Origin of the sequence: Pseudomonas sp. PA-4-8C, from assembly GCF_021606625.1 — a bacterium.
Lineage (GTDB): Bacteria > Pseudomonadota > Gammaproteobacteria > Pseudomonadales > Pseudomonadaceae > Aquipseudomonas > Aquipseudomonas lactis.
Map to the genome: position 1 here is coordinate 1 of NZ_WKCD01000001.1, position 57671 is coordinate 57671.

Annotated in this window: 42 protein-coding genes and 1 pseudogene (1 of these 43 running past the window's edge); 26 read left to right on the top strand and 17 right to left on the bottom strand. The window is 59.7% G+C overall.

Annotation, left to right across the window (positions count from 1 at the left end; genetic code table 11):
* Positions 1-164: 164 nt before the first annotated feature.
* Positions 165-923: pseudogene (locus tag GIW04_RS00005) on the top strand (aldo/keto reductase); the annotation flags it as partial.
* Between the two features lie 127 nt (positions 924-1050).
* Here the strand turns inward: GIW04_RS00005 and GIW04_RS00010 are convergent.
* Positions 1051-2187 carry an acyl-CoA dehydrogenase family protein gene (locus GIW04_RS00010; protein WP_034134864.1) on the bottom strand — a complete coding sequence of 379 codons (1137 nt, stop codon included), beginning with the start codon at positions 2185-2187 and terminating at the stop codon, positions 1051-1053.
* 220 nt (positions 2188-2407) lie between these two features.
* Between GIW04_RS00010 and GIW04_RS00015 the strand changes: the two genes are divergently transcribed.
* A complete protein-coding gene (locus GIW04_RS00015) occupies positions 2408-3328 on the top strand; it encodes a GlxA family transcriptional regulator (RefSeq protein ID WP_169855855.1) in 921 nt (306 codons plus the stop codon).
* Positions 3329-3466: 138 nt separating this feature from the next.
* Here the strand turns inward: GIW04_RS00015 and zapE are convergent, their stop codons facing one another.
* From zapE to GIW04_RS00030, 3 genes are all read right to left on the bottom strand, one after another.
* Positions 3467-4561: a cell division protein ZapE gene (zapE, locus tag GIW04_RS00020; RefSeq protein ID WP_014716907.1), complete on the bottom strand. Its 1095-nt coding sequence runs from the start codon at positions 4559-4561 to the stop codon at positions 3467-3469.
* Between the two features lie 79 nt (positions 4562-4640).
* Positions 4641-5996, bottom strand: coding sequence for a tryptophan--tRNA ligase (locus tag GIW04_RS00025; protein WP_120248657.1), 1356 nt, complete (start codon positions 5994-5996; stop codon positions 4641-4643).
* Between the two features lie 16 nt (positions 5997-6012).
* Positions 6013-6642 carry an alpha/beta hydrolase gene (locus GIW04_RS00030; RefSeq protein ID WP_003188497.1) on the bottom strand — a complete coding sequence of 210 codons (630 nt, stop codon included), beginning with the start codon at positions 6640-6642 and terminating at the stop codon, positions 6013-6015.
* Between the two features lie 146 nt (positions 6643-6788).
* Here GIW04_RS00030 and GIW04_RS00035 point away from each other — a divergent pair, with 146 nt between their 5' ends.
* On the top strand, positions 6789-7226 hold the full coding sequence (locus tag GIW04_RS00035; protein ID WP_003171734.1) for a YhcB family protein: 438 nt from the start codon (positions 6789-6791) through the stop codon (positions 7224-7226).
* Positions 7227-7403: 177 nt separating this feature from the next.
* Here GIW04_RS00035 and GIW04_RS00040 read toward each other — a convergent pair whose 3' ends face one another.
* From GIW04_RS00040 to GIW04_RS00050, 3 genes are all read right to left on the bottom strand, one after another.
* Entirely contained in the window at positions 7404-9128 is a 1725-nt protein-coding gene (locus GIW04_RS00040) for an ABC transporter ATP-binding protein/permease (RefSeq protein WP_120248656.1), read from the bottom strand.
* 99 nt (positions 9129-9227) lie between these two features.
* On the bottom strand, positions 9228-9788 hold the full coding sequence (locus tag GIW04_RS00045) for a response regulator transcription factor (protein ID WP_003171731.1): 561 nt from the start codon (positions 9786-9788) through the stop codon (positions 9228-9230).
* A complete protein-coding gene (locus GIW04_RS00050; RefSeq protein WP_003188495.1) occupies positions 9781-11043 on the bottom strand; it encodes an ATP-binding protein in 1263 nt (420 codons plus the stop codon). The genes GIW04_RS00045 and GIW04_RS00050 overlap by 8 nt, the downstream gene beginning before the upstream one ends.
* Before the next feature lie 205 nt (positions 11044-11248).
* Between GIW04_RS00050 and GIW04_RS00055 the strand changes: the two genes are divergently transcribed.
* The 14 genes from GIW04_RS00055 to GIW04_RS00115 all read left to right on the top strand — a co-directional run bounded on the left by GIW04_RS00055 (position 11249) and on the right by GIW04_RS00115 (position 33856).
* On the top strand, positions 11249-11962 hold the full coding sequence (locus tag GIW04_RS00055) for an SIMPL domain-containing protein (protein ID WP_003188494.1): 714 nt from the start codon (positions 11249-11251) through the stop codon (positions 11960-11962).
* A gap of 551 nt (positions 11963-12513) precedes the next feature.
* The gene (locus GIW04_RS31305) at positions 12514-14097 is read left to right on the top strand and encodes a hypothetical protein (RefSeq protein WP_329607542.1); all 1584 of its coding nucleotides are present in this window, start codon (positions 12514-12516) and stop codon (positions 14095-14097) included.
* Positions 14098-14176: 79 nt separating this feature from the next.
* A complete protein-coding gene (locus GIW04_RS31310) occupies positions 14177-14959 on the top strand; it encodes a hypothetical protein (protein ID WP_329607543.1) in 783 nt (260 codons plus the stop codon).
* Positions 14960-15224: 265 nt separating this feature from the next.
* Entirely contained in the window at positions 15225-18587 is a 3363-nt protein-coding gene (locus GIW04_RS00065) for a dermonecrotic toxin domain-containing protein (RefSeq protein WP_120248655.1), read from the top strand.
* 77 nt (positions 18588-18664) lie between these two features.
* Positions 18665-20266, top strand: coding sequence for an ABC transporter substrate-binding protein (locus GIW04_RS00070; protein WP_034134858.1), 1602 nt, complete (start codon positions 18665-18667; stop codon positions 20264-20266).
* A 258-nt stretch (positions 20267-20524) separates the two neighbouring features.
* Complete coding sequence (locus GIW04_RS00075; RefSeq protein ID WP_120248654.1) at positions 20525-22153, top strand: ABC transporter substrate-binding protein; 1629 nt, start codon at positions 20525-20527, stop codon at positions 22151-22153.
* A gap of 366 nt (positions 22154-22519) precedes the next feature.
* Positions 22520-24064: an ABC transporter substrate-binding protein gene (locus GIW04_RS00080; protein WP_373874266.1), complete on the top strand. Its 1545-nt coding sequence runs from the start codon at positions 22520-22522 to the stop codon at positions 24062-24064.
* 171 nt (positions 24065-24235) lie between these two features.
* Entirely contained in the window at positions 24236-25630 is a 1395-nt protein-coding gene (locus GIW04_RS00085) for an OprD family outer membrane porin (protein ID WP_003188488.1), read from the top strand.
* Between the two features lie 80 nt (positions 25631-25710).
* The gene (locus GIW04_RS00090) at positions 25711-27309 is read left to right on the top strand and encodes an ABC transporter substrate-binding protein (RefSeq protein ID WP_047712581.1); all 1599 of its coding nucleotides are present in this window, start codon (positions 25711-25713) and stop codon (positions 27307-27309) included.
* 76 nt (positions 27310-27385) lie between these two features.
* On the top strand, positions 27386-28396 hold the full coding sequence (locus GIW04_RS00095) for an ABC transporter permease subunit (protein WP_003171721.1): 1011 nt from the start codon (positions 27386-27388) through the stop codon (positions 28394-28396).
* A 10-nt stretch (positions 28397-28406) separates the two neighbouring features.
* Complete coding sequence (locus tag GIW04_RS00100) at positions 28407-29318, top strand: ABC transporter permease subunit (protein ID WP_003188486.1); 912 nt, start codon at positions 28407-28409, stop codon at positions 29316-29318.
* Positions 29319-29328: 10 nt separating this feature from the next.
* Positions 29329-30297, top strand: a complete 969-nt coding sequence (locus GIW04_RS00105; protein ID WP_034134855.1) for an ABC transporter ATP-binding protein — start codon at positions 29329-29331, stop codon at positions 30295-30297.
* Positions 30297-31268 carry a peptide ABC transporter ATP-binding protein gene (locus GIW04_RS00110; RefSeq protein WP_003188483.1) on the top strand — a complete coding sequence of 324 codons (972 nt, stop codon included), beginning with the start codon at positions 30297-30299 and terminating at the stop codon, positions 31266-31268. The genes GIW04_RS00105 and GIW04_RS00110 overlap by 1 nt, the downstream gene beginning before the upstream one ends.
* Before the next feature lie 329 nt (positions 31269-31597).
* On the top strand, positions 31598-33856 hold the full coding sequence (locus GIW04_RS00115) for a TonB-dependent siderophore receptor (RefSeq protein WP_120248653.1): 2259 nt from the start codon (positions 31598-31600) through the stop codon (positions 33854-33856).
* A 79-nt stretch (positions 33857-33935) separates the two neighbouring features.
* Here the strand turns inward: GIW04_RS00115 and GIW04_RS00120 are convergent, their stop codons facing one another.
* Positions 33936-34190, bottom strand: a complete 255-nt coding sequence (locus GIW04_RS00120; RefSeq protein ID WP_120248652.1) for a hypothetical protein — start codon at positions 34188-34190, stop codon at positions 33936-33938.
* 226 nt (positions 34191-34416) lie between these two features.
* Positions 34417-36000 carry a peptide chain release factor 3 gene (locus tag GIW04_RS00125; RefSeq protein WP_003188476.1) on the bottom strand — a complete coding sequence of 528 codons (1584 nt, stop codon included), beginning with the start codon at positions 35998-36000 and terminating at the stop codon, positions 34417-34419.
* Between the two features lie 332 nt (positions 36001-36332).
* Between GIW04_RS00125 and GIW04_RS00130 the strand changes: the two genes are divergently transcribed.
* The 5 genes from GIW04_RS00130 (at position 36333) to GIW04_RS00150 (ending at position 41391) form a co-directional block, all read left to right on the top strand.
* A complete protein-coding gene (locus GIW04_RS00130) occupies positions 36333-37049 on the top strand; it encodes an ABC transporter permease (RefSeq protein WP_003188475.1) in 717 nt (238 codons plus the stop codon).
* A 19-nt stretch (positions 37050-37068) separates the two neighbouring features.
* Positions 37069-37962, top strand: a complete 894-nt coding sequence (locus tag GIW04_RS00135; RefSeq protein ID WP_034134852.1) for a glycine betaine ABC transporter substrate-binding protein — start codon at positions 37069-37071, stop codon at positions 37960-37962.
* Between the two features lie 12 nt (positions 37963-37974).
* On the top strand, positions 37975-38628 hold the full coding sequence (locus GIW04_RS00140) for an ABC transporter permease (RefSeq protein ID WP_003188473.1): 654 nt from the start codon (positions 37975-37977) through the stop codon (positions 38626-38628).
* A complete protein-coding gene (locus tag GIW04_RS00145; protein ID WP_003188471.1) occupies positions 38625-39782 on the top strand; it encodes an osmoprotectant ABC transporter ATP-binding protein OsmV in 1158 nt (385 codons plus the stop codon). The genes GIW04_RS00140 and GIW04_RS00145 overlap by 4 nt, the downstream gene beginning before the upstream one ends.
* A 445-nt stretch (positions 39783-40227) precedes the next feature.
* The gene (locus GIW04_RS00150; RefSeq protein ID WP_003188470.1) at positions 40228-41391 is read left to right on the top strand and encodes a type III PLP-dependent enzyme; all 1164 of its coding nucleotides are present in this window, start codon (positions 40228-40230) and stop codon (positions 41389-41391) included.
* A 66-nt stretch (positions 41392-41457) separates the two neighbouring features.
* On the opposite strand, the gene GIW04_RS00155 is transcribed toward GIW04_RS00150, so the two are convergent.
* From GIW04_RS00155 to GIW04_RS00170, 4 genes are all read right to left on the bottom strand, one after another.
* Entirely contained in the window at positions 41458-41733 is a 276-nt protein-coding gene (locus tag GIW04_RS00155; RefSeq protein ID WP_080765562.1) for a type II toxin-antitoxin system RelE/ParE family toxin, read from the bottom strand.
* The gene (locus GIW04_RS00160; protein WP_003188468.1) at positions 41733-41999 is read right to left on the bottom strand and encodes a CopG family ribbon-helix-helix protein; all 267 of its coding nucleotides are present in this window, start codon (positions 41997-41999) and stop codon (positions 41733-41735) included. The genes GIW04_RS00155 and GIW04_RS00160 overlap by 1 nt, the downstream gene beginning before the upstream one ends.
* 143 nt (positions 42000-42142) lie before the next feature.
* Positions 42143-42901, bottom strand: coding sequence for a tetratricopeptide repeat protein (locus GIW04_RS00165; protein ID WP_120248651.1), 759 nt, complete (start codon positions 42899-42901; stop codon positions 42143-42145).
* A gap of 2 nt (positions 42902-42903) precedes the next feature.
* On the bottom strand, positions 42904-43584 hold the full coding sequence (locus GIW04_RS00170) for a Fe2+-dependent dioxygenase (RefSeq protein WP_003188464.1): 681 nt from the start codon (positions 43582-43584) through the stop codon (positions 42904-42906).
* Positions 43585-43790: 206 nt separating this feature from the next.
* Between GIW04_RS00170 and GIW04_RS00175 the strand changes: the two genes are divergently transcribed.
* Both GIW04_RS00175 and GIW04_RS00180 read left to right on the top strand, forming a co-directional pair.
* On the top strand, positions 43791-46082 hold the full coding sequence (locus tag GIW04_RS00175) for a TonB-dependent receptor (RefSeq protein WP_120248650.1): 2292 nt from the start codon (positions 43791-43793) through the stop codon (positions 46080-46082).
* 134 nt (positions 46083-46216) lie between these two features.
* Complete coding sequence (locus GIW04_RS00180) at positions 46217-48742, top strand: PepSY domain-containing protein (RefSeq protein WP_120248649.1); 2526 nt, start codon at positions 46217-46219, stop codon at positions 48740-48742.
* 130 nt (positions 48743-48872) lie between these two features.
* Here GIW04_RS00180 and GIW04_RS00185 read toward each other — a convergent pair whose 3' ends face one another.
* The 4 genes from GIW04_RS00185 to ptsP form a co-directional block, all read right to left on the bottom strand.
* Entirely contained in the window at positions 48873-50414 is a 1542-nt protein-coding gene (locus GIW04_RS00185) for an alkaline phosphatase D family protein (RefSeq protein ID WP_120248648.1), read from the bottom strand.
* 191 nt (positions 50415-50605) lie between these two features.
* Positions 50606-52315 (bottom strand): PTS fructose-like transporter subunit IIB, encoded by a 1710-nt coding sequence (locus GIW04_RS00190; protein WP_120248647.1) that lies wholly within the window; start codon positions 52313-52315, stop codon positions 50606-50608.
* 11 nt (positions 52316-52326) lie between these two features.
* On the bottom strand, positions 52327-53247 hold the full coding sequence (pfkB, locus tag GIW04_RS00195; protein WP_120248646.1) for a 1-phosphofructokinase: 921 nt from the start codon (positions 53245-53247) through the stop codon (positions 52327-52329).
* Positions 53248-56106, bottom strand: a complete 2859-nt coding sequence (gene ptsP / locus GIW04_RS00200; protein WP_003188457.1) for a phosphoenolpyruvate--protein phosphotransferase — start codon at positions 56104-56106, stop codon at positions 53248-53250. It abuts the gene before it with no gap.
* 284 nt (positions 56107-56390) lie between these two features.
* Between ptsP and cra the strand changes: the two genes are divergently transcribed.
* Together cra and GIW04_RS00210 are read left to right on the top strand one after the other, a co-directional pair.
* Entirely contained in the window at positions 56391-57386 is a 996-nt protein-coding gene (gene cra / locus GIW04_RS00205; protein WP_003188455.1) for a catabolite repressor/activator, read from the top strand.
* A gap of 2 nt (positions 57387-57388) precedes the next feature.
* On the top strand, positions 57389-57671 hold the beginning of the coding sequence (locus tag GIW04_RS00210; protein ID WP_120248645.1) for a TatD family hydrolase. It continues 494 nt past the right edge of the window; 283 of the gene's 777 nt are visible here — the first part of the coding sequence; its start codon is at positions 57389-57391; the stop codon falls past the right edge of the window.

Genomic DNA, 57671 nt, shown 5'->3' on the forward strand with positions numbered 1-57671 from the left:
AAAGAGATATCTGGCGACCGCAGCTGCAGGCGAACATGGAGAAAGTAGACTACTATAGTGAGCGTGGATTTGTCGCTAAGGTTTTTTTTTTTTTCAAGCAGAAGCCGGCATACGATTTCCCAGCGACAGTCCCGTGGGCTCGGAGATGTCTATAGGAGCCAGCCATCGACTATATCCGCGATGGCCACCTGCGCCACAACCGCCAGCACATCGGCGCAGCCCTCGACGCCAGCCTCAAGCGCCTGCAGACCGACTGGATCGACCTCTACCAATTGCACTGGCCGGAGCGCAGCACCAACTTCTTCGGCCAGTTGAGCTACAAGCACAAGGACGAAGATGACCTCACCCCACTGGAGGAAACGCTCGAAGCCCTGGACGAACAGGTGAAGGCCGGCAAGATCCGCCACATTGGCCTGTCCAACGAAACGCCGTGGGGCACCATGAAGTTCCTGGCCCTGGCCGAAGCCCGCGGCTGGCCGCGCGCCGTGTCGATCCAGAACCCCTACAACCTGCTCAACCGCAGCTTTGAAGTGGGCCTGGCGGAGGTTGCCATTCGTGAACAGTGCGGCTTGCTGGCCTATTCGCCTTTGGCGTTCGGCATGCTCAGTGGCAAGTACGAAAATGGCGCACGCCCGGCCAAGGCGCGCCTGACTGAATACAGCCGCTTCAGCCGTTACTTCAACCCGCAGTCGGAAGCGGCGTGCAGCCGCTATGTGGCTCTTGCGCGGGAACATGGCCTGGACCCGGCGCAGATGGCGCTGGCGTTTGTGACGCAACAGCCGTTTGTGACCAGCAATATTATTGGCGCCACATCGCTGGAACAACTGGACAGCAACATCGCCAGTGCCGATCTGAAATTATCGAAAGAGGTGTTGGAAGGGATTGAGGCGATTCAGAAGGATCATCCGAATCCGGCACCCTGATTGACCCGCACTGATCATTCCCACGCTCTGCGTGGGAATGCCGCCTTGGACGCTCTGCGTCCGCTTTCAGAGTCGTGACGCAGAGCGTCACATGAGGCGTTCCCACGCGGAGCGTGGGAACGATCCATCAAAGCGCCCGCGCAATGATCTCCTTCATGATCTCATTGGTCCCCGCATAAATGCGCTGCACCCGCGCATCCGCCCAGGCCCGGGCAATCGGGTATTCCCACATGAACCCGTAACCGCCATGCAACTGCACGCACTCATCGAGCACCTTGCATTGCAGGTCTGTGGCCCAGTACTTGGCCATCGCTGCGGTAGGCACGTCCAGCTTGCCTTCCAGGTGCATAGCCATGCACTTGTCCACAAAAACACGGCCAATCTGAATCTCGGTGGCCATCTCCGCCAGCTTGAACCGAGTGTTCTGGAAATCGGCAATCGCCTTGCCGAACGCCTTGCGCTCACGGGTGTACTCAAGGGTCCACTGCAACGCCGCTTCGGCTGAGGACAGCGCGCCAATCGCCACGGTCAGGCGTTCTTGCGGCAACTCTTGCATCAGGTAGGCAAAGCCCATGCCCGCCTGGCCCAGCAGGTTTTCCTTGGGCACGCGCACGTCCTGGAAGAACAGCTCCGAGGTGTCCTGGGCCTTCATGCCGACTTTCTCCAGGCGCTTGCCCTTGTCGAAGCCCGGCGTATCGGCTTCCACCAGGAACAGGCTGGTGCCCTTGGCGCCGGCCTTGGGGTCGGTCTTGGCGACGACGATCACCAGATCGGCCAGGTAGCCGTTGGTGATAAAGGTCTTGGAGCCGTTGATCACGTACTCATCGCCGTCCAGCACGGCGCTGGTCTTGACCCCTTGCAGGTCGGAACCGGCGCCCGGCTCGGTCATGGCGATGGCAGTGACCATCTCCCCGGAGATCAACTGGGGCAGGTACTTGTGCTTCAGCGCTTCACTGCCGTAATGCAGGATGTACGGCGCGACGATATCCGAATGCAGGGAAAAGCCGATGCCGGTCAAACCCAGGCGGCTGACCTCTTCGATCACCACCGCGCTGTAGAGAAAATCCGCGCCCAGGCCGCCGTATTCCTCTGGCAGGTGGGAACACAACATGCCCGCCTCCCCCGCCTGGTTCCACAGGTTACGGTCGATATAGCCCTGCTTTTCCCATTGCCCATGGAAGGGCACGGCGTGTTTTTCGAGGAAGGTGCGCACGCTCTCACGGAAGAGTTCGTGCTCCGAGCTGAACAAGGTTCTGGGGATCATGGGTCACCTGTGTGGATTGTCGGACAAGGACGAGCCCACAGAGCCTATGCCCCGAAGGCGTCACGGGACACTGGACACATGCGACAAAAAATAAGACGATCCAGCCGTCTGGTGACCACTTTCCCCTATAAGAATAAATGAAATTATGTCTAACCAAATCTCCACGCCGTTGCGGCGCGTCAGCATTTTGGCCATTGATCGGGTATTCGCTTCCACCCTCATGCAAGCCAAGGATTTCTTCCATCTCGCCAGCCTGCGCCATGGCAAACAGCAAGGCCTGGGCCTGACCCCAGGGTTCGAAACGCGCCTGGTCAGCCCCGACGGCCAGTCCGTGCGCAGCTTCAGCGATGTGATCATGCCGGTGGACGGCGGCCTCGAAGACGCCGACATCATCGTGCTGCCGGCCTTCTGGGACGACTTCGATGTGTTGTGCACCCGCTACCCCCAGGTGCTGCCGTGGCTGCGCGAACAACATGCTCGCGGGGCTGTGCTGTGCGGCGAGGCCACCGGGGTGTTCTGGCTGGCCGAAGCCGGGCTGCTCGATGGCAAGGAGGCGACCACCTACTGGCGTTTTTTCAACGCTTTCAGCGAGCGCTTCCCCAAGGTGCAGCTCAATCAGGACAAGCACCTCACAGACGCCGACAACCTGTATTGCGCCGGCGGCACCACCTCGGCCTGCGACCTTTATATCTACCTGATCGAACGCTTCTGTGGCGCCAACATCGCCCAGGCCGTGGCCCGCGACATTCTCTATGAAGTGCAGCGCAACTATTCACCGGGGCGTATCGGGTTTGGCGGGCAGAAGCTGCATCAGGATGTGATCATCCTGCAGATCCAGCATTGGCTTGAAGAGCACTTTGCCGACAAATTCCGCTTTGAAGACGTCGCCCGGGAACACGGCATGAGCATCCGCAACTTCATGCGCCGCTTCCAGACCGCCACCGGTGACAAGCCGCTGCATTACCTGCAACGGCTGCGCATCGAGACAGCCAAGGGCCTGCTCTCGGGCAGCCGCAAGAGCATCAAGACCATCAGTTATGAGGTGGGTTACGACGATGCGAGTTTCTTTGCGCGGTTGTTCAGGCAGCACACGGAGTTGTCGCCCAACCAGTATCGCCAGCAATTTCAGCAGGCCGCCTGACTCCAGGCCAACACAAACCATTGTGGGCGCTGGCTTGCCTGCGATGACGGTGTATCAGCCAGCCTATAGTTGACTGATACACCCCCATCGCGGGCAAGCCCGGCTCCCACATTAGATCTCCATTGAGCCGGAGATTGATTAAGGCTTGTGCCCGCGCGACAGGAACTCGTGGGACTGCATTTCCAGCAGGCGACTCAAGGTGCGCTGGAATTCGAAGTTCAAGCGACCACCCGTATAGAGGTCCTTGAGTTCGACTTCCGCCGAGATGATCAGCTTGACGTTACGGTCATAGAACTCATCGACCATGTTGATGAACCGTCGGGCGATATCGTCGGTGGTCACGCCCATCTGTTCCACACCACTCAAGATCACGGCGTGGAAGATCTTGCCCAGCTCGATGTAATCGTTCTGGCTGCGTGGCCCATCGCACAGTTGGCGGAACTCGAACCAGGCTACGTCATCGCAGGTGCGCAGTGCGATGATTTCGCGGTTCTCGATCATCAGCTTGTCGTTTTCCACCGCCTGGGTGCATTCCGGCGTCAGCGCACGGAAGCTTTTCTTCAGGCTTTCGTGTGCGGCTTCGTTGAGCGGGAAGTGGAACAGCTCGGCTTGCTCCAGGTGACGCAAGCGGTAGTCGACGCCGCTGTCGACGTTGACGATATCGGTGTTCTGCTTGATCAGCGCAATGGCCGGCAGGAAGCGTGCACGTTGCAGGCCGTCCTTGTACAGGCCATCGGGCACGATGTTCGACGTGGCCACCAGGGTCACACCGTTCTTGAACAGTTCTTCCATCAGGGTGCCAAGGATCATGGCGTCGGTGATGTCGGAGACGAAGAATTCATCGAAGCAGATCACCCGGGCCTCTTGGGCGAAACGCTTGGCGATGATGGTCAGCGGGTTTTTCTCGCCCGGCAGGGTCTTCATCTCTTCGTGCACGCGCTTCATGAAGCGGTGGAAGTGCGTACGCACTTTTTCCTTGAACGGCAGCGCTTCAAAGAAGGTGTCTACCAGGTAAGTCTTGCCCCGACCCACGCCGCCCCAGAAATACAGGCCCTTGACCGGCGTGTGGTCTTTCTTGCCAAACAGCTTGCTGAACATCCCTGGCTTGCTTTGCGACGCGGCCACGAGGTCCTCGTACAGGCGCTGCAAATGACGCACGGCATTTTCCTGGGCCGCGTCGTGGAAGAACTCGGGGCGTTTCAGATCAGCTTGATATCGTTCTAGGGGCGTCATAATTTCGTTAGCAAGGCAACAAAAACGGGCCGACACTGTAACGACGGCCCTGGATAATGGCAATCAACCCTTGGTCGGGTTAATCCTCGATTGGGGTCAACGCAACGCGCAAGGCTTCGATGGCCGCGTCACGCGATGCTTGATCGGCATACTCGGCACTGTCAGCGACTGCGGCGCCGTCCAGCCATACGCTGAAGCCCAGGGCCTCGGCGCGTACGTCCAGCGCATCACCACTTTGCAGTTGCTTGGTCACCGCGCCGGCTGCTTTGCCATCGGCAAAGTTGCGCGACAGCAGCAGTTGCTCGCCATCAGCGGCCAGCAGGCGGAAGCGGAAGCTGCCGTCAGTTTCACGGAAGCTCACAAACCGCGCAGCCTTCGCTGCTTTTTTCTTGGTGGCGACCGGCGCCGCCGCCTGGTTGACGAACGAACGCAGGCCCACCGCTTCACGCAGCTCGGCCAGGAACGGTGCCGCCACGGCACGGGCTTTTTTCGCGCCGACCTGCAGCAGGTCTTCCATGTCCGATGGGCGCGACATCAGTTGGTGGTAACGCTCGCGCGCTTCGCCGAGCTGGCCGTCGAGCAGTTGGAACAGACGGTTCTTTGCCTCGCCCCAGCCCAGGCCTTCTAGCAGCTCGCCACGGAATTGGGCTTCCTGGGCCTTGGTCGCGAACGCCTGGTAAAGGGTGAACAGGTGCGAATTGTCCGGATCCTTGGGTTCGCCTGGCGCGCGGGAGTCGGTGACGATCCGCGAGATCGCGTCCTTCATGTCCTTGGCGCTGGTGAACAACGGGATGGTGTTGTCGTAGCTCTTAGACATCTTGCGGCCATCCAGGCCCGGCAAGGTGGCCACGCTTTCTTCGATCAGCGCCTCGGGCATGGTGAAGAATTCTTTACCGTTGCCGAACAGGTGGTTGAAACGCTGGCCGATGTCGCGGGCCATTTCCACGTGCTGGATCTGGTCGCGCCCCACCGGCACCTTGTGCGCGTTGAACATCAGGATGTCCGCTGCCATCAGCACCGGGTAGCTGTACAGGCCCATGCTGATACCCGCATCCGGGTCTTCACCGTTTTCCACGTTCTTGTCCACCGAGGCCTTGTAGGCATGGGCGCGGTTGAGCAGGCCCTTGGCGGCAACGCAGGTCAGCAGCCAGGTCAGCTCGGGGATTTCCGGGATGTCCGACTGGCGGTAGAAGGTCACTCGGTTCACATCCAGGCCACCGGCCAGCCAAGTCGCGGCGATTTCCATACGCGAGCGCTGGATGCGCTGCGGGTCATCGCATTTGATCAGGGCGTGGTAGTCGGCCAGGAAGTAGAAGGAGTCGGCATTCGCGTCTTCGCTGGCGAGGATCGCCGGGCGAATCGCACCGGCGTAGTTGCCCAGGTGCGGCGTGCCGGTGGTGGTGATGCCGGTGAGGATACGGGTACGGGTCGTCATGGGTGATCGCTTGTCATCAATTCGAAAGGCGTGGCAGCACCAGATCCTTGAGATCGGTCAGCTTGCCATGAAAAAAGTGTCCGCATTCTGCCACTTTCAGCAGCTCATGGGGGCGTTTCAGGGCGGCGGACCAGGCGTAGACGAGTTGCGGGTCCACAACTTCATCGGTTTCCGGCTGGATCAGGGTCAACGGGCAGCCTTGGGGCAGCACGTCCGACTCGCCCAGGCGCATCACCGCCGCAGCCACCATGAACAAGTGCGCGAGCTTCTCGCCCTTGGCTTCCAAACGCCCGCCGAGACTGGCAGCCACGTAACCGCCGAAGGAAAAACCCAGCAAGGTGATCGGCAGGTCCGGGTGCTTTTCCCGCAACCAGGTGGCGGCCGCTTCTGCATCATCGACTTCACCGCTGGCCATGTCGTGAGTACCGGCACTGGCACCGACGCCCCGGTAATTGAAACGCAAAGTAATCAAACCCGCGTCGCGGGCGGTGCGTTGCAAGGTCGATACGACTTTATTGAGCATGGTCCCACCCTGTACCGGGTTAGGGTGGCAAACCAGCGCCAGGCCACGTGGTTCGGGGTGATCCAGGTACAGGGCTTCCAATTGGCCCACCGGGCCATCGATCAAAACGGGGGTTTCACGCATGAGCAAGGATGAACTCCGTGACCTCTCAAGGGGTCGACTCGTCTAGCTAAAAGTCTGTGCATGGCATCATTGCGAGCTTAATCGCGGTATACAGCGCAGGTTTGAGCCGTTAACGTAAAGCAAAGCCGTTTATAGAGGAAGGACTCGTGGAACACTCGCTCTTAGTTTGGTTGTTGCCGACTCTTGCCCTGGTTGCCGGTGTCGCCATTGGTTTCCTGGTTGCCCGCCTGCTGCCCAATGCCGCGCCTAACCGCACGCAGCGTCAGCTGGATGACATTCAGGAACGTTTTGACAGTTATCAGAACGAGGTTGTTACCCACTTCAACAGCACCGCGACCCTGGTCAAGAAGCTCACCCAGAGCTACCAGGAAGTACAGGATCACCTCGCCGATGGCGCTAACCGCCTGGCCCTCGACGACATCACCCGCCAGCGTCTGCTGGCCGCGCTGCATTCCGATGCACCGCAAACCCCACGGGAACGCCTGACCCCACCACGGGAAAACCAGGAGCCACCACGGGACTACGCGCCAAAAACGCCGAACGCCCCAGGCATGTTGGATGAGCATTACGGCTTGAAGAAGTAAGTCATCTTCGAGCAATAAAAAAGCCCGGCTGATCGATGATCAGCCGGGCTTTTTATTAGGTGCCTGAACCATCAGACAACACCGCCCCCCTGTGGGAGCTGGCTTGCCTGCGATAGCGGTGTGCCCGTTGACACACCTGCCTCAGACACTCCGCTCCTACATTAAGCGCGCAAGAGCTTAAGTGAGTTGCTGTTCCTGCAACCGCCCACCGTCAATGCGCACATGCCGCCCATGGAAACGCTTGAGGCTGCTGCGGTGGCCGACGCTGACGATGCTCAGCCCCGGCAGTTCATCGATCAACGCCTGGTACAAGGTCGCCTCGTCTTCTTCATCCATGGCCGAGGTCGCCTCATCCATGTACAGCCATCGCGGTGCAAACAACAACGCACGGGCAAAGGCCAGGCGCTGTTGTTCGCCGGGCGAGAGCATGCGTTGCCAGTGGTTGGCTTCATCCAGGCGGCTGACCAGATGGGGCAGGCGGCAGGTTTCCAGCACCTGTGCATAACGTTCTGGCGCGTAGACGCTGTCGTCCTGTGGGTAACTCAACACGGCCTTGAGCGTACCAATCGGCAGGTAAGGCTTTTGCGGCAGGAACAGGTAGCGCGTCGCCGGCAGGCGAATGCTGCCATGCCCGGCGGGCCACAGGTGCCCCATCGCCCGCAGCAAGGTGCTCTTGCCGCTGCCGGAACGCCCGCTGAGCATGACGCGCTGGCCAGGCTCCACGGTCATGTCGGCGTCGGTGAGCAAATGGCGGCCGTCGGCCAGGTCCATGCCCAGGTCGTTGATCACCAGGCGCTCGCCTTCAGGGCGCACGTCGATCGCCGGCGTGCGTTGCTCGTTGTCGCTCATGGCTTGCTGGAAACTCAATAGACGGTCGCTGGTGGCGCGCCATGTCGCCAGCTCCGAATAGGCGTTGATAAACCAGCTGAAGTTCTCTTGTACGTTGCCGAACGCCGAGTTGATTTGCATCAGCTCGCCCAGCTCGATCTTGCCGGTGAAGTAGCGCGGCGCGGCGACGATAAACGGGAAGATGATCGCGATCTGGCTGTAGCCGGCGGTGAAAAAGGTCAGGCGCTTGGACACTTTCATGATGTCCCAGAAGTTCTGCCAGACCTTGCCGAAGCGCGTGCTCAGGCGCTGCCTTTCATTCGGCTCGCCGTTGTACAGGGCGATACTTTCGGCATTCTCACGCACCCGCACCATGGAAAAACGCAGGTCCGCTTCGAAGCGTTGTTGTTGGTTGCTCAGGCCAATCAAGCGCCGGCCGATCAGGTGCGTCAGCCAACTGCCCACGGCGGCGTACAGCAGCGCACACCAGAACATGTAGCCGGGGATGGTGATGCCGAACACTTCGATGCTGCCCGAGACGCCCCACAGGATGATCGAGAATGACACCAGGCTGACCACGTTACGCAGCAAGCCGAGGCCCAGGCTTAAAGTGCCGGACGTGAAGTTGTTAAGGTCTTCGGAAATCCGCTGGTCCGGGTTATCGGTGTAGCCGCCCTGCTCCAGCTGGTAGTAATTCTTGTGGGCCAGCCAGCGGCTGAAGTGTTTTTCGGTGAGCCAGGCGCGCCAGCGGATCGTCAGCATCTGGGTCAGGTAAAGGCGGTACACCGCACCGAGTATCGCCACCGCCGCGATCCCGCCGAAATAGCCGATCAGTTGCCAGAAGGCCGCTGTGTCCTTCTTCTCCAAGGCGTTGTAGAAGTCTTTGTACCAGTGGTTGATCCACACGGAGATCGCCACGCTGAACAGCGACAGGCCAATCACGGCGGCCAGCAGCAGCCAGGCCCTGCCCTTCTCTTCACTGCGCCAATAGGGGGTGATCATCGCCCAGGTTCGGCGGAAGAATTGCCCACGCACCGCATCGTTGACCGCGCGGTATTCAGCGTTCTGATTCATCGTTCAGGCTCGGTAGGAAAAAGTCACAGGCGTTTGAACCGATCATAGGGGATCGGTTCGTGCGTCCGTGCAGCCTGAAGCGGGTTGTTCAGTTGCCGTTCAGCGTCGTACCGGGCGCTTCTGCAACTTGCGTTGCAGCGTGCGGCGGTGCATGCCCAGGGCGCGGGCGGTGGCGGAGATGTTGCCTTCGTGTTCGGTCAACACGCGCTGGATGTGTTCCCACTGCAGGCGGTCCACCGACATCGGATTTTCCGGCACCAGGGTGTCGAGGTCGGCATGCTCGGACAGCAAGGCGGCCAGCACGTCGTCGGCATCCGCTGGTTTGCACAGGTAGTTGCAGGCGCCGCGCTTGATCGCCTCGACGGCGGTGGCGATGCTGGAGTAACCGGTGAGGATCACCACGCGCATTTCCGGGTCGAGTTCCAGCAGCTTGGGCAGCAGCACCAGGCCCGAGTCGCCGTCCATTTTCAGGTCCAGGGCAGCGTAGTCCGGCAGGTCGGCCTGGGCGATGGTCAGGCCCTCTTCAGCAGAACCTGCGGTGCTGACGCGAAAACCGCGCCGGCTCATGGCGCGCGCCATCACGCGGGTAAAGGTCGCGTCGTCATCTACCAGCAGCAGGTGCGGCAGTTCTTCGCCTTCGACTTGGATCTCGTCACTCATCGATATCTCCTCGTGCGACACGGGGCAGGCGCAGCTCGGTGAGCGTGCCACCTTCCTCATGACTATAGAGCTTCACTGAGCCGCCCGCGCGGGTCACGCTGGCCTTGCTCAAAAACAGGCCCAGGCCGAAGCCTTTGCCCTTGGTGGTAAAGAAGGGTTTGCCGATCTGCTCGGCAATGGCCAACGGCACGCCGGCGCCGTGGTCACGAATGCTGATGGTGACGTTTTCCGCGTCCCAGTCCAACTGCACGCCGAGGCCTTCAGGGCAGGCATCGGCGGCATTGTTCAGCAAGTTGAGCAGCGCCTGGGTCAGGTCTGGCGGTGGCGCCATGCGCGGTACGCTGCCTTGGCCCAGCAGGTTGAAGCGGTAACTGGCTTCGGGACGCATCAGGTGCCAGCGGTTCAGCGCCTCATCGAGCCATTGGGTGACGTCTTGCATTTCGACCGCCAGACGGCGATTGGCCTCGGCGGCGCGCACCAGTTGCTGGAGCGTCAGCTTGCACTGCTTGACCTGTTCCTGCAGCACGCTCAAATCATCCTGCAGGGCCGGGTCGTGATGGTCCTGGGTCATTTCCTTGAGCAGCACGCTCATGGTCGCCAGCGGCGTGCCCAACTCATGGGCGGCGCCAGCGGCCTGGGTGGCCACGGCCAGCAACTGCTGGTCACGCAGGCCCTCTTCACGGCGAATGGCACGCAGTTCTTCCTGACGACGCAGTTCTTCGGCCATGCGCGCGGCGAAGAAGGTAATGACTGCCGCCGACAGGGCGAAGCTCAACCACATCCCATAGATTTGCAGGTTTTCCCGGGCGATGGGGAATGTCTGCAAGGGGTAAAACTGTGCCAACAGCAAGGTGTACAGCGTCAGCGCGATGCCCGACAGGACCACCGAATAGCGCCACGGCAGGGTCACGGCGGCGATGGTCAAAGGCACCAGGTAGTAGGAGACAAAGGGGTTGGTGGAACCGCCGGAGAAGTACAGCAACACGCTGTGGATAAACAGGTCACAGGCCAGTTGCAGGGCGTATTCCAACTCGGTCACCGGCCAAGTGGTACGCAATCGAATGGCGGTGAACACACACAATACGGTGGAAAAACCCAGGGTCACGGCCAGTTGCAGCCAGGGCAGCGGCAACAGGTCGAACCAATAGGCAAGCCCGACGGAACCGGCCTGCGCGGCCAGTACCAGGGTGCGAATGAACGTCAGGCGCCAGAGGTTCTGGCGAGTGGCGGAAGTCAGTTTTACGGCGGCGAGCATGAGCTCTCCCGGTGAGCGCTGCAGGCGGATCGGCACGAGTATAAACGAAGCAGACCTGCTGGCACGGCGTGTGTGGCTCTTTGACGCAGGCCGGGTAAATGACCGTTCGTCGGCGCCCGCATAACTTGTGGGTAATGTGTAAACCCGAAGAACCCGATGCCAGCGTCTACAGTCTTACCGAACACGACTATCTCAAGGAGCTTCCATGTCTCGTTTCATTCGCAGTGCAGCCATCATTACCTTCAGCGCCAGCGCTCTGGCGAGCCTGCCGGCCATGGCCGCCGATGCATTGCATTACAACCAGATCTCCCTGCGCGCCGAAGCCAGCCAGGAAGTGGCCCGCGACAAGATGATCGTCACTCTTTACACCGAATCGCAAAACGCCGACCCGGCCAAGCTTGCTGCCGAAATCACCACCACCCTGAACCAGGCCCTGGGCCAGGCGCGCGAAGTCAAAGGCGTGACCTTGCGCCAGGGCAGCCGCAACAGCTACCCGATCTACGACAGCAAGAACCAGAAGATCACCGGCTGGCGTGAACGCGCCGAGCTGCGCCTGGAAAGCGCGGATTTCCCGGCGCTGTCCAAACTCACCGGCGAGTTGTTGAACACCTTGAAAATGGACAGCATGGACTTCGCCATCGCCGACACCACGCGCAAGGCCAGCGAAGATGCACTGCTCAAAGATGCGGTGGCGGCGTTCAAGGCGCGCGCGCAACTGGCTACCGATGCACTCGGCGGCAAGGGCTACAAGATCGTCAACCTGAACTTCAACACCAATGGCTACCCAATGCCTTACGCCCGCAGTGGCGGCATGATGATGAAAGCCGCCATGGCCGATTCAGCGCCGACGCCTGAAGTGGAAGCTGGCACCAGCCAGGTCACTATGAGTGCCGACGGCGTGATCGAAGTTTTACAGTAAGTTTTTAGACAGGACAAAGGCGCAGCCCTACGGGCTTGCGCCTTTTTTTGGATGGCTGTCGGTACCCGATTTGACGATGCCACCAACCTAGGCGCCCCCCCCCGAGCACCGCCACGACCGTCGTATCAAAAACCGGGCTCAAACTCATCCAACGGATCAAAAACACTGACAACATCAACGATGTTCCCGAGATCGAAGCGATCCCGGATATAAATATAAAAGCATCCAGAACTATAACTCTCCGCGCCTATCCGTGTAGAGGTCACACCTACGCTACATGTACCGTCTTAACCGAAGCGATACTTCTGGTTTTTTTGATCGCTACAGGTTGCATCTTAGAAAACATTTGACATACAGGGCGCGTGCGATCTGGAACTTTTCGCACACCTGCCGCCACCTAATACGTGTAAAACTATACAGGCACTGCCCTACAAACTGAGGGAAGCCTTACGGAATAGAAGAGCCAGTAACGTTAGCTGGCCACTAACTCCACGCCAATGCCATAACACTTCAAGAAAATAACTTTAAATCATTAATAAAGTGAGTCATTCATGAAGACACTTTCTTCTTTCGGGCATCCCCCGCTTATTCCCAGCGGACCACCGATTGCAGACTTTAACCCAACTCAAACAGCGCCCCCAGCAAACAAAGCGAACACCACACCGCAATGGCACCCCCCGCTGAGCCCCGGCGGACCACCCATTGCAGACTTTAATCCAACTCGGACAGTTGCTCCCTCGCCGCCAGTAAAAAATACGACCGCGCCACCGCAGGACCATGAGCTTGATTTCTCCAAAGGCGTCATTTATGGGGGAGACACCGTTTCTGCGCCTACGAGCTATCCGCTCAAGGAACAGGTGCAGCGCATAGAAGCCTATGCCGGACGTGTAGTGGCACACATCAATACCTTGGAACAGGGTAAGGAAGGCGAAAACAACGTCAAATTCCAGAACGTTCGCCATTTTCTAGAGCCTGCGGGTTACTTCAGTGGCGGGTTACTGGCTGCCGGGTACGACCCACATGAAAAATTCACCGTGACGTTCAACTCCTACGTAGGTAAATGGAAGAAAGAGGTGCAGACCAACACCGAAGAACGCACTTACTATGCATGGGAAATTGCAGCCGGTGCCCTTAAGCACGACAGAACACCGGAAGGCGGTTTACTCAATTTTCAAGAGACGAAAGTCAAGCCACAAGACGCGAACAAGATCAACGATCTGGAAGCGCTGGGTGCGCGTCTACAGGCTCACTGGAAGGTGGATGTAGCCGAGCCTATGCGCGACATGTACGGTGCCTTGGCGAAACGCTCCGGAAAAGCGGATGCCTATGCTGTGCGCGGAACTCTAGAAAGCCTGCGTAACGACAAGAACAGCTATGAACAACTCTCCCCCGAAGGGCAAGACGCAATCCATCGTACACTTTACAGAAACGGCAACGTGGTCATCCCAAACATATATGGCTACCCACTGGCAGGGCATGCATTTATCCCGTTCACCAACTATCACGGCGATTACGACCACCGGCCTAATAAAGGTTTGCTCATTGACTTGAAAAACGGCACGGTCAGTGAAATATACGGCGATGACGATTTTGCCCACTGGGCTGAAAAAAATCGTAATGAGCTGTACAGTAGTTTTAATGCCAGTGACAGGCAGGGCGGCAAAGACTCTCATTGGCCATCGGCCGCAAATGTGCTCGAAAACCTGATCGACTCCAACAGGGCTACATACCCCGGTTATCAAAGCTGGATAAAAGACAAGGCTGTGCCTGTGAGGGAGACTTTCAATTATACCCAATCACGAAATAGCGAATACTTCTTGAAATGGGGAAACCTTGAGTCCGGCATTGCTAACGAGTACCAAGCTGTGAACGCCAAGAACGCAGTATGGGCCGACCAAACGCAGGTGTTTGGTTCCGAGCAGCAAGCGTGGAAGAACGCGAAGGAATTATGGGGACGCACCTTCGGTTACGTGCCCGTCCTTGGTAACGCGGGCAATATTGTCTTCGGTGTGCATGACTCCATTCACGGCATGACCGCCGACGATCGCGTTGGCGGCACTGCCGCAGCGGTGATATCGAGCCTGCAACTGGTGCACGAACTTGCACCCAAATGGGGTAGAAGCGGGCCTGGGTGAACTTGAGTTGCCTTCCCCCCCGTCTAGCAGCAAGAACTACAGTTGGAGGTACAATTCCGAGACACAGGATTTTGAATTTGTGCGCGCACCAAAAGCTTCGAACGACAGTCATATTCCCACAAACGTCGAAACAGACGAATCAAATCGTTCGGTGCCGGCTAATAGTGGGGGCGCCCGCCCGCCCGTCGAAGGCACAAACGGAAAACTTCCACCACTGAGTTCCGTAGAAAACATACCCACGGGTGAGGCACTTTTTTCTACGGGTGAAAAAGCCGTCATCCTGAGTGGTGAAGTAAATGACCTGAATGTGATCAACGAGAAGCTGTATACCTTTGTCGACATTAATAAAAAAGGTACAGAACAACGATTGAATATCCTCGTCCATGGCAGTTTCAACCCTGAAACTGGCGTAGCAAGAGTTGTGTACGATGGCCAACTCAACACCCCGGCAGAGTTGCTTCAGACTCTTCATGCAAAGGGTATACGCCCGGAATTGTTTGACAACATACGCCTGTTGTCATGCAATTCTGCAACTGGGGGAGACGCTTCCTTTGCCGCTCAATTTCAAAGGCTGATAAGGCGCCCTGTAAAAGGGTACACCGGCACTCTCACCGCGAACCTTGCGCCGGAAAATATAACGGCTGCCGTTGGCAAAATAGAAAAAGCTTATCTCCAAAACCTGCAACAGAAGGGTTTCCCCCTTACTCCGACTGTAACAGACTTCGCTAAAGCCCAGGCTGAGCAGCGTATCGCCGATGAGATGAAGGTAATCTCACGTTTCGTACCGTCGAAGACCAACCCCTATTGGAACCCACTCAAGTGGTGGGCCTTCACCTATAAGCCCGTGACATTCACCCCTTAACCTTGAACTTTATTTATGAGTAAAGGTGACCGGCGACTGTACTTCTCTATGCATCGACGGCGTGATCGAAGTTTTACAGTAACTTTTTTAGACAGAACAAAGGCGCAGCCCCACGGGGCCTGCGCCTTTTTTTGCGCGCTGGCGCGCCGTCATATACGGCAGCATATTTAACAGGAATCAAGCGCCCGGCTTTCACGACTCATTACTGCCATAGCTACCAGGGAGGGCTGTGCTGGCATCTATTCATACAATGAGAGCCGAACTTATGTCCCTTTCACTCAATCCGACATCCTCGCCATCGCTGCCGTCCGCCGTCCCCCATCCGATATCGAACACTCAAGCGCAGGTGACACCGCCACCGCCCACTGCAAAAACCGTCCACCCTGACGAAACAGCCCTGCTCAAGGCCTACCTCGAGGCCGCACAACGCAAGGTGTTGCAGGGCAATGCCGGGCTTATAACCGTACCGCCCCAAAGCACCCTGGGCCAATGGCTTGGGCTGTATCGCACGCACTTGGAAAATGCCGTCGTACAGGGCTGGCTGCGCGAACAACACTTCGCCCCGGACACCTTGCTTTCAATCAACCCCTCTACAGGTACCTTGTCCGCCGAGGTCGAGGGCAAAACGAAAACCTTCCATCTGTCGGATACATCAGGCTGGGGACAAATTTCAGGCCCCCTGCTGGACGCCGCAAAAGTTATCGCCCCTGGCAATAACGGTGATTTGCGTGTGAGGTTGGGTAAGGACTCCATACAGGTCAGCGCAAAAGTGGTGGCCAACTTTGAAGGCGTGCCCCTTCCCCAGACGCTGTCCCAGGCTCGAGCACAAATAAGGCATCTGGAACATAAAGACACCTTCGACCCTATCCCCGCCGATGACCGCCTGCGCCCTGCCAGCAGCCGCTCGGCACAGGCGCTGCAAGAGCAACAACACAATGCCGCCAAGTACTACAGCACCGCACCACAGGCGTTGGCTTACAAGCGCCTGGCGGTTGACGTCGCCAACAACCTGCCCAATACGCGGGCAGAAGCCAAGAAATGGGCGGATGACCTGCTGCTCAAACTCACGGGCAAACCTATCGACTCCGATACTGTCTATTTGAACCGCTTCAAAGGCGGTGAAAGCGCGGACACGGCTACCGGCTGGGAACACACTTTTCAGGAGCCCTGGTCCTCACTGCGCTTACCCGACGCCTTGCTGAAGAACTTCTCCGAGCACGACTGGGTGCCTGGCAACCTCGACCTCGAGGCAGGTTTGTATACCCAGCCCGCAGGGCAAAGCGATAAAGGCGGTTACGGCAAGCACAATCAAATCGACCTCAAGCCGTCACAAGTGATGCACGAGAGCTGGAAAACCGACTTTCAAACCCAGATGACCCAGAAATTCGACAGGTTCTGGAACGCGCACACCGATAACTACCACACGGTAATCAAAGGTGAGTTCGTTTCCCAGGCACGGGAGCAACTGAAGAAAGCCCAAGCCTGTTCACCTGCTGAACGAGCCTTGCAAGCCTCAGAACACCAGTTCACTCGTGGCGACTACAACCTGGTAATGGCGACGGCGAACAATATTCCACTCGACGAAAACACACCCCTGAGCCTTGAACAGCTCAAGGCCAAAGCGCCAGTAAGCAGCGCTCCCCAAGTGCATGCCCTTGATATCCACGGTTTCACATCCAGTGACATTCTTCGATTCAGTAGCGACGACACTGGCCGGCAAGTGCTTTACATACCTGGAGCCAAACCGGCATTTCTGCGCTTCGACTCCTTGGACAAGCTCAATCAATGGGTAATTGACCAGACGAAGGACCCGAAAAAAAGCCAGTCGCTGCTCGCGCACTTTTCATTGGCTGATCGTCAGAACCGTAAGCCTGACCTTCTCATACAACTGGCAATCGGGTTTGTACCGGGCGCGAGCTTTACGGGTATTGGCGACAAGCAAGATGGCCTGGACGCCCTCTTCAAGAAAATGGCCGCCGGTGAGCTGAAAAACCCGGTGAACACCAGTAGTCACTCGAAAATCGAGGGGGATGTGTTTTCCACCCTGACAACCGCCGCCAAACAGCGCATGACGAGTGACACCGACGTCGTCGTCAAATCCAACAGCGAAGTAACCCGAGATACATGGTTGAACGACATTACCGTAGCCGCCGGGCTATTGGCCAAGCTTGCGCCTATCGCTGCACCGGTTGCCGGCGCAGCGGCACTTGCCGGGCTGACCGAGTTGGGGTTGGGCTTGGAACAAACAACGTCCGGGGACACCGAGGCGGAACGCGACAACGGAGCTTCCAAGGCACTCGATGGTTTGCTGAACACGTTGTTCTCAGCGGGGGCAAGCGAAGTTCCGGAAGATCCTTTTGCATTGCCGCCCGAGAAAGAGCTACCGGTTGTGGACCCGCTCGCCCAACCGCAAATCAATGAACTCGAAGAGCCAACACCAGGCCCATCCAGCGGCACCCCCACGGTTAACGAAGCTGGGGCTCCCCTGCCAAAATCCCAAACACTCTTGCCGATGGCTCCCTATGCCGTGTCTGAGGGTGAGCAGTTGATAAAGAGCGCGCCCCGCGATGCGTTGGGTGTCTATCGAATAACCGACAGCCAGGGGGCACTGCGCCAGTTCGTGCGCTTTACCGACGAGACGGGGGCGAGCAAAGTATTTGAAATATCAGGCCGCTATCGAACCGGCGACGTGTTCGCCAAAATCATTAATCCCGATAACGGCGCAGGGCTGATGGTCATCACACCTGGGCGTGATGGAGAATGGGCCAGGGCGCCGGGCAATGGCGGGGTGAAGTGGCCATGGCAACGCTCTGAGTTCCCAACACCAAGTAACGATCTAAAAACGCCTGCACAGGTATCGGATAATTTTATTGAGTTAGACGGTACCAAAATGAAAGGCGCTGACATACTCGACAAGTATTTCAATGTTGAAGAGCAAGCGAACTATAAATATGGCGTCAGTTTCAAGGAAGAGAACGGTGTTTTAGAAAACCGCCCTGTCTTTTCCTGGACAACGGACAGCGGGGACTTCACGGTATCCGAATCGGAAACAGCTTCGCCATCCGAGTATGGTACCAGCAATTATTCTCCACAATTTATCAAAGACATCAACCGAGACCCTTACACAATAAGAAGCGCTGACCTGGAGAACGTTGAAATCGACATACCCCAGCAGATAGCGGGAATGACTATCCCAGATGACTTAGAACAACAGATCCGTAATGGTCTTATAGGGGATGGGATCAATGCATTTGAGCGCACCGTGCCCGATCCTGACATGCGAGCGGCAATTTCAGAGGTTGCTCATCAAGGCTCTTCCGCTCCTGCGTGGTTTGAATTGCAGCCTCCCCGAGTGAAAGACGGTTATATCAGCAGTGTTGGCGACAGGCAGTACGTCATCGACTATAACCCTTTAAAAAATGAGACCGAGGTTACAATCACCACCCAATGGCGCCTGAAATCTGAGGTTAGAGGTGAGTCCACCCTCGCCAAAGACGTGAACATAACAGCCACTCGAACTTTCAACCTCCGTGCAAGTAATGAAATAGACGGCCCGCCCGTTATAATCGATAAATCGGCCCCCATCCGGATAGAAGTATCCCCTCGTATAGGCGTATCCCCTACCTAAGCCAGCTGAACGGCGGTAACCTCGGTTACCGCCTTTTCGTTTGGGCAGCTTTTACGCCTGCCACTTCAGGGGTCTCCATGGAAAGAATCGCCATTAAGCCAGTGCTCCTCGCCGCAAGCCTTCTTGCTTTTATACCGATGGCTCACGCCGCTACCACCCTGGTCTACTGCTCCGAAGCCAGCCCCGCCGGCTTCGACCCCAGCCAGTACACCAGTGGCACCGATTTTGACGCATCCGCCGAAACCGTGTTCAACCGCCTGACCCAGTTCAAGCGCGGTGGCACCGAGGTCGAACCAGGCCTGGCCACCAGTTGGGACGTGTCGAAGGATGGTCTGACGTATACCTTTCACCTGCGTGAAGGCGTCAAGTTCCACACCACCGACTTCTTCACCCCGACCCGCGACTTCAACGCCGATGACGTGCTGTTCACTTTTAATCGTCTGCTGGACGCCGAGAGCCCGTTTCGCAAGGCCTACCCCTCCGAATCGCCCTACTTCACCGACATGGGCTTGAACACTACGATCAAAGGCCTTGAAAAACTCGACGAACACACTGTGCGTTTCAACTTGAACAACGTCGATGCTTCGTTCGTACAGAACCTGGCCATGAGTTTCGCCTCGGTGCAATCGGCGCAATACGCCGCCCAACTGTTGAAAGAAGGCAAGGCCGAGCAGATCAACCAGCAACCGGTGGGCACCGGGCCGTTTGTGTTCAAGCGCTACCAGAAAGACGCGCAGATCCGTTATGCGGCCAATAAGCAGTATTGGAAACCCGAGGACGTGAAGCTCGACAACCTGGTGTTCGCCATCACCCCGGACGCCGCAGCGCGCCTGCAGAAACTCAAGGCCGGCGAATGCCAGGTCAGCGGTTACCCGCGCCCCGCTGACATCGAGGCAATGAAGCAAGACCCCAACCTGCGCGTGCAGCAACAAGCGGGCTTCAACCTGGGCTTCCTTGCCTACAACGTGACTCATCCGCCGCTGGATCAGCTCAAGGTGCGCCAAGCCCTGGACATGGCCATCGACAAGCCCGCCATCATCAAGGCCGTTTACCAGGGCGCCGGACAATTGGCGCAGAACGCACTGCCTCCCGCCCAGTGGTCTTATGACCCTAAAATCCAGGATGCACCCTACGACCCGACCAAGGCGCGGTTGCTACTAAAAGAAGCAGGGGTTGCACCAGGTACCACCATCAATCTGTGGGCCATGACCGTACAACGCGCCTCGAACCCGAATGCGCGAATGTCCGCACAAATGATTCAACAGGATTGGGCCAAGGTCGGCATCAAGGCCAACATCGTCAGCTATGAGTGGGGCGAATACATCAAGCGCGCGAAAAATGGCGAACACGACGCAATGATTTACGGCTGGACCGGCGACAACGGCGACCCGGATAACTGGCTGGGCGTGCTCTACAGTTGTGCTGCGGTCAAGGGCAGCAACTACGCCAAATGGTGTAACCCGGCCTACGACAAGCTGGTACAGCAAGCCAAGGTCAGCAGCGACCGCGAGCAGCGCATCAAGTGGTATCAACAGGCACAGAAAATCCTTAAGGAACAAGTACCTATAACGCCTATTGCGAACTCGACGGTTTTCCAGCCAATGCGCAAGCAAGTGCGTGACTTCAAGATCAGCCCGTTCGGGCTCACGCCGTTCTACGGTGTGGGTCTAGATAAGTAACAACAGCGCCCCAACCGAGTGCGCTAGACGCCTCGGCTGGGCTTTTTTGGTGCGCCATTTGCACCGAAAAAACCCTCCAAATAGGCACTTTTGTGTCAGAACTTTCATAATTGCGACATTCCTGTACGTTCGTACCACAGTTTTCCCTTTGCAACCGCTCTGCATCTTGCATTGGGTATGGCGCCTGCATAAGTATCCGCAGGCCGACTCACGAGGTCGCCCTCACCACCAAAAATGACAACAAATCATGAGGCCAACATGCTTAAACACGCAGTCCTTCCGTTATTAGTGAGCGCTGGCCTTATGGCCGCAGCCCCCGTAGCCCTTGCGGCAACTAACCTGGTGTTCTGCTCCGAAGGGAGCCCGGCCGGTTTCGACCCAGGCCAGTACACCACCGGAACAGACTTCGATGCCTCGGCCGAAACCATGTTCAACCGCCTGAGCCAGTTCGAACGTGGCGGCACCGCCGTCGTTCCTGGCCTGGCCACCAGCTGGGACGTGTCCCCGGATGGCCTGACGTATACCTTCCACCTTCGCGAAGGCGTCAAGTTCCACACTACCCCGTACTTCAAGCCGACTCGTGAATTCTCGGCCGACGACGTACTGTTCACCTTCAACCGGATGATCAATAAAGACGATCCATTCCGTAAGGCCTACCCCACCGAGTTCCCGTACTTCACGGACATGGGGATGGACACCAACATCAAGAACATCGAAAAAGTCGATGACCACACCGTCAAGTTCACCCTTGGCACCGTGGACGCCGCGTTCATCCAGAACCTGGCCATGAGCTTCGCCTCGATCCAGTCCGCCGAATACGCTGCGCAGCTGTTGAAGGAAGGCAAGCCTGCCGACATCAACCAGAAGCCGATCGGCACTGGCCCGTTCGTGTTCAAGAGCTACCAGAAAGATTCGAACATTCGCTACACCGGCAACAAGGACTACTGGAAACCTGAAGACGTGAAGATCGACAACCTGATCTTCGCTATCACCACTGACCCGTCGGTGCGTATCCAGAAGCTCAAGAAAAACGAATGCCAGATCACCCTGTTCCCACGTCCGGCTGACCTCAAGGCGCTGGGTGAGGACAAGGACCTGAAACTGCCGCACCAGGCCGGTTTCAACCTGGGCTACATCGCCTATAACGTCATGCCAGTACTCAAGGGCCAGACCGCCGCGAACCCGCTGGCCGACCTGCGCGTCCGTGAAGCCCTGGACATGTCGGTGAACAAGCAGCAGATCATCGACTCCGTGTACCAAGGTGCCGGCCAGTTGGCAGTCAACGCCATGCCGCCGACCCAGTGGTCCTATGACACCACCATCAAGGATGCCAAGTACGATCCTGCCAAAGCCAAAGAGCTGCTCAAGGCCGCTGGCGTCAAGGAAGGTACCGAGATCACCCTGTGGGCCATGCCGGTTCAGCGCCCCTACAACCCCAACGCCAAGTTGATGGCCGAGATGCTGCAGAACGACTGGAAACAGATCGGCCTGAAGGTCAACATCGTCAGCTACGAGTGGGGCGAGTACATCAAGCGCTCCAAGGGCGGCGAGAACCAGGCCATGATCATTGGCTGGAGCGGCGACAATGGTGACCCGGACAACTGGCTGAACGTGCTGTTCGGCTGCGACTCGCTGTCGGGCAACAACTTCTCCAAGTGGTGCGACAAGAAATTCGACGGCATCGTGAAAGAAGCCAAGGCCACATCGGATGTCGCCAAACGCACCGAGCTGTATAAGCAGGCGCAACATATCCTCAAAGATGCAGTCCCGATGACACCTATCGCGCACTCGACGGTGTATCAACCCATGCGTAATACCGTACAAGACTTCAAGATCAGCCCGTTTGGCTTGAATTCCTTCTACGGCGTTAGCGTCAGCGGCAAGTAAGGATCAATAACGGCGACGTTTCATAACGTCGCCGTTATTCCATCCGCCTGGACCTTAGGAAACAGACTACGTTTGCAAGCGTTGCCGTCTTACAGCAATGAACTGCGACCCGTGCCTCCGTTGCCTACAAGGTCAGTCAGAATTGACGCATTTACTGCAAGGTCAACGCCCCATAAGGTCGTAGGACAGCAGAGGCATCATTCTGGGGAAGGGCACTTGCTGTGTGTGGGATCAGTGAGGTCTGCCTGGCTGCACGCCAGCAGGAAGGCTCGCTGTTGATAACTACAAACAAGGACGGGGAACGTCATGCGCCATACCACCGTTGTATCCGCTCTGTTTGCCACCAGCCTGCTGGCCGTGGCCACGATGGGCCAAGCCGCCGAGAAGAAGAGCCTGGTGTTCTGCTCCGAAGGCAGCCCGGCAGGGTTTGACACTGCGCAATACACCACCGCCACCGACAACGATGCGGCGGAGCCTTTGTATAACCGTTTGGTGGAGTTCGAAAAAGGCGCCACCGACGTCGTCCCTGGGCTGGCAACCAAGTGGGATATTTCCCCAGATGGCCTGACCTACACCTTCCACCTGCGTGAAGGGGTGAAGTTCCACAGCAACAAGGAATTCAAGCCGACGCGGGACTTCAACGCCGACGACGTGCTGTTCACCTTCAACCGCATGCTTGACCCCGAGCACCCGTTCCGTAAGGCCTACCCCACCGAGTTTCCGTACTTCAACGGGATGAGCCTGAACAAGAACATCGCCAAGGTCGAGAAAACAGGCCCCTACACCGTGGTGATGACCCTGAACACGGTCGACGCCGCGTTCGTGCAGAACATCGCCATGAGCTTTGCCGCAATCCTTTCGGCCGAATACGCCGAGCAGCTGCTCAAGCAAGGCCGGCCCAGCGACATCAACCAGAAGCCGATCGGCACCGGCCCGTTCGTGTTCCAGCGTTACCAGAAAGACTCGCAGATTCGCTACGTGGGCAACAAACAGTACTGGGACCCGAGCCGCGTCAAGCTGGACCAGTTGATCTTCGCCATCAACACCGACGCGTCGGTGCGCGTGCAAAAACTTAAGGCCGGCGAATGCCAGGTCACCCTGCATCCACGCCCCGCCGATGTCGAAGCCCTCAAGGCCGACCCGAACCTGCAACTGCTGACCAAGCCGGGCTTTAACCTCGGCTACATCTCCTACAACGTGCGCCACAAGCCGTTCGATCAGTTGGAAGTACGCCAGGCGCTGGACATGGCGGTGAACAAGCAGAGCATCCTCAATGCTGTGTACCAGGGCGCCGGGCAACTGGCGGTCAACGCCATGCCGCCGACGCAGTGGTCTTACGACGACAGCATCAAGGATGCCGCCTACAACCCGGAAAAAGCCAAGGAGTTGCTCAAGGCCGCCGGCGTCAAGGAAGGCACCGAGATCACCTTGTGGGCCATGCCGGTACAGCGCCCGTACAACCCCAACGCCAAGCTGATGGCCGAGATGCTGCAGAACGACTGGGCCAAGATCGGCCTCAAGGTCAAGATCGTCAGCTATGAGTGGGGCGAGTACATCAAACGCACCAAGAACGGTGAGCACGATGTCAGCCTGATCGGCTGGACCGGCGACAATGGTGACCCGGACAACTGGCTCGGCACCCTCTACAGCTGCGACGCCATCGGCGGGAACAACTACTCCATGTGGTGCGACCCGGCGTACGACAAGCTGATCAAGCAAGCCAAGGTCGTGACCGACCGCGAACAAAGGACTGTTCTGTACAAACAGGCGCAGCAACTGCTCAAGCAGCAGGTGCCGATCACGCCTATCGCCCACTCGACGGTCAACCAGCCGTTAAGCGCCAAAGTCGAAGGCTTCAAGGTAAGCCCCTTCGGCCGCAACGTGTTCTCGGGCGTCAGCATCAACCCATAAGACAATAACCGGATGGCGGGGAGCGAAATCGGCTCCCCGGCAAACGTGCAGGCTTTTGTTGGGAAATTTCCTACGCCAAACGTTTGCAATAGCTTGAACGAGTTCCACACCCAATAGCCGGATCACCCAAAAAGACCGGCATTAAAAAAGAGAACCAAAGGAGCTTCACCCATGAAACTGAGCAGCAAAGCGCTTCTGGCCTTGGCCATCAGCAGCATCACGGCCACCGCCTACGCTGAAACGCAAAGCCAGGACTTCGTTCCTACCACCCTGGCCGGCACCAGCGCCCAAAGCGAGGCCAAAGGCTTTATCGAAGATTTCAGCCTGGGCGGCACCACGCGTAACTGGTACTCCCATGAAAGCAAATACCGTGGGGGCACCTTCTCGTACCAGAAACACGGCCAGACCCTGACCGATCGCAACCGTACCAACTGGGTGCAAGGCACCATCCTCAACGCCAGCTCGGGTTTCACCCAGGGCACCGTTGGGGTCAAGACTGAAGTGGCGGTGTACAACGCCCTGGTGCTGGACCGCAGCAAGCGTGATATCAAAGGCGGCTCCAACCGTACCCTGGCCGACTCCAACGGCGACGCCGTCGACCAGTGGAGCAAACTGGGCCTGGCCAACGTGCAATTCCGTGTGTCCAACACCACACTGACCGCCGGTCGCCAGAACTTCAGCAGCGGCATCGTCGACACCATCGGCAACCGTGCCCTGCCTTCCAGCTTCCAGGGTGTGAGCTTCAACAGCGAAGAGTTCAGCAACCTGTCGTTCCAGGGCGGCGTGTTCGACCGCGTTTCGCCACGTAGCGAGCAGAGCCTGTCGAAATTCCGTAGCGAATACGGTAATGGCGCAGAAACCGACAAAGTGTCGACCCTGGGTGTGAACTACCAGCCGCTGAAAAGCCTGAAGACCAGCTTCTTCGCCGCTAACGTGAAGGACTTCTGGAACCAGTACTACTTCGGCGCCACCCACGAGCTGGGCGACGCGCAGCAGTTGGGCCTGACCACCGGCTTCAACTACTACAAGACTGTCGATGAAGGCAAAAAAGAGATGGGGGAAATCGACAACGATACCTTCTCCCTCTCCCTGGGCCTGACTCACCAGGCACACAGCCTGACCTTCGGCTACCAACAAGTGAACGGTAACGAGTACTTCGACTACCTGCACGAAACCAACGGTATCTACCTGGCCAACTCCCTGACGTCTGACTTCAACGGCCCGAACGAGAAATCCTTCCAGATCGCCTATGCCATCAATATGGCTGAATACGGCGTACCTGGCCTGAAGTTCAACGCCTACTCGGCACGCGGCTGGGGCATCGACGGCACCCACTACACCGGCAACAACGGCCGGGCCAAGTTTGCCTACGACGGCATCCAGTCCCAGGACGGCGAGAAGCACCAGGAATACGGTGTAGGCGCCTCTTACGCGCTGCAGAGCGGCCCACTCAAAGCCACCACCGTGCGCGCAACCTATGTTGAGCACCGTGGCAGCGAGTTCCAGTCCGACGGCAGCATCAAAGAGTTCCGTCTGGTTACCACCATCCCGTTCAACATCCTTTAATTAGTGCCAGGCAGGCGGCGAGCTCAGGACGAGCCCGCCGCCTACGCTTTTCTGGCTCCATCGATTGCAGAGGGCTCTGAATGAAAATGCTCCCGCTACAAGCCGCCATGGCTGCCGCGCTGTTGAGCGTGGCGATCGGCGTTTCGGCCAAACCGCTGGTGGTCTGCACCGAAGCCAGCCCGGAAGGTTTCGACCCGGTCCTGTACACCACTGCCGTGACCGCCGATGCCGCCGCTGAAACCATGTTCAACCGCCTGGTGGACTTCAAGCCCGGCACCACAGAAGTGGTGCCCGCCCTGGCCAAAGACCTGCCGGAAATCAGCGCCGATGGCCTGACCTACACCTTCCACCTGCGTGACGACATCAAGTTCCACACCACCGACTATTTCAAACCCACGCGCAACTTGAACGCCGATGATGTGCTTTGGAGCTTCCAGCGCCAGCTGGACCCGAATCATCCTTGGCATAACAAGTCCCTCGTGGGCTACCCGTACTTCGAAAGCATGGGCTTCAAGGAACTGCTCAAGAGCGTAGAGAAGACCGATGATCACACCGTCGTCTTTACCCTGACCCGTCCTGAAGCTCCGTTCCTGGCCGATCTGGGCATGGCATTCTCTTCAATCCACTCGAAGGAATACGCCGACCAGTTGCTCAAGGCCGGCAAGACCGAAGATCTCAATGCCAAGCCCATCGGCACTGGCCCGTTCATCTTCACCCGTTATCAGAAAGACGCCCAGGCGCGCTTCAAGGCCAACCCGGACTACTTCCGCGGCAAGCCGGCGGTCGACCCGCTGATTCTGGCGATCACCACCGATAACAACGTGCGGCTGCAGAAGCTCAAGGCCAACGAATGTCAGATCGCGTTGTTCCCCAAGCCGGATGACATTCCAAGCATCAAGAAAGACCCGAACCTGAAGGTCGATGAACTGGCGGCGATGACCACCAGCTACACCGCATTGAACACCACTCGCAAATACATGAGCGATGCCCGGGTACGTCACGCGATCAACATCGCGTTCGACAAGGCCGGTTATACCGAAGCGCTGTTCGGCAAAGGCAATGCAGTCGTGGGCACCGGCCCGTATCCGCCGACCTTGCTGGGTTTCAGCGAAAAGCTGAAGAACCCACCCCGTGACCTTGACAAGGCCCGCGCCCTGCTCAAGGAAGCCGGCGTGCCGGAAGGTACCGAGTTCACGCTGTTCACCCGTAACGGCGGCGGTCCGACCAACCCCAACCCGATGCTCGGCGCCCAGCGTATGCAGGCGGATCTGGCGCAGGTTGGCCTGAAGGTCAATATCAAAGTCATGGAATGGGGCGAAATGCTCAAGCGCGCTAAAAACGGCGAGCACGACATGGTTTCGGCAGGCTGGGTCGGTGATAACGGCGACCCGGATAACTTCCTCACCCCGAACCTGAGTTGCGATGCAGCCAAAAACGGCGAAAACTACGCCCGCTGGTGTAACAAAGAGTTTCAGGACTTGATCGACAAAGCCCGTGCAATCGCGGAACCGGCCGAACGGGCCGCGCTCTATGAACAAGCACAGGATGTCTTCGAAAAAGACCAACCATGGCTTCCCATGGCTTACCCGAAACTGTTCACCGCCATGCGCAAGAACGTAGAAGGCTTCACCCAAAGCCCTCTGGGTACAAATAACTTCGCCACCACCCAGGTGAAGTAAATAAGAAAAACGCTCGGCATCGTCGACACTGACGGTGCCGAACCTGCCTAACCGGCTGATTGAGGTACACACCAAGATGTTTAGTTTTATTGCCCGCCGACTGGGGTTATTGATCCCCACGTTCTTCGGCATCACGTTGCTGACCTTTGCGTTGATTCGCATGATTCCAGGCGACCCCGTAGAAGTCATGATGGGCGAGCGACGGGTTGACCCCGAAATGCACGCACAGGCAATGGAGCGCCTTGGCCTTAACAAGCCGCTGTATGCGCAATACCTGGACTATGTCGGCAAGCTCGCCCAGGGCGACCTTGGCGAATCGCTGCGCACGCGCACCAGCGTGTGGACCGAGTTCACCGCCCTCTTCCCCGCGACCCTGGAACTGTCCATGGCCGCGCTGTTGTTCGCCGGTATCCTGGGCCTGTTGGCCGGGGTGATCGCGGCACTCAAGCGAGGATCCCTGTTCGACCATGGGGTGATGGGCATCTCCCTGGCGGGGTACTCGATGCCGATCTTCTGGTGGGGCCTGATCCTGATCATGTTCTTCTCGGTGAGCCTGGGCTGGACCCCGGTTTCGGGGCGTATCGACCTGCTCTATGACATCGAGCCACGCACCGGTTTCATGCTGATCGACACCTTGCTGGCTGACGAGCCGGACGCGTTCTGGGATGCGTTGCACCACTTGATCCTGCCGGCCATCGTGCTCGGCACCATCCCGCTGGCGGTGATCGCGCGCATGACCCGTTCGTCGATGCTCGAAGTGCTGCGTGAGGACTACATCCGCACCGCCAAGGCCAAGGGCCTGTCGCCGGCTCGCGTGGTGTTCGTGCACGGCCTGCGCAACGCGCTGATCCCGGTACTCACCGTGGTCGGCCTGCAAGTCGGCACACTGCTGGCCGGTGCGGTACTGACCGAAACCATCTTCTCGTGGCCCGGCATCGGCAAATGGCTGATCGAAGCCATTGGCGCGCGGGACTACCCGGTGGTGCAAAACGGCATTCTGCTGATCGCCTGCCTGGTGATCCTGGTGAACTTCGTGGTGGATATCCTCTACGGCTTCGCCAACCCACGCATCCGTCACCAGCGCTGAGATCATGACCATGACCACACCTACTCAAGTGTCAGCAGTCGATCAGAGCCTGCTGTACCCGTCCCCGTACAAAGAATTCTGGCAAGCCTTCTCCAAGAACAAAGGCGCGGTTGCCGGCCTGCTGTTCATGTTGCTGATCGTGTTCTGCGCGATCTTCGCCCCGTGGGTTGCCCCGCATAACCCCAGCGAGCAATACCGCGACTTCCTGCTGACGCCGCCGGCGTGGCTGGAAGGCGGGCAGATGCAGTTCCTGCTGGGCACCGACGAACTGGGCCGTGACTTGCTCTCGCGCCTGATCCAGGGCTCGCGCCTGTCGTTGCTGATCGGCTTGTCGTCGGTGGTGATGTCGCTGATCCCGGGCATCCTGCTGGGCCTGTTCGCCGGGTTCTTCCCGCGCTTGCTGGGCCCGACCATCATGCGCCTGATGGACATCATGCTGGCCCTGCCGTCGCTGCTGCTGGCCGTGGCGATTGTCGCCATCCTCGGCCCTGGCCTGATCAACACCGTGATCGCCATCGCCATCGTGTCGCTGCCGTCCTACGTGCGTCTGACCCGCGCCGCAGTAATGGGCGAACTGAACCGCGACTACGTAACTGCCGCCCGCCTCGCTGGCGCCGGCCTGCCACGCCTGATGTTCATCACCGTGCTGCCTAACTGCATGGCACCGCTGATCGTACAGGCGACCTTGAGCTTTTCCTCGGCGATTCTCGATGCCGCGGCCCTGGGCTTCCTCGGCCTTGGCGTACAACCGCCAACCCCTGAGTGGGGCACCATGCTGGCTTCGGCCCGTGACTACATCGAACGCGCCTGGTGGGTCGTGAGCCTGCCTGGCTTGACCATTTTGCTCAGCGTGCTGGCAATCAACTTGATGGGTGACGGCCTGCGCGATGCGCTGGACCCGAAACTCAAGAACGCCGCCTGAGGAGATTCCCATGTCACTGTTAGAAATCAAGAATCTCAACGTGCGCTTCGGCGACAAGACCGCCGTGCCGGTGGTCGATGGCCTCGACCTGTCCGTCGACAAAGGCGAAGTCCTGGCGATCGTTGGCGAGTCGGGTTCGGGTAAATCCGTGACCATGATGGCGCTGATGGGCCTGATCGAGCATCCCGGCATCGTCACCGCCGATGCGCTGAACTTCGACGGCAAGGACATGCTCAAGTTGAGCAACCGCCAGCGCCGCCAGATTGTCGGCAAAGACCTGGCGATGGTATTCCAGGACCCGATGACCGCGTTGAACCCCAGCTACACCGTGGGTTTCCAGATCGAAGAAGTGCTGCGCCTGCATCTGAAAATGTCCGGCAAACAAGCGCGCAAACGCGCCATCGAGCTGCTGGAAAAGGTCGAGATCCCAGGCGCTGCCAGCCGTATGGATGCCTACCCGCATCAACTGTCCGGCGGTATGAGCCAGCGCGTGGCAATTGCCATGGCGATTGCCGGCGAGCCCAAACTGCTGATCGCCGATGAACCGACCACCGCGCTGGACGTGACCATCCAGGCGCAGATCATGGAACTGCTGCTGGCCCTGCAAAAAGAGCAGAACATGGGCCTGGTGCTGATCACTCACGACCTCGCGGTCGTGGCTGAAACCGCCCAGCGCGTGTGCGTAATGTACGCCGGCCAAGCCGTGGAAGTCGGCCAGGTGCCGCAGCTGTTCGACATTCCGGCACACCCGTACAGTGAAGCGCTGCTCAAGGCGATTCCCGAGCACAGCCTCGGTGCTACGCGCCTGGCCACGCTGCCGGGCATCGTACCCGGCCGCTATGACCGTCCGCAGGGTTGCCTGCTGTCGCCGCGCTGCCCGTATGTGCAGGACGCCTGCCGCGCCCAGCGGCCGGGCCTTGACCCGAAAAGCAACAGCCTTGCCCGCTGCTTCTACCCGCTGAACCAGGAGGTGGCGTAATGGCCGTCGTACTTACCGCCCGCGACCTCACCCGTCACTACGAAGTGTCCCGTGGCCTGTTCAAGGGTCACGCCACCGTGCGTGCCCTTAATGGCGTGTCTTTTGAGCTGGAAGCCGGCAAGACCCTCGCCGTGGTGGGCGAGTCGGGCTGTGGCAAATCCACCCTGGCCCGTGCCCTCACGCTGATTGAAGAGCCCTCGTCGGGCTCGTTGAAAATTGCCGGGCAAGAAGTGGCCGGCGCCGACAAGGCCCAGCGCAAGCAATTGCGCAAAGACGTGCAGATGGTGTTCCAGAGCCCCTATGCCTCGTTGAACCCACGCCAGAAAGTCGGTGATCAACTGGCGGAGCCGTTGCTGATCAACACCAACCTGTCGGCCGCTGAGCGCCGCGAGAAAGTGCAGGCGATGATGAAGCAAGTGGGCCTGCGCCCTGAGCATTATCAGCGCTACCCGCACATGTTCTCCGGCGGCCAGCGCCAGCGCATCGCGTTGGCCCGGGCGATGATGCTGCAGCCCAAAGTGCTGGTGGCCGATGAACCGACCTCGGCGTTGGACGTGTCGATCCAGGCCCAGGTGCTTAACCTGTTCATGGATTTGCAGCAGGAATTCAACACCGCCTACGTGTTCATCTCCCACAACCTGGCGGTGGTGCAGCACGTTGCCGATGATGTGATGGTGATGTACCTCGGCCGCCCGGTTGAAGTGGGCCCCAAGGAAGACATCTACGCACGCCCGCTGCACCCTTACACCCAGGCGCTGCTGTCGGCCACCCCGACCATCCACCCCGACCCAAGCAAGCCGAAGATCAAGATCGTCGGCGAACTGCCCAACCCACTGAACCCGCCGCCTGGCTGCGCGTTCCACAAGCGCTGCCCATATGCGACGGCGCGTTGCAGCAGTGAGGAGCCGCTGTTGCGTCCGTTGGATAACCGGCAGGTGGCATGCCACTACGCGGAGCAATTCGTGGCCTGAAGCAACACAACCTCCCCTGTAGGAGCGAGCTTGCTCGCTCCTACAGGCGCAGCGGTTTAAATGAGCTCCATCGCCCTTCCCGCCAGATTGCGCATCAGTCTGGCCGGAGGGGCTTTTTTTGCGCGGTTGTAACAAAAAACATACCGTTTGAATCTATGCCAAAAGCCCTGAAAACATTGAGCCAGACCGTTTTGAAAAGTGTATAGATTGTAAATGCAATTTACTTCTGTTTGAGAATCAATACCATTACGGCGCACGGAGAGCGCTGGATACACGAAAAAATTCAGACGCCTCTCGTTCAATCGCCCCTCCTAAAGGACTTTGTGGACATGTCGTCTCAATTCAGGCTCAGCCATCTCTCGCTGGCGTTTATCGCTACCCTTTCGTCCCCCGCGCTACTGGCGCAGGGTGTGGAAAAAGAGCGCGACAAAGTGCCGATCCAAGCGACAGACCTGCCTGTGGATGGCACGCCCCAAGCCCTGGTGCTGGGCGAGACACGTGTACTGGGCACCGCCGCCGAAGAACTCAAGCAAGCGCCCGGCGTGTCGATCATCACCGCCGAAGACATCAAGAAACGCCCGCCCACCAACGACCTGTCGGAGATCATCCGCCGCGAGCCGGGTGTGAACCTGACCGGCAACAGTTCCAGCGGCAGTCGTGGCAATAACCGCCAGATCGACCTGCGCGGCATGGGCCCGGAAAACACCCTGATTCTGATCGATGGCAAGCCATCCACCTCGCGCAACGCGGTGCGTTACGGCTGGAGCGGTGACCGTGATACCCGTGGCGAAACCAACTGGGTACCGGCCGAAGAAGTCGAACGCATTGAAATCCTGCGCGGCCCGGCCGCCGCCCGTTATGGCTCCGGTGCCATGGGCGGTGTCATCAACATCATCACCAAACGCCCCACCGACCAACTGCACGGCTCGCTGACCGCCTACACCGCCTTCCCCGAAAACGATGCCGAAGGCGCGAGCAAGCGCACCAACTTCAACCTCAGCGGCCCATTGACTGACACCCTGGCGTTCCGCGTCTATGGCGGCCTGAACAAGACCGACGCCGATGACGCCGACATCAACCGTGCAGCGCAATCGACGCCGGACTCGTTGGTAGCCGGCCGCGAAGGTGTGCGCAACAAAGACGTGAATGGCTTGCTGAGCTGGCAGTTCACCCCCGAGCAAACCCTCGACCTGGAAGCCAGCTACAGCCGCCAGGGCAATATTTTCGCCGGCGATACCATGCTCAACGGCGGTGGCACGTTCGTGGAAAGCCTGGTGGGCAAGGAAACCAGTGTGATTCAACGCAGCAGCTTTTCTGCCACCCATCGCGGCGAATTCGACTGGGGTTCGACCCTGGCCTCGCTGACCCACGACCTGACCCGCAACGAACGCCTCAACGAAGGCCTGGCCGGTTCCGGCGAAGGCGCGCCCTCCGCCAGTGCAGGCCGTTTCGAGTCCCGCTTGCGCAACACGCGGGCCACGGCCGAGGTCAACCTGCCCCTGAGTTTCGGCGCCGAACAGGTGTTGACCCTGGGCAGCGAATACCTCTACGAGTCGATGAACGACCCAGGCTCGTTGCGCCCGCAAAGCTATGACCCGGGCACCGGCGGCGTCCCCGCCATCCCGGGCGTCAGCCGCAACAGCACCAAGACCACCGCCTCAAGCTACGCCTTGTTTGCCGAGGACAACATCGAGCTGGGCAGCAAGACCGTGATCACGCCTGGCTTGCGCTTCGACGACCATGAGGAATACGGCGGCAACTGGAGCCCCAGCTTCAACGCTTCGCACCAGTTGACCGACGAACTGAGCATCAAGGGCGGCATTGCCCGCGCCTACAAGACCCCTAACCTGTACCAGTCCAACCCGAACTATTTGCTCTACAGCCGTGGCAATGGCTGCAACGCCAGCGAAGCCAACATGGGCGGTTGCTACCTGGTGGGCAACCGCGATCTGAAGCCGGAAATCAGCGTCAACAAGGAGATTGGCTTGGCTTTCGACAAAGGCAACTGGCGCACCAGTGCGACGTACTTTCGTAATGACTACAAGAACAAGATCAACGCCAGTAACGAGGCGGCTTTCCGCCTGGGCAACGGCCGACGTGTTCTGGAGTGGGAAAACAGCGGCCCAGCCTTGGTGCAAGGCGTTGAAGGCAACCTGTTCGTCAGCCTGCGCGATGACCTGGACTTGAATACCAACCTGACCTACATGATCGACTCCAAGGACAAGGACACCGGCGAGCCCTTGAGCATCATCCCCAAGTACACCGTCAACACCACGCTGGACTGGCAAGCCACCGACAAGCTGTCCTTCCAGGTCAGCGGCACCTATTACGGTAAGCAGGAGGCGCCGACGCTCAACTCACGTAGCGCCAACAGCTATGACCGCAGCGCCCAGCAGGATGTCGACCCGTACGGGTTGATGGGCCTGAGCAGTGGCTACGAATTCAATAAAAACCTGAGCGTACGCGTGGGCATCAACAACCTGCTGGACAAGCGCCTGTCGCGCAAAGGCAATGCCGAGGATGCCGGTGCCCAGACCTATAACGAACCGGGCCGGGCTTACTTCGCGTCGGTGACCACTTCGTTCTGAAGAAAAGGGCGGCCAATAAAAATGCCTTGGAGGTCCCCTCCAAGGCATTGATTGTTTGAAACGCTTTCTCTTGGCGAGCCTACGTCTGGCTATCGCCTTCGTCTGAGTCGTCGCTGTCGGGCTCTTCGGTGGTCGAGTCATCATCCCCCTCAGTGCCACCTTGGCCTTTATCGCCGGGTTCCGCTTCGGACTTGGCCAACTGCAAGTCCGAGCTCTGGCTACTCGTCACCATGGCTGAGCCATGCACCGGGTTATGCGCCCAGGCCGTCGACATCCCCAACGACAACAGCACCAGCACTTTCATCAACAGCACGACGCGTTGAACAATACTCATGGTCGATTCCGTCCAGTCAGTAAATGGGCCCCGCACGGCAGTCATTAACTGCCACCAGCGTTTAAGCTAGTCGCGATGCCGGTTTACCGCCAATCTCCAGCCTTTTGGAGATCAAAATGTGGGAGGGGGCTTGCCCCCGATTGCGGAGTATCAGAACCCAATACATTGGCTGACACACCGCTATCGGGGGCAAGCCCCCTCCCACATTCTCTTAACCGCTCAGACCTTAATGGTGTTCGCGGGTCGCACGGAACTTCACATCCGGCCAACGCTCTTCCATCAACGCCAGGTTCACCCGCGTCGGCGCCAGGTAGGTCAGGTGACCACCGCCGTCGATTGCCAGGTTTTCCACGGCTTTATTGGAGAACTCTTCCAACTTCTTCTTATCGCTGCAATCAATCCAGCGCGCCGAATACACGGTGATCGGCTCGTAGGAGCACTCCACCTTGTATTCCTCTTTCAAGCGGCTGGCGACCACATCGAACTGCAGCACGCCCACGGCGCCGAGGATGATGTCGTTGCTGCGCTCGGGGAAGAACACCTGGGTGGCGCCCTCCTCGGCCAATTGCTGCAAGCCTTGGCGCAGTTGCTTGGACTTGAGCGGGTCACGCAGGCGCACGCGGCGGAACAGTTCCGGGGCAAAGTGCGGGATACCGGTAAAGCCCAGCGCTTCGCCTTCGGTGAAGGTGTCGCCGATCTGGATGGTGCCATGGTTGTGCAGGCCGATGATGTCGCCGGCAAACGCCTCTTCCAACTGCTCACGCTCGGAAGAGAAGAACGTCAGGGCGTCGCCAATGCGCACGTCCTTGCCAGTGCGCACGTGGCGCATCTTCATGCCTTTTTCGTATTTGCCGGAGCAGATACGCATGAAGGCGATACGGTCGCGGTGTTTGGGGTCCATGTTCGCCTGGATCTTGAACACAAAGCCCGTGAATTTCTCTTCGACCGGTTCCACGGTGCGCTCGTTGGCAACGCGGGCCAGCGGTTTTGGCGCCCAGTCCACGACGGCGTCGAGCACGTGGTCGACACCGAAGTTGCCCAGCGCGGTACCGAAGAACACCGGCGTCAGTTGGCCGTCGAGGAACTCCTGCTGGTTGAACTCATGGCAGGCGCCCTGCACCAGCTCCAGCTGGTCGACAAAACGGTCGTACTCGTCGCCCAGGTGGGCGCGGGCTTCATCGGAGTCGAGCTTCTCGATGATCTTGGTTTCGGTGCGCTCATGACCGTGGCCAGCGGTGTAGACAATGATGTAGTCGTCGGCCAGGTGGTACACGCCCTTGAAGTCGCGGTAGCAACCAATCGGCCAGGTGATCGGCGCGGCCTTGATCTTCAGGACGGCTTCGATTTCATCCAGCAGCTCGATGGGGTCGCGGATGTCGCGGTCGAGTTTGTTGATGAAGCTGACAATCGGCGTGTCACGCAGACGGCACACGTCCATCAGCGCGATGGTACGTGGCTCGACGCCTTTACCGCCGTCGAGGACCATCAGCGCCGAGTCCACCGCGGTGAGGGTGCGGTAGGTATCTTCGGAGAAGTCTTCGTGCCCCGGGGTGTCGAGCAGGTTGATCATGTGCTCGCGATAGGGGAACTGCATGACCGACGTGGTAATGGAAATACCCCGTTGCTTTTCCATTTCCATCCAGTCGGAGGTGGCATGGCGGTCGGATTTGCGCGACTTCACCGTGCCGGCCACCGCGATTGCCTTGCCCATCAGCAACAGCTTTTCGGTGATGGTGGTCTTACCGGCATCGGGGTGGGAAATAATGGCGAAAGTGCGGCGTTTCGCGACTTCGGCGGCCTGGTGGGTCATGGGAAATCGCCTGGCAGGTGAGTCAAAAAAGGGCGGCGAGTATAGCGCAAACGCGAGGGTACGGACCACCGTTGAGCCCATTGGGGGTGGCTAAATGCGCCCAAGTGTGGAACCTTTTAAAAGGTAGAGACGTCCACTCCCCTGCTATCGCACTCGGAACAGGGGCTGAAAAATCAGCAAGTTAGCCTGACGAGGCTGCGCTCATGGCTCGATCGCATACTGCATTGCCAGTATCGGCGAGTTGCTTTTCGCGAACCCATTCCAAGGCAGCCAGTCATGGCCCTGCCGCTCGGAAATGTGTTCGCCGACAGAAGAAAAAAAGGAGTCCGCCTGTGGCTATTCGCTATGGCAAAGGGCTGATAGGAGCAGTGGTTGTCGTCGCTCTCCTGGCCCTGCTGGTCCACTGGATCGGCATCAACACGATCGAACTGTACCGCGACGATTTGTTGTTTTACCTGCAAGCTCATCTGATTCTCGTCCTAGTCTCCATGCTGGCAGCCCTGATTGTGGGCATCCCCGCCGGTATCCTGCTCAGCCGACCCAATATGGTCGGGCGCGCAGAACGTTTCATGCAGATCTTCAACATCGGCAACACCGTCCCTCCCCTGGCCGTACTGGCCATCGCCCTCGGCGTCCTCGGCATCGGCAGCGGCCCGGCCATCTTCGCGCTGTTCCTCGCCTCGCTCCTGCCCATCGTGCGCAACACCTACGAAGGCCTGAAAAACGTTCAGGGCTCCCTTAAGGAAGCCGCCACCGGCATCGGTATGACCCCGCGCCAGGTGCTGTTTCGCGTGGAGCTGCCCAACGCCGTGCCGATCATCATTGGCGGTGTGCGCGTGGCCCTGGCGATCAACGTCGGCACCGCGCCGCTGGCCTTCCTGATTGGCGCCAACAGCCTGGGCAGCCTGATCTTCCCCGGCATTGCCCTGAACAATCAGCCGCAACTGTTGCTCGGCGCCGCGTGTACCGCGCTGCTGGCATTGCTGCTTGACGGCCTGGTAACCATGGCCAGCCGCCTCTGGCTGGAACGCGGGTTGCGCCCGTCTTAAGCCCGGTAAAGGAATTCACATGAAAAAACTGAGCTTGATATTAGGCTGCGTCCTGCTGCTTGCAGGTATTGCACAAGCCGCCGAAAAACCCGTGATCCGCATCGGCGCCCGGGTGTTCACCGAGCAGACCCTGCTCGCCGAAATCACCTCCCAGTACCTGCGCACCAAGGGCTACGACGCCCGTGTGACCGGTGGCCTGGGCAGCAACCTGGCGCGCAGTGCCCAGGAAAGCGGGCAACTGGACCTGATCTGGGAATACACCGGTGTGTCACTGGTGGCCTACAACCATATCGACGAGAAGCTCGACAGCGAACAGTCCTACGCACGGGTCAAAGAACTCGACGCGAAAAAAGGCCTGGTCTGGCTATCGCCGTCGCGCTTTAGCAACACCTATGCCCTGGCACTGCCGGAGAAAGTCGCGCAAGAACATCCCGAGATCAACAGCATCAGCGACCTCACCCAAGCCATGGCCCAGGAGACCAAAGAGCATCGCCTGGTCGCCCTGGACACCGAGTTCGCCAACCGCTCCGATGGCCTGGCCGGCATGGTCAAGCTGTACGACATGAACCTGACGCGCAAGAACACCCGGCAGATGGACGCCGGCCTGGTCTACACCGCGCTGCGTAACGGCCAGGTGTTCGCCGGTTTGGTCTACACCACCGACGGGCGCCTCAACGCCTTTAAATTGAAGCTGCTGGAAGACGACAAACACTACTTCCCCGACTACACCGCAGCCCCGGTGATCCGCCAGGAATACCTCGACAAGCACCCGCAACTGGCCGCCGAGCTCAAGCCTTTGGCCAATCTGTTCAACGATGAAACCATGCGTCAGCTCAATGCACGGGTCGACGTCGACCATGAAAGCCCGTCCGCCGTTGCCGCCGATTTCCTGCGCCAACATCCAATCAACTAAAAAGGAGAAGACATGGAATTTTTGAACGCCTTTTCCCATCTTGATTGGGCCCAAGTGCTGCACTTGACCTGGCAGCACATCACCCTGGTCGGCATCGCCGTGATCCTGGCGATCTTTATCGGTGTGCCCCTGGGCATTCTGATGACACGTTTCCCAACCTTGGCCGGCCCGCTGCAAGCCAGCGCTACGGTGCTACTGACCGTGCCCTCCATTGCACTGTTCGGCCTGCTGCTGCCGTTCTACTCCAAGTTCGGCCAGGGCCTGGGGCCGATGCCGGCGATCACCGCCGTGTTCCTCTACTCCCTGCTGCCGATCATGCGTAACACCTACCTCGCGCTGACCGGCGTAGAGCCAGGCATTCGCGAAGCCGCACGCGGTATCGGCATGACCTTCGGCCAGCGCCTGCGCATGGTCGAACTGCCGATTGCGGTGCCGGTGATCCTCGCCGGTGTGCGCACCGCCGTGGTGATGAACATCGGTGTGATGACCATCGCTGCCACCATCGGCGCCGGTGGCCTGGGTGTACTGATTCTGGCTTCTATCAGCCGCAGTGACATGTCGATGCTGATCGTCGGCGCCGTGCTGGTCAGTCTTCTGGCCATCTTCGCCGACCTGCTTCTGCAATGGCTGCAACGCTCGCTGACTCCAAAAGGATTGCTCAAATGATCGAACTTCAAAACCTGTCCAAGACTTTTCAAAGCAACGGCAAGACTGTCACTGCCGTCAACGATGTAAGCCTGACCGTCAACGAAGGCGAGATTTGCGTATTCCTGGGGCCCTCGGGCTGCGGTAAGAGCACCACGCTGAAGATGATCAACCGCCTGATCAAGCCCACCTCGGGCAAAATTTTGATCAACGGCGAAGACACCACCGACCTCGATGAAGTAACCCTGCGCCGCAACATCGGCTACGTGATCCAGCAGATCGGCCTGTTCCCCAACATGACCATCGAAGAGAACATCGTGGTGGTGCCCAAGCTGCTCGGCTGGGACAAGCAGAAATGCCACGACCGCGCCCGCGAGTTGATGAGCATGATCAAGCTGGAGCCCAAGCAGTACCTGCACCGCTACCCGCGTGAATTGTCGGGCGGGCAGCAACAGCGCATCGGCGTGATCCGCGCCCTGGCGGCCGACGCACCGCTGCTGCTGATGGATGAGCCGTTCGGCGCGGTCGACCCGATCAACCGCGAGATGATCCAGAACGAGTTCTTCGAGATGCAGCGCGCGCTGAACAAGACCGTGATCATGGTCAGCCACGACATCGACGAAGCCATCAAGCTGGGTGACAAGATCGCCATCTTCCGCGCCGGTAAACTGCTGCAGATCGACCACCCGGATACGCTGCTGGCGCACCCGGCCGACGAGTTCGTCAGCAACTTCGTGGGCCAGGACAGCACCCTCAAGCGCCTGCTGCTGGTAAAAGCCGAAGACGCGGCGGACAACGCCCCGTCGGTGAGCCCGGAAACCCCGGTGGCCGATGCCCTGGAACTGATGGACGAGCATGACCGCCGTTACGTGGTGGTCACCTGCGCCGAAAACAAAGCGCTGGGCTATGTTCGCCGTCGCGACCTGCACCGCCAGGCCGGCACCTGCGGCCAGTACCTGCGCGAGTTCAATGCCACGGCGGCCTATGACGAGCATTTGCGCATCCTGTTGTCGCGCATGTACGAGTTCAACCGTTCGTGGTTGCCGGTGATGGATGCAGAGCGGGTGTTCTTGGGTGAGGTGACCCAGGAGTCGATTGCCGAGTACCTGAGTTCCGGTAAGTCCCGTGGGGGCAAGACCAGCATTGTCTCCCCTGCCGAAACTGCTTTGGCCTGATAGATCGCTATCGCAGGCGAGCCAGCTCCCACAGGGGAATGCATTCCAGCATAAGAATGCAGTTCAAATGTGGGAGCTGGCTTGCCTGCGATGAATACACCGCAAATCCATCTGATTAGCCCCATCCGGGGAACATCAATCCGTCACACCGGTCGGTTACATAAGTAGCTGCACGCGGCCGCGCGACGAACGCGTGCAAAAACGCGACATTTTTAGTTGATCCCACGCCCGCCAAGCCCTAAAGTTCGCGCCGAACGTCCATGCTGGAAACGATCCATCCGGCTCAAGTACTGACGACGAGACAGCAAGGCCAAGGGCAGCTTACCCCGTGGCCTTTTTGCTTTCGGCGACATGCCTTGGGAAGTAGGCGAACCAAAGTGGGGATACGGAGGACGTTCATTTGCACCCATTGATCAATACAGTTTGCCCTTAGGAGTTCCCCAGCATGTCGATCAACGTCGAAGATTATTTCGCGCGCGCCACCTTTGACAAAATGAAGGCGTTCGCCGACAAACAAGAAACCCCATTCGTGGTGATCGACACCGCGATGATCAGCCAGGCCTACGATGACCTGCGCGCCGGTTTCGAATTCGCCAAGGTGTATTACGCCGTCAAGGCCAACCCGGCCGTGGAGATCATCGACCTGTTGAAAGACAAGGGTTCGAGCTTCGACATCGCCTCGATCTACGAGCTGGACAAGGTCATGGACCGCGGCGTCAGCGCCGACCGTATCAGCTACGGCAACACCATCAAGAAATCCAAGGATATTCGCTACTTCTATGAGAAGGGCGTGCGCCTGTTCTCCACCGACTCCGAAGCCGACCTGCGCAACATCGCCAAGGCCGCGCCGGGTTCGAAAGTGTATGTGCGTATCCTCACCGAAGGCTCCACCACTGCTGACTGGCCGTTGTCGCGCAAATTCGGTTGCCAGACCGACATGGCCATGGACCTGCTGATCCTCGCCCGCGACCTGGGCCTGGTGCCGTACGGCATCTCGTTCCACGTTGGCTCGCAACAGCGCGACATCAGCGTGTGGGACGCGGCCATCGCCAAGGTCAAGGTGATCTTCGAACGCCTGAAAGAAGAAGACGGCATCGAGCTGAAGCTGATCAACATGGGCGGCGGCTTCCCGGCCAACTACATCACCCGTACCAACAGCCTGGAAACCTACGCTGAAGAAATCATCCGTTTCCTCAAGGAAGACTTCGGTGACGACCTGCCGGAAATCATCCTGGAACCTGGCCGTTCGCTGATCGCCAACGCCGGCATCCTGGTCAGCGAAGTGGTACTGGTGGCGCGCAAGTCCCGTACCGCCGTCGAGCGTTGGGTGTACACGGATGTGGGCAAGTTCTCCGGCCTGATCGAAACCATGGACGAAGCCATCAAGTTCCCGATCTGGACCGAGAAGAAAGGCGAGATGGAAGAAGTGGTCATCGCCGGCCCGACCTGCGACAGCGCCGATATCATGTACGAAAACTACAAGTACGGCCTGCCATTGAACCTGGCCATTGGTGATCGACTGTACTGGTTGTCGACCGGTGCCTACACCACCAGCTACAGCGCGGTGGAATTCAATGGGTTCCCGCCGTTGAAGTCGTTTTACGTGTAATAAGACGGTTATAACTAAAAAGCCCATGACGTTTCATGGGCTTTTTTCTGTCTGTGGTACGCGCCCTCAGCGATCTTCGCGAACGTGCCATAACCGTAGAATATAGAGTGTCGACTGTTGAATTTCGTAGCGCATTTCGTAATGGCCGACTAAAAGTCTTCTTACGTCGCGCGGTGAAAACTCTTCAATTCTCTCACCGATGCGCGGATTATCGAGCAGCGTGTCAGGCGCTTGAGACAGTGACTGCACGATGCGGGCGGCAGCTTCGCGGTTTACAACAGAGAGGAAGTCATATAATCGAGCCAGGTCGGATAAGGCTTTACTTGTCCACCTCAGCTCCATCAGCGCGGTACCGGTAGCGGCGAATCGGTGCTCAGGCTATCTGCCCAGGCCTGCACTGCCTGGTGATCGATCACGCGCCCCGCATCTACATCTGCCATAGCCTCAAGCGTCAGCCGGCTGCGCTCTTCTTCTTGATCGACCCAATCAGCGAGGGCCTGTTTCACCACCCATCCGCGTGAGCGATCCATTCGCGCGGCAATCTGGTCAACTTTCTGAGCAAGGGCAGTGGGAATATGAGCTGTCATTACTTTGGTTTCGGCACCCATGAAAACTCTCTCTACGGATAAATGACAAGCAGGCGATTAAAAATGATTCAAGCTTAATCATAGTGACTTAAGCCAGAGCTTCAACCTTCGATCCTTGCCGTTCATCGACAAACCGGAACACGTGAATGTGTAGAAACGGGGTCCTACAGCGTTTTCTCCAATTGGTCCGCGTGCCCTTGATAAGCCTCGGCCATGGCGCGAATCTGCGGGTCATTGGCCTGTGCCAGCGCCTTATGCGCCGTTCGCAGGAATTTGAAATTCCCAGCCGCCAAAGCCTTGCGCAGCCATTCCAGCGCAGCGTCGATCTGCCCTCTGTCCGCCAGCACCGCTGCATAGCTGAACTGCCCCCGAAAATCCCCGGCTTCGGCGGAGCGTCGGTACCATTCTACGGCTGTCTCTAGATCCCTGGGGCAATACTGGCCGTCTTCCAGATAACGCCCCAGCAGGTTCATCGACTTGGCGTGGCCCTGCCCTGCGGCCTGGCGATAAAGCGTCAGCGCTTGGGCCTGGTCTTGCTCCATGCCGCGACCGGTAGCCAACAGGTTGGCGTAGTTGTACTGGCCCCAATCCAACCCGGCGTGTGCCGCCAGGCGATATTCCCGTGCTGCGGCGGCCTCATCGACAGCGCAGCCCCAGCCATGCTCCCGGCAACGCCCGATCATATTGCGCGCCATCAGGTGACCGCCCTGCGCGGCAATCTGGAACCAGCGCAGTGCCAAGGCTTCATCGCGGGCAATGCCGCGCCCTTCCAGCAATATTTGCCCGAGCAGGGCCTGGGCATCGACCACCCCTGCCTTGGCGGCGATCAGGATGGCCTGGGCGGCGCGCACCGAGGAATCATCGAGCATGCTTTGTAATTGCTCGACGTTGAGCACTTCTTCGCGGCGCAATAAAAAGCCCATGCTCAGACCTCGACCCAGCGGCGCAACAGGTTGTGGTAGGTGCCGGTGAGCTGGATCAACGCGGGGTGGTCGGGCACGTCGCGGGTCAGTTGCTGAATGGCGCCGTCCATCTCGAACAGCAAGGTGCGCTGGCTGTCTTCGCGCACCAGGCTTTGGGTCCAGAAGAACGAGGCATAGCGCGCGCCACGGGTCACCGCGTTGACCTTGTGCAGGCTGGAGCCGGGGTACAGCACCATGTCGCCGGCGGGTAGCTTGACCCGCTGCAGGCCGAAGGTGTCCTGGATCTCCAGTTCCCCACCGTCGTAGTCGTCGGGGTCGCTGAAGAATAGCGTGGACGAAAGGTCGGTGCGCACGCGCTCATGGCTGCCTTTGGGTTGCCGCACCGCGTTGTCGATATGAAAGTCGAAACTGCCGCCTGCGGTGTAGCAGTTAAGCAGTGGCGGGAAGACTTTATGCGGCAGCGCGGCCGACATGAACAGCGGGTTGCTCCACAACCGTTCCAGCATCGCCGCGCCGATTTCCTTGGCCAGGGGGTGGCCTTCGGGCAATTGCAGGTTGTGCTTGGCTTTGGCGGATTGGTGCCCGGCGGTGATTTTGCCGTCAGCCCATTCGGTCTCTTCCAGGGCCTGGCGAATGCGCAGCACCTCCTCGCGAGAGAACAGGCCGGGAATGTGCAGCAACATGGGGGCAATACCTGCGATCAGAGAGGCGTCAATGGTATTGATTCTTATCCGCCCTGTAAAACGCGGGGACGAACGAGAACACAAAATCCGTAAAGAAAAAGTGTAAAGAATGTAAATTTGATGCGAATAGCAATATCTCGCAATTGATACAAAGTCTTGTTGGCCCTATATTCCGCGACCTCACAACCTTGGGGAAGGGACACGTCATGTCGCGCACTATTCTAAAAATACCGGTCAGTTCACCACGCATGCTGGCTTCGGCCATCGGCGTTGCCCTGAGTGCCGGCTCCGCCGCCCACCTGGCGCAGGCGGCTGAAAATACCGAGCCAAAAGGCGAGCGCAACCCTATCTCCCTCGGCGCCACCAACATCACCGGCCAGGATCAGGACAACACCTCCTACCAGGTGGAAAAAGCCTCGTCGCAGAAATACACCGCGCCGCTGGTGGACACGCCGCGTTCGGTCACCGTGGTGCCGCAACAAGTACTCAAGGACACCGCCGCCACCTCGTTGCAGGATGCCTTGCGCACCGTACCGGGTATCACCTTCGGTGCCGGTGAAGGTGGCAACCCTCAGGGCGACCGCCCGTTCATCCGTGGTTTCGATGCCCAGGGCGATACCTACCTCGATGGCGTGCGCGATACCGGTGGCCAGAGCCGCGAGATTTTCGACATCGAGTCCATCGAAGTCAGCAAAGGCCCGAACTCTTCGTTCGGCGGTCGTGGCTCGGCCGGTGGCAGCCTCAACCTGGTGAGCAAGACCCCACAAGCGCGGGACTTCACCAACGGCGGCTTTACCTACGGCTCCGACCAGACCCGCCGCTACGTGCTCGACGTGAACCGCCAGTTCCTGGACGACAGCGCGGCCTTCCGCCTGAACCTGATGAGCCATGAACAAAATGTGGCTGGCCGCGATGCGGTGAACTACGACCGTTGGGGCGTGGCACCGTCGCTGACCTTTGGCCTGGGCACACCGACCCGCGTCAACCTCAGCTACTACCATATGGAAAGTGATGACCTGCCGGATTCGGGGATGCCGTATGGCTATGGCAGCACAGCATCAAATGCCGCGCACGTTCACGACAAACCTACCGATGGCGGAGACAGCAGTAACTTCTACGGTTTGAAAAGCCGCGACTTCCGCAAGACCCGCGCCGACATCAGCACGGTCTCCATCGAGCACGACCTGAACGACAACATGACGCTGAAAAACACCCTGCGTCATGGCAGCACCGGCCAGGACTACGTGTTGACGCAGCCTGACGACAGCCAGCACAACGTCAACCAGTTTGGCACCGTATGGCGTCGCGCCAACAGTCGTGTGTCCACCACCACAACGACCACTAACCAGACCGATCTGTTTGGTAACTTCCAACTGGCGGGTATGAAGCACTCCTACTCCACCGGTCTGGAGTTCACTGGTGAAGAAACCCGTGTCAGTGGCTATACCGTCAGCCCGAACAGCAACCCTGTATGCAACGTGAGCAAAGGCGGCATGGGCGGTAATTGCACGTCACTGAGCAATCCGAACCCGGATGATGCCTGGAACGGCAACGTTGCGCGCAACTACAACGGCACTAATACCAAGGCCACCAGTCGCGCTGCCTACGTATTCGACACCATCGAACTTGATCCTAAATGGCTGCTCAATGTCGGCCTGCGCTACGACACCTTCGACACTCAAGCCAACACCAATGCCGCTACAGGACGTACCAAGCTCAAGGACGACAGCCAATTTTTCAACTGGCAAGCCGGGCTTGTGTGGAAGCCCACGGAAAACGGCAGCATTTACACTTCCTATGCCACCTCAGCCTCGCCAGTTGGCGGCTTGGTAGGTGAAGGTCAGGAACCCAATGGTTTCGTGACCGGCATCAACACCAGCGATCTGGAACCCGAAGAAACAGTCAACTACGAACTCGGCACTAAGTGGGATCTGTTTCATGATCGCCTGTCCCTGACTGCCGCCGTGTTCCGCACAGAGAAGAAAAACACACGAATTTTGGTGAGCTCCAACACCTTCGAAAACGGTGGTGAATCCCGAGTCGATGGCTTGGAACTGTCTGCCAGCGGCAAAATCACCGATCAGTGGCAAGTATTTGCGGGCTATAGCTACCTGAAAAGCGAACTGGTAGATCCGGGCAGAATCGGCAACCGTCAAAACGTAGTCAGTGCCGGCTCCAACAAAGGCAACCAAATGCCCAACACGCCGAAGAACTCCTTCAGCCTGTGGACCACCTACGACATCACCCCCAAGTTGACCGTCGGCGGTGGTGCCTTCTACGTCGATGAGGTTTACGGCGATGCCGGCAACACCGTGTATGTACCGTCCTACACCCGCTACGACGCCATGGCCAGCTACAAGCTGACCAAGAACGTCGACCTGCAATTGAACGTGCAGAACCTGACCGACAAGACCTACTACGACAAGGCCTATTCGGCGCACTTCGCCAACCAGGCGGCCGGTCGTACGGCGTTGTTGACCACCAGCTTCCACTTCTAAAAGCGGTCAAGGTTCGCTCAAGGCCCCACGCATCGGATGCGTGGGGCTTTTGTGTGTAAAACAGAATTTTTCTTGATAACCCACGGCATAATGCGCGCCGTGACCCAGATATCAGATGAGCGAGGCGGTGCGACGTGTTGAAGAAAACCCTGTTCCAGTTGCATTGGTTCTTCGGCATCACGGCCGGGCTGGTGCTGGCCTTGATGGGGGTCACCGGGGCCGCGTACTCGTTCCAGGACGAGATCCTGCGGGCGCTCAACCCCAGCGTGTTGAGCGTGCAAAAACGCGAGGCCGGTGTACTGCCGCCCGCCGAGCTGGTGCGCAAGTTGGAAGCCACCGAAGGCAAGACCGTGGCCATGCTGTGGGTAGAAAGCGAAAGCGGCAACGCCGGCCGTGTGTCCTTCACTCCGCCACCGGGCGAGCGCCGTGGCCAGATGCGCTACTTCGACCCGTACACCGGCGACTACATGGGCGACGCCGTCGGCCAGGATCTGTTCGGCTTTATCCTGCAATTGCACCGCTTCCTCGCCATCGGCGACACCGGGCGCAACATCACTGGCGCCTGCACCCTGATTCTGCTGTTCTTCTGCCTCTCCGGCCTGTACCTGCGCTGGCCACGCCAGGTGAAAAGCTGGCGCGTCTGGCTGACCCTGGACTGGCGCAAAAAGGGCCGTAGCTTCAATTGGGACCTGCACTCGGTATTCGGCACCTGGTGCCTGCTGTTTTATCTGTTGGCGGCGCTGACCGGGCTGTATTGGTCCTACGACTGGTACAACCGTGGCGTGACCCAACTGCTGTCCGACTCGCCGCAGAACGAGCGCATGCGCAAGCGCGGCCCAGCCCCTGCAGGCCCCGCTCCAGTGGCCAACTACGATGCGATCTGGAGCAGCATCTACAGCAACGCCGGCCCCGACTTGAGCGCCTACAACATTCGGATGCCTGCGGTCGCCGGGCAACCGGCCACCGTGTATTACCTGCTCTCTTCATCGCCCCATGACCGCGCGCTGAACCAGATCAACCTGGACCCGGCCACCGGCGAGGTCAAATCCCACGAGCGCTACGCCAGCAAAAGCCTCAAGGCGCAGTTGCTGACCAGTGTGTATGCGCTGCACACCGGCAGCTATTTTGGCCTGGTCGGGCGGATCGCCCTCACCGTCAGCTCATTGCTCATGCCGCTGTTTTTCATCACCGGCTGGCTGCTGTACCTCGACCGTCGCCGCAAAAAGCGCCAGGTACGCGATGCGCGCAAGGGTCTGGCAGCCAACCACAGCGATGCGCCGGCCTGGCTGATCGGCTTCGCCAGCCAGAGCGGCTTTGCCGAGCAACTGGCCTGGCAAACGGCCGGGCAATTACAGGCTGCGGGCCTGGCGGTGAAGGTGCAGCCCCTGGGCAGTGTCAGCCGCGACGACCTCAGCCAATCGCAAAACGCCCTGTTCGTGGTCAGTACCTTTGGCGACGGCGAAGCCCCCGACAGCGCCCGTGGTTTCGAGCGCAGCGTGCTCGGCCAGGCGCTGCCCCTCAAAGGCTTGAACTACTCGGTGCTGGCCCTGGGTGACCGGCAGTACGAGCATTTTTGCGGCTTTGCCCGGCGCCTGCATTTCTGGCTGACCAACCAGGGCGGTACCCCGCTGTTTGCCCCGGTTGAAGTCGACAGCGGTGACACATTGGCGTTGCAAGCCTGGCAACAGCAATTGGGCCAGCTCACCGGGCATGCACCGGCGGCGGCCTGGCCGACGGCCCAGTACGAAAACTGGACCCTGAGCCAACGCACTCTGCTCAACCCCGACAGTGTCGGCTCGCCCGTCTACCTGCTGGGCCTCACATCCACGTCTGCGCACAGCTGGCTGGCCGGCGACCTGGTGGAAGTCCTGCCGCGCAATTGCCCCTGGGCCATCGAACACTTCCTGGCCGGACTGGGCTTGGTCGGCAGCGACGGTGTGGTGATCGACGGCGTCGCCCACACCCTTGATCAGGCCCTGGCTACGCGCCAACTGCCGGACAACCGCACGCACCTGGTCGGCCTGCACGCCCAGGCATTGGTGGATGCGCTGGTCCCCCTGGGCATGCGCGAATACTCCATCGCCTCGATTGCCAGCGACGGCGTGCTGGAGCTGATCGTGCGCCAGGAGCGCCACCCCGACGGCAGCCTGGGGCTTGGCTCCGGCTGGCTGACTGAACATGCCGCCCTCGGCTCGGCCATCAGCCTGCGCCTGCGGCGCAACAGCGGCTTCCATTTACCCGACGCGCCGGTGCCGCTGATTTTGCTGGGCAACGGCACCGGCCTTGCCGGCCTGCGCAGCTTGCTCAAGGCGCGTATTGCCGATGGCCAGCAGCGAAACTGGCTGCTGTTTGGTGAACGCAACATCGCCCACGACTACCTGTGCCAGGACGAACTGCAAGGCTGGCTCGCCAGTGGAGACCTGGCCCTGCTGGACCTGGCGTTTTCCCGTGATCAAGAGGAGAAGGTCTACGTACAGGATCGCCTGCGCGAGTCAGCGGATGTGCTGCGCAAATGGCTGGCGGACGGCGCAGCGATTTATGTGTGTGGCAGCTTGCAAGGGATGGCGACGGGGGTGGATCAGGCACTGGCAGACATCTTGGGCAAGGAGGCGCTGGAGCGCCTGATCGAACAGGGCCGCTATCGTCGGGATGTCTACTGACCCCGCTAATGCCTGCCTTGATCGTTCCCACGCTCCGCGTGGGAATGCCGCCCTGGACGCTCCGCGTCCGCTCTTGACGGCGTGACGCGGAGCGTCACAGGATGCGTTCCCACGCAGAGCGTGGGAACGATCAGGCCGGTTGCAGCTTTTGCTCGAACACCGAGACGCCATCGAGATCGCGCAGCATCACCGTCAACTCCGCCGTCTGCCCATCAATCTGCACTTCACCAAAAAACTGAAAGCCCGCAAACGGCGAGGTGTTCTGTGCCGGTGGCGCCTTCTGGAATACCACGTGCGGGCCAAAGGTTTTATCCAGTGGGTTGGGCCCGAAACTCCCAGCATTCAACGGCCCCGCCACAAACTCCCAGAACGGCTCGAAATCCTGGAACGCCGCGCCGTCAGGGTGATAGTGATGCGCCGCACAGTAATGCACATCGGCCGTCAGCCACAGGTGGTTGCGCACCTTGTGCTCATGCAGGAACCCCAGCAGTTCGGCGATCTCCAGCTCACGCCCTTGCGCCGGGCCAGGGTCGCCATTGGCGATCGCTTCCCAACGCGCCACGCCGGGGCTGACTTCACCGTCGGGCACGCCCAGGCCGATAGGCATGTCAGCGGCGACCACCTTCCACTGCGCTTGCGAGGCCTTGAGCCCGCGCTTGAGCCAGTCCAACTGTTCACGGCCGAGGAAGGGTTTTTCAGCGCCCAGGTTGTCGTCATTCGGCCCGCGATAGCTGCGCATATCCAACACAAACACATCCAGCAGCGGCCCATAACTGAGCTTGCGATAAATGCGCCCACCAGCGTCGGCGCTCTGTCGGCGCATGGGTGAATATTCCAGCCAGGCCTGGCGGGCACGGCCCACCAGGGTGTTGATGTCGCGGGTCTGGTAGCGCTCATCCAACTGCTTGCTCGATGACCAGTTGTTGATCACCTCGTGATCGTCCCATTGCCAGATCTGCGGCACCTCGGCATTGAAGCGGCGCACGTTTTCATCCAGCAGGTTGTAGCGGTAATTGCCGCGATATTCATCGAGGGTTTCCGCGACTTTGCTTTTGGCTTCAGTGGTGATGTTGCGCCAGATGCGCCCGCCTTCAGTGGTGAGCTGCGCGGGGACTGGGCCGTCGGCGTAGATGGTGTCGCCGCTGTGGATAAAAAAGTCCGGCAAGCGCAGGCGCATGGCTTCGTAGATGCGCATGCCACCGATGTCCGGGTTGATGCCGAAGCCTTGGCCGACGGTGTCGCCGCTCCACACAAAACGGATATCGCGCCGCTGTTGCGGCACGCTGCGCAAGTGGCCGAACCAGGGTTCACTGGCAATGCCGGTCTGGGCGTCTTCGAAATGCACGCGGTAGAAAATCGCCTGGTCAACCGGCAGCCCGGTGAGTTCGACACGGGCGGTAAAGTCGGTGCGGCTGTCGGCCAGGGGCGAGACGAATCGGCGCGGGTTGCTGAACACGCTGCGGGTGTCCCACTCCACCACCATCTTCGCCGGGCGGTCGCTGCGGCTCCAGATCATCGCGCGATCGCCCTGCAGGTCGCCCGATTGCACGCCGTCCGTGAGTTGCGGTCGGTCCTTCACCGAAGCGATCACCGCCGGCGCCAGGCCCGGCAACAGCAGGCCAGCGCCTACGGCTTGCATCACACGGCGGCGGCCGAGATCGAAGTGGCTCATGCAGGATGTCCTCTTGAGTATCAAAAGGGCCACTTAAGCATGATGGGATGAAGCGGATGTGACACCAATCGGGAGAACGATCAAATTCACCTGTGGGAGCTGGCTTGCCTGCGATGCAAACACCTCGGTGTATCAGGCAAACCCAGTCGATGCTATCGCAGGCAAGCCAGCTCCCACATTTTTTGCCAGTGTCAGGCAGTCACGGCCAGCTCGGCCGCTTCCGGTCGCTTGAGCACGGCATACACCAGCCCGGTCAACACACTGCCCGCGACAATCGCCAACAAGTACAACAACGCATGGTTCATCGCATTCGGAATCACCAGCACAAACAACCCGCCATGGGGTGCGGCGAGTTTGCAGCCGAAGTACATCGACAGCGCACCGGTCAACGCACCACCGGCAATACTGGCCGGAATGACCCGCAGCGGGTCTTTGGCGGCGAAGGGAATCGCGCCTTCGGAGATAAAGCACAGCCCCAAAATCATCGCCGCCTTGCCGGCCTCGCGTTCGGTCTGGGCGAACTTGCGTCGGGCCAGTAACGTGGCGATGCCCATGCCAATCGGCGGCACCATGCCGGCGGCCATGGTCGCGGCCATCGGCGCGCCGCTCGACGCGGCCAGCAGGCCAACCGAGAACGCATACGCCGCCTTGTTGATCGGCCCGCCCAAGTCCACGCACATCATGCCGCCGAGCAGAATGCCCAGCAGCACCGCGTTGGTGGTGCCCATGGTGCTGAGGAAATCCGTCAGGCCCGTGAGCAAGCGGGCGACTGGTGGGCCCACCAGGTAGATCATCACCAAGCCGGTAAACAGGCTCGCCAGTAACGGGATGATCAGGATCGGCTTGAGCGCTTCCAGGCTCTGGGGCAGTTGCACCGTGCGGCTGATCAGCTTGACGCAATACCCGGCGACGAAACCGGCCAGGATGCCGCCGATAAACCCAGCCCCCAGCGTCCCCGCCAGCAGCCCGCCGATCATGCCGGGCGCCAGGCCAGGACGGTCGGCAATCGAGTAGGCGATGTAGCCCGCCAACAGCGGCACCATCAACAGGAACGCCTGGTCACCCACGGATTTGAGCGCCGCCGCCAAGGTGCCGGGCTGTTCGAAGGCATGGATGCCGAACACAAACGACAAGGCGATCAGCAAGCCCCCCGCCACCACCATCGGCAGCATGTAAGACACGCCGGTGAGCAGGTGTTTGTAGATCCCGGTTTTCTCGGCCTTGGCCGCTGCACCGCTGGCCGCGCTTTCCACTGCGCCTTCGGCCAGGGCCTTGTTGAGGATGGCTTCGGATTGCTTGAGAGCAATGCCGGTGCCACAGCGGTAAATCTTCTTGCCGGCGAAACGCTCGGTGGCCACTTCGATATCGGCCGCGAGCAATACCACATCGGCATCGGCAATCGCCTGGGGGCTTAACGGCGTGCGGGCGCCCACCGAGCCTTGGGTTTCGACCTGCAAGTCATAACCCAGGCGCTGGGCCGTCTGCTGCAAGGCCTCGGCGGCCATGAACGTGTGGGCCACGCCAGTGGGGCACGCGGTAATCGCAACGATACGCGGCGCAGCCTTGGCCGCCACCGGGGCAGCGTTGGCGACATACACCTGGGCCTCTTCAGCACCCCGACGCAATACGCCTTCGACATCTGCCAACGCCTGGGCCGGCGTGCTCTGGAACACGCGCTTGCCGACAAACCGCTGCATCTCCACCGGGGTACTGCTGACCAGCAGCACCCACTCGGCATCATCAATCGTCGCCTGGGACAACTGGCGCTCCGGGCGCTGCACATCGACGACTTCAACACTGGTGTGCAAGCCCATGCGCTGGGCGGCGGCGTCCAACAAGCGGGCGCACAGCACACTGGTGACCATGCCGTTCGGGCAGGCGGTAACAATGGCTAACTTCATCACAAACCCTCTTATTGTTCTGTCAGCGTGCGCACATCGACGCCGCTTTCGAGATGCGCCAACTGCGCGTCATCGCTGATGCCAAAACCGATCTGTGTCACTGCCATCGCGGCAATCGCCGTGGCCCGGCGCAGGGTGTGCTCCGGCGTATCGCCACTGAGCAAACCGTGGAGCATCCCGGCCAGCAGCGAGTCGCCGGCACCCACGGTACTGGCCACTGCCACCTTGGGCGGAGTGGCATGCAGCGCCGCACCCGGGCGGTACCAGGTCACGCCTGCGGCCCCGTCGGAGACCACCACATGTTCGACGCCTTGCTGATGCAGTCGGCTGATGGCATCGGTGGCGTTACCCAAGGCTTCGGCCAACTCTTCAGTATTGGGTTTGACCAGCCACGGGCCAACCTCCAACCCCAGGCGCAGCGCTTCACCACTGGTGTCCAGGGCGACTTTCAACCCCAGGTCCTTCAACGCCTCCAGCAAACCTTTAAACCACTGCGGGCTGACGCCGCGCGGCAAGCTACCGGCCACCACGACCGCATCGAACTCCGGGCCAATGATCGCGACCATCTTGAGCAGCGCTTTTAGCGTCTCTTCAGTCACCAGCGGCCCCGGTGCATTGATGTCGGTGACCCGCCCATCCTGTTCGGCAATCTTGATGTTGCTACGGGTTTCGCCGGGAACCCGGATGAAGGCATCGCCAAACCCACGGCGCTTGATCAGCGCATTGAACGCCTGGGGGTTGGCACTGCCGAGAAACCCGCCCACGCTGACGTAATGGCCCAGGTCCGCCAGCACCTGCGCCACATTCACGCCCTTGCCCGCCGCGTGGGTGAGCATCGCTTCACTGCGATTGACCTCACCGGGTTGCAGGTGCGCCAGGCGTACCGTGAGGTCCAACGCCGGGTTCAGCGTCAGGGTCAGAATATTCGCCATCTACACGGCCTCCACTAGGGCACGCACTTGCGCGGGCGAACCCACCGCCAGTGCTTGTTGCGCCAGGCCCTGGGCCTCGCTCAGACTGAATTCACGCACCCGCGCCTTCACCTCGGGAATACTGCGGGCCGACACGCTCAACTCATCCACACCCAGGCCGACCAGCACCGGCACCGCCAGCGGGTCCGCCGCCAACTCGCCGCACACGCCAACCCACTTGCCATGGGCATGGGCGGCGCGCACGGTGATGTCGATCAGTTGCAAAACTGCCGGGTGCAGGCCATCGGCCTGGGCCGACAGGGTCGGGTGGCCGCGGTCGATGGCCAGGGTGTATTGGGTCAGGTCGTTGGTGCCGACGCTGAAGAAGTCGACTTCCTTGGCGAGCACCGGCGCCAGCAAGGCGGCTGACGGGACTTCGATCATGATCCCCAGTTGCAGGTCCGCCACCGGGATCTCCAGGCGCAGGCGCTCGGTCATGTCCCGGGCGGCGCGCCACTCATCCACGCTGCCGACCATGGGGAACATGATGCGCAGCGGGCGGTTATCCGCTGCACGCAGCAGTGCGCGCAGTTGCGCTTCCATGATCTGCGGGCGTTGCAGCGTCAGGCGAATGCCGCGCACACCGAGGAAGGGGTTTTCTTCTTCGGCGATCGGCCAGTAGGGCAATGGCTTGTCCCCGCCCACATCCAGGGTGCGCACCACCAACGGGCGACCGTTGAGGCCGTCGAGTACGCGGCGGTATTCGGCTTCCTGGGTGGCCTCGTCCGGCGCCTGGGGGTGGGCCATGAAAATCAGTTCGGTGCGCAGCAGGCCAATGCCTTCGGCGCCCTGCTCCACTGCACTGGCCACCCCGGCGCTTTCACCAATGTTGGCGAACACTTCCACGGCGTGCCCGTCGCGGGTCAGCGCCGGTTCATGGCGTTGGGCCGAAGCGGCTTGCAAGCGCTGTTCGCGGCTGTCGCGCTCCACGGTGGCCCGTTGCAGGGTGGCGGCGTCGGGGTCGACATGCAGGCGACCGCGCTGGCCATCGAGCAACAGCGGCGTGCCGGCTTTGAGCAGTAACACCGCAGCACCAGCACCGACCAAGGCCGGAATACCCAGTGCGCGGGCGACGATGGCGCTGTGGGCTGTGGCGCCACCTCGGGCGGTGAGAATGCCGGCAACGCGGGCCGGGTCCAGGCGTGCCACGTCCGAAGGGCCGACTTCTTCCATCACCAGGATGTAGGGCTCGCTCGGTTCCTGCACGCTCTCAACGCCACACAATTGGGCCAGTACGCGGCGGCCGATGTCACGCAAGTCGGCAGCACGCTCGGCCAGCAAGGCATCCTGCAAGGCTTCCTGCTGCTTGGCGGCGGCTTCGATCACGCTCATCCAGGCGGCTTCGGCGCTTTCGCCTTGCTTGAGGCGGGTGTCGACTTCGTCGGTCAGTTCCGGGTCGTCGAGCATTTCCTGGTGGGTGATGAAAATCTCGCGGATGGCCTTGGCCTGGCTACGCTCGATCAAGCCCTGGATATCCGTGCGCACGTCGCTCAAGGCCGTGTGCAGGCGCTGGCGTTCGGCGGCGGCAGACTCACCGCGCAACGGGTAATCGAACACCTGCGGCACCTGAATATGGGCCGGGCCGATGGCAATACCCGGTGCGGCGGCAATGGCCTGGAGTTGGCTACCGCTCAGTGGCGCGCTGAGTACGGGTTCGATATCGACCTGCGCTGGCTGTGCACTCACCGTAGGCAAGGGCTCGACCTCTTCGCCAAGGCCCTCTTGCACGGCGGCCAAAAGGGCGGGCAATGCATCGCCGGCCACCGTCGGCTCGGCCACAAATTCCAGCACCTGGCCACGGCGTGCGCCGAGGCTGAGCAGCTTGCTCAGGCTTTTGACCGACACGGCGCCCACCGCGCCATCGACGATGCGCACGCGGATATCGCCGTCAAAACTTTTCGCCAATTGCGCCAGGATCTTCGCCGGGCGAGCATGCAGCCCGTGGGCGTTGGCCAGGGTAATGCGGGCGCTCGGCCAGTCCGGCGGCAGTTCACCACCCAGCACTTCCAGCACCGCGCGGCTGCTGGTGGCGCGCCCCAACTCCTGGCCGCGCCCTTCGATCAGCAAGGCACACAGGCGTTCAAGCAGGCTTTGGTGCGCTTCACCGAGGCTCGCCAGGCAAAACAGGCCGTGCAAAGGCTGGCCGAGGTAGCGCATGGGTTTGTCCGGCGTCACAAAGGCCAGGCCCGGACGCTTGACCGTCTGCTCGCTGTGCAACCACCACAGGCCATCGCCCAGGGGCAGCGCGTCGACCTGCTGCAATACGGCGGCAAAGCCATTGCTCACACAGTCGGCCTGGCGCAGCAAGCGTGCACCGCGCCACACCAGCTCTTCAAAATCATCGGCCGACACGCCCAGGCTGATCATCTGTGCATCCAGCGCCAGTTCCTGGGGCGCGCCTTGCAACAGTTTCAACAGGGCTTCGGCACTGTTGGCACGGCGCAAGGCCTGGCCCAGGTCGGTTTCACCGAGGGCACGGGTGAGCAGTTGCAGCAGGCGCAGGTGTTCATCGGATTTAGCCGCGATGCCAATCGCCAAGTAAACGATTTGGCCATCGCCCCAGTCCACCCCTTCGGGGAACTGCAGCAGGCGCACACCGGTGGAAAATACCTGGTCGCGGGTTTCTGGCGTGCCATGGGGAATGGCGATGCCTTGTCCGAGAAAGGTCGAGCCTTGGGCTTCACGGGCTTGCAAGCCACTGAGATAACCTTCGGCAACCAGGCCATCGGCCACTAATTTGTCAGCGAGCAGGTGCAAGGCAGCAGATTTATCCACAGCCACCTGGCCCATGGATATCTGCTCTACAGTGAGCTCAAGCATGCCGTTCTCCTAGTTAGTGCGACAGGCGCACTAGGTATTGTTGTAGGTAAATATGTTCAAAATTAACTGACTGAGCGGTCAATTGGCAGTGGTCACTCAGCGGCGAACATCGTAAAAATACGCCTGCTGAAACGTTTAATCTAGAATTTATGGCAGATTACGCGTTAATTGTGCAAGCTTGAAGGGCCACTCGGCGCTTGCTGTGGGACATGGGTCGAATGCTGGAATCGGTTACGATTGGACAAAATGTCGGGGCGAGCGCCAAAAAACAAGGAAATCCCGGTTTGAAACTCAGTGATATCGCACGTCTGGCCGGTGTGTCCGTTACCACCGCCAGCTATGTCATCAATGGCAAAGCCGAACAGCAGCGCATCAGCAACGCAACCGTTGAGCGTGTGCGTGCCGTGGTCCAAGCCCATGGCTTTACCCCGAACCCTCAAGCCGCCGGGCTGCGCAGCCGGCATACGCGCACCTTGGGGTTCATCCTGCCAGACCTGGAAAACCCCAGCTACGCACGCATCGCCAAACTGCTGGAACAAGGTGCGCGGGCGCGAGGCTATCAGTTGCTGATCGCCAGCTCCGATGATGAAGCGGACAGCGAACGCCAACTGCTGCAACTGTTCCGTGCCAGGCGTTGCGATGCGTTGTTCGTCGCCAGTTGCCTGCCGGCCAGCGATGACAGCTATCGCGAGCTTCAGGCCAAGGGGCTGCCGGTGATTGCCATCGACCGGGAGATGGAGCCGAACCAGTTCTGCTCCGTGGTCAGCGATGACCACCAGGCCTGCCAGCAACTCACCAGCAGCCTGCTGCAACCGTTGCCCAAGCAGATCGCGCTGATCGGCGCACGGCCCGAGCTGAGCATCAGCCAGGCACGTACCGCCGGTTTCCGTGATGCGCTGCAAGGCTTTACGGGCGACGTGATCATCGAGCAGGGCGAAGCCTTCAGTCGTGACTGCGGCCGAGAGCTGATGGAGCAACTGCTGCAACGCCTGGGGCATCTGCCGGACGCGCTGGTGACCACCTCCTACGTACTGCTGCAAGGCGTGTTCGACGCGCTGCATGACTTCCCCCTCAAGTCGCGGCCCCTGCGCCTGGGCACCTTCGGCGATACGCAGTTGCTGGATTTCCTGCCGCTGCCGGTCAACGCCATGGCCCAGCAACATCAGTTGATTGCCGAAACCGCCCTGCGCCTGGCCCTGGCCGCCATTGAAGAGGAACAGTACCAACCCGGGGTGCATGCGATTGGCCGGACTTTCAAGCAGCGTATTCACGAGGCCTGAGCGTGGAGCTGATCGACACCCACACGCACCTGGACTTCGAGGACTTCGACCCCGATCGCTCGCACGTCCTCGCCCACAGTCGTGAACTTGGCGTGCGGCGCCTGGTGGTGCTGGGGGTTTACCAGAAAAATTGGCAGCGGCTATGGGACTTGGTGCAACAGGACGAAGGCCTGTTCGCCGCCTTCGGCTTGCACCCGGTGTATCTCGATGAGCATCGCCCCGCCGACCTGCTGGAGCTGGGCGACTGGTTGACGCGCCTGCATGGTCACCGGCAACTGTGCGCAG

Coding starts and splice junctions, on each gene's coding strand:
- GIW04_RS00010 (WP_034134864.1), bottom strand. CDS start 2,187: ATGATCCCCAGAACCTTGTTCAGCTCGGAGCACGAACTCTTCCGTGAG.
- GIW04_RS00015 (WP_169855855.1), top strand. CDS start 2,408: ATGCAAGCCAAGGATTTCTTCCATCTCGCCAGCCTGCGCCATGGCAAA.
- zapE (WP_014716907.1), bottom strand. CDS start 4,561: ATGACGCCCCTAGAACGATATCAAGCTGATCTGAAACGCCCCGAGTTC.
- GIW04_RS00025 (WP_120248657.1), bottom strand. CDS start 5,996: ATGACGACCCGTACCCGTATCCTCACCGGCATCACCACCACCGGCACG.
- GIW04_RS00030 (WP_003188497.1), bottom strand. CDS start 6,642: ATGCGTGAAACCCCCGTTTTGATCGATGGCCCGGTGGGCCAATTGGAA.
- GIW04_RS00040 (WP_120248656.1), bottom strand. CDS start 9,128: ATGAATCAGAACGCTGAATACCGCGCGGTCAACGATGCGGTGCGTGGG.
- GIW04_RS00045 (WP_003171731.1), bottom strand. CDS start 9,788: ATGAGTGACGAGATCCAAGTCGAAGGCGAAGAACTGCCGCACCTGCTG.
- GIW04_RS00050 (WP_003188495.1), bottom strand. CDS start 11,043: ATGCTCGCCGCCGTAAAACTGACTTCCGCCACTCGCCAGAACCTCTGG.
- GIW04_RS00055 (WP_003188494.1), top strand. CDS start 11,249: ATGTCTCGTTTCATTCGCAGTGCAGCCATCATTACCTTCAGCGCCAGC.
- GIW04_RS31305 (WP_329607542.1), top strand. CDS start 12,514: ATGAAGACACTTTCTTCTTTCGGGCATCCCCCGCTTATTCCCAGCGGA.
- GIW04_RS00065 (WP_120248655.1), top strand. CDS start 15,225: ATGTCCCTTTCACTCAATCCGACATCCTCGCCATCGCTGCCGTCCGCC.
- GIW04_RS00070 (WP_034134858.1), top strand. CDS start 18,665: ATGGAAAGAATCGCCATTAAGCCAGTGCTCCTCGCCGCAAGCCTTCTT.
- GIW04_RS00075 (WP_120248654.1), top strand. CDS start 20,525: ATGCTTAAACACGCAGTCCTTCCGTTATTAGTGAGCGCTGGCCTTATG.
- GIW04_RS00080 (WP_373874266.1), top strand. CDS start 22,520: ATGGGCCAAGCCGCCGAGAAGAAGAGCCTGGTGTTCTGCTCCGAAGGC.
- GIW04_RS00085 (WP_003188488.1), top strand. CDS start 24,236: ATGAAACTGAGCAGCAAAGCGCTTCTGGCCTTGGCCATCAGCAGCATC.
- GIW04_RS00090 (WP_047712581.1), top strand. CDS start 25,711: ATGAAAATGCTCCCGCTACAAGCCGCCATGGCTGCCGCGCTGTTGAGC.
- GIW04_RS00095 (WP_003171721.1), top strand. CDS start 27,386: ATGTTTAGTTTTATTGCCCGCCGACTGGGGTTATTGATCCCCACGTTC.
- GIW04_RS00100 (WP_003188486.1), top strand. CDS start 28,407: ATGACCACACCTACTCAAGTGTCAGCAGTCGATCAGAGCCTGCTGTAC.
- GIW04_RS00105 (WP_034134855.1), top strand. CDS start 29,329: ATGTCACTGTTAGAAATCAAGAATCTCAACGTGCGCTTCGGCGACAAG.
- GIW04_RS00110 (WP_003188483.1), top strand. CDS start 30,297: ATGGCCGTCGTACTTACCGCCCGCGACCTCACCCGTCACTACGAAGTG.
- GIW04_RS00115 (WP_120248653.1), top strand. CDS start 31,598: ATGTCGTCTCAATTCAGGCTCAGCCATCTCTCGCTGGCGTTTATCGCT.
- GIW04_RS00120 (WP_120248652.1), bottom strand. CDS start 34,190: ATGAGTATTGTTCAACGCGTCGTGCTGTTGATGAAAGTGCTGGTGCTG.
- GIW04_RS00125 (WP_003188476.1), bottom strand. CDS start 36,000: ATGACCCACCAGGCCGCCGAAGTCGCGAAACGCCGCACTTTCGCCATT.
- GIW04_RS00135 (WP_034134852.1), top strand. CDS start 37,069: ATGAAAAAACTGAGCTTGATATTAGGCTGCGTCCTGCTGCTTGCAGGT.
- GIW04_RS00140 (WP_003188473.1), top strand. CDS start 37,975: ATGGAATTTTTGAACGCCTTTTCCCATCTTGATTGGGCCCAAGTGCTG.
- GIW04_RS00145 (WP_003188471.1), top strand. CDS start 38,625: ATGATCGAACTTCAAAACCTGTCCAAGACTTTTCAAAGCAACGGCAAG.
- GIW04_RS00150 (WP_003188470.1), top strand. CDS start 40,228: ATGTCGATCAACGTCGAAGATTATTTCGCGCGCGCCACCTTTGACAAA.
- GIW04_RS00155 (WP_080765562.1), bottom strand. CDS start 41,733: ATGGAGCTGAGGTGGACAAGTAAAGCCTTATCCGACCTGGCTCGATTA.
- GIW04_RS00160 (WP_003188468.1), bottom strand. CDS start 41,999: ATGGGTGCCGAAACCAAAGTAATGACAGCTCATATTCCCACTGCCCTT.
- GIW04_RS00165 (WP_120248651.1), bottom strand. CDS start 42,901: ATGGGCTTTTTATTGCGCCGCGAAGAAGTGCTCAACGTCGAGCAATTA.
- GIW04_RS00170 (WP_003188464.1), bottom strand. CDS start 43,584: ATGTTGCTGCACATTCCCGGCCTGTTCTCTCGCGAGGAGGTGCTGCGC.
- GIW04_RS00175 (WP_120248650.1), top strand. CDS start 43,791: ATGTCGCGCACTATTCTAAAAATACCGGTCAGTTCACCACGCATGCTG.
- GIW04_RS00185 (WP_120248648.1), bottom strand. CDS start 50,414: ATGAGCCACTTCGATCTCGGCCGCCGCCGTGTGATGCAAGCCGTAGGC.
- GIW04_RS00190 (WP_120248647.1), bottom strand. CDS start 52,315: ATGAAGTTAGCCATTGTTACCGCCTGCCCGAACGGCATGGTCACCAGT.
- pfkB (WP_120248646.1), bottom strand. CDS start 53,247: ATGGCGAATATTCTGACCCTGACGCTGAACCCGGCGTTGGACCTCACG.
- ptsP (WP_003188457.1), bottom strand. CDS start 56,106: ATGCTTGAGCTCACTGTAGAGCAGATATCCATGGGCCAGGTGGCTGTG.